Raw genomic sequence first — 56,528 nt, forward strand, 5'->3', positions numbered from 1 at the left:
ATCAGGCGGTGGCTGGGTTGGTGTATGGGCGGGCAAAGGTGGCGGGAATGGTTGGGGCGTAGGGCAAGGCCGGGAACGCGGGAACGGTTTCGGTCCGGATTGCGTCGGACCGAAGTTCGCGACCGGGATTCGCACTTTGCTGGCTCCGTGGTCGACGCGGGGCGTTTCCGCGTACGCTTGGGCGATCGGCACCACGGCAAGGCCGCATGATTAGGTCCTTTGAGGCGCAAGCTGCGAGGTCGGTGCACTAGAAAGGCCCGATCCGCCACCAGCCGGTGCCGAACGAACGGATGGCCCAGCGCTGCCGCCAGGAAGCAGACACGCTTGCGGCCTTGGCGGAGAAGGTCGCGGTGCTTGCGGGGTAGGCGGAACTGCTGCGGTCGATGCTGGAGGGGTGGCAGGGGAATGCGATGTTGGCGGCAAGCGCGAGGTTGAGGAAGGGATTGGCGCGGGCGACATAAGGGAGAGGCAGACGTTTTTGCTGTGAGGGTGGGGGGAGACACAACTCAGGATCGAAGTGCCCGGGCGGGCGACCGAACGGCGAGCACTGCAGACAAGGCACGTGTCTACCCGATCATTCGCCCCGCCACGCGGACGCCGAAAACTGCGTTACCGATTCCGGCCTAAGCTGACTTGCAAAGTGGATTTAAATAAACCTCGCTATCTGCTAGCTCATAACCGTTGCGTTGAAAGAGGTGAGCAAATAGCAATCAGTAAAACGCTTTGAGGTGCGTCGTCTTCCTGGAAAGTTTCAACTTGACACGAAAGCCGAAGCACGCAGTTCCTGAATACCTTGAATTCCTGCGCCGCCAAGCGGCGGACAGTATATAATTGCCAAGCGATCGTGGCGTGTGACATCGCCAAGTTCAATGTTGTTGACAGTGTTGACTTTAGGAGATTCCTTTCGTCCAGATGATAACCGATCAGGCACGCGAATTGGCTCACATGTCGCTTACGACGTATTCTAAAGCACCCTCGAAAAATTCGAGATCAAAGTGGCGAGTGTCGCCGACGTTTATCAAGCCTGCTTACCCACTGAGGCCCAGATTATGAAGATCATGGGACTGGGCAGCGACCTTGTGAATGTTAGACGGATACGGCACTCGTTGGACCACCTCGGTCGACCTTGGGTGAACAAAATCCTTTCGCCAGCCGAGTTGGGCAGAGCACCGTCTTGGGACAACGCAGAATATGTCGCTAAGCTGTTCGCCGCCAAAGAAGCATGCTCGAAGGCCCTAGGGACCGGTATGACCGCAGGGGTGCAATGGACCTGCATCGAAATCGAATTGCCGGGGACGGCACGTCTTTCGAAAGGCGCACTGCGTCGCATGAACGCTATCGCCGGTAGAGGTCAGCAAGGCCTTATTGTTATTGACACTTTTTGCAAGGACGGCGTAGCCGGCGCGACCGCAATCTTCTTTGGAGCCGCTCTCTGATTTCGACGAGAGTTGACTTTTCTAACGAAAACGCCATAGTTATGTTCGATTTTCGAACACGAGGTATGCCATGGACGTAGCCATCGATGATCTCGGGAAGACCTTCGACGCAAAAAAGCCGGAGCTTGTTGAGCGTCTTAAACAGTGGTTCGACAACGAAACCACTTCAATCGACGACCTTATCTCTACATCCGCTCCAAGTGGCACTGGAGGGTCGGTCGTCTCTGCGAGGCCTGCCATTGATTCCAAGCGCGTTGTGGACACTACTGTGATCACGGAAGAGATCCTTGGCATTGAGTTGCCGCCAGAGATCATCAAGCCGGGTGGCTACAACGACTTCCAAGAAATGGTCGACCATTTGGTGCCATTGCTTCGGCGGGTCTACACGAAGGATTTGAAGGTCAAGAAGCCGCTCGTGAAGGCTGCAGCGTAAGGGGGATGACATGGCAGACGAACGGGATCGATGGCAGGAGATTGGCGAACGCCTGCGCAAAGCTCGAGAATATCAGGAACTGAAGCAGGAGGACGCCGCTGACGCGCTCGGCATACCGCGCTCGGCGATCTCGCAGATCGAGAACGGCCGACGAAAGGTTGATGCCGTAGAACTAGCTAATTTCGCTCGGCTGTATGGACAAGCGATCGAGTACCTAACCGGAGAGGCGACACCGGAGCAGATCCCCGCCACCGTCACGGCACTGGCCCGGGCTGCTAAGGACCTTTCTGACGCGGATCGCCAAGAGCTACTTCGCTTCGCTGAGTTCCTTCAAGCTCGACCAGCAAAGAGAACGGACAATGGCTAGATCGCCGACGTCCGCGGCAAGGCTATGGGCAGTTGCGGAAGCAAAGCGCGTTCATCGGGCTTTGGATCTGGAGAAGCGGGCGACGGAGACGGGCGGACAGGTCGACATATTCGAGGCCGTCGCCGAACTCGACATCGCGCTGATTTTCAAGCCACTTGAGTCCGCGTTGGGGTTCTGTCTGCCCACGCCCTTGCGCGGCATCATGGTTACGACGCAGCGCAGTTTGCACATCCAACGGTTCACAGCCGCCCACGAGTTGGGACACGTAATCCTCGACCACAAGGGTAGCATCGACAAGGAGCAGCAAATCCTTGCTCGCGATCCCTTCTCGGGATCGAAGGGCGATATCCAGGAAATCCAAGCAGAAGCATTCGCCGCAGAGTTCCTCCTGCCGCGCTGGCTTTATATTTACCATGCCAAAGCGCAGGAATGGGGCACTGGTCATCTCCGTAATCCGGACGGTCTACCAGCTGTCGTTACGCATGGGCGCGAGCTACACCGCTACCTGCTGGGGTCTCGCTGGCCATCAACTCCTAAGTCGCGCTGACGTAGAGATTCTCCGCAAGACCAAGGTGACACAGCTCAAGACGTCCGCAGGCAAAACATTCAAACCAGAAAACTCCTGGTCGGACGTCTGGCGCTTCACGCGCAAAGACTCTGGTTCAAAGGTCAGTGGCAATCCCGACGATCTTCTTCGCTTCGATCTCGATGAGATGGTGGCCAGTGGACATTATTGGGATCTCAGCGACCTCGACCGCGCTGGCTACAAGGTTTTGGCTGATGAGTCAGATTTCTCCCGTGAGCCGCTTGTGTATGGCTCACCAGCCATACGCAGCGTGATCGCCAGACCGCCTGGTCGCGGCTCTGCTGATATTCGTCTTCATGAACGTCAAGTAGCCGACAGCGAAGGTGACGATGAGGTCGACTTCCAGCTTCGGGTCGTGCTGGACGGTAGGGAAGATAAGGGCCTGTCGAGGACCGAATTGCGACGCCGAGGTATCCAGCGGTGATCGCAACAAAGGTCGACTTTCGTTCAGACCTGCCACCGGCAGAAAGGCAAGGGCGACGAACCTGCTGCCTCGCATTCGCAACTTCGAGTGCCCATGAGCACTCGCGTGGGGACGGAAGGTCGCTGTCGATCGAGTATCTCTACTTCCAGTCAGTTGGCCGCTCGCCCGGCGCGAACCCTGACATGGGTGTAGCGATGGGGGCGGTTGCCTCCGCCATTCAGGATGACGGTCAACCATTGGAGGCGATCTGGCCCTATCAACAGGTCCAGCTGTACGCGCCCGACTGGATGCCACCTGACAATCTCGGTCAGCTGTTTCATGCAGACGCTGATGTCGGCAAACTTGAGGCAAAGAAGATTTGCGAGCACCTCGATCAGGAACGTGTTGTCGTTTTGGGGTTGGTCATCACCGAGGGTTTTAGGACCCCAGACCAAAGCGGACGTATCAACGTATCAGCAACTGATCCGGAGCGTGGTGGTCACGCCGTCCTCGCCGTTGGATACGGGTACGACCAGAACGGCGATCTCTACGTGCTGATAAGAAACAGCTGGGGCACAGCCTGGGGGCTGAAAGGCCACGCCTGGGTTTCTAAGGCTTACCTGGACGCGCAACTCTACGAAACAGCTGTCATTTTTAAGCGAGAGCAATGATGCAACTGATCAAGGGCACAAGCACACCCGAAGTCTGGCTGGCAGCCTGCGAGTATCTGAGACCGCTGCCGGAGCATGAGGACTTCGACGTATTCCTTCACATCACCGATCCATCGCCTCTTTCCAAAGCGGATGCCAAAGTCCTGGGTGGCGTCGACGACTTCCTCGTCGGACACGGTGGGGTTTCGGTCAACACTGTAGCCGAAACGATTTTTCCGCTGCAGGACTACCTTCGAGGCGGCAAGGACGCGGTCTTCGAAACCTATCCAGAGCGGATGGCGAGGATTCACGCGGTGCGAACCGACAGGCAGTGGGGCAATTATGCCATGCGCATCCTCCGTCAGAAGGATCGAGACGGGACCATATATAATCCGCTGAAGGATCTTCTGAAAAAGATCCAAGGGCATGGACAGTACAAAGCCACCTTTGAGCTCGGGCTGGGCAATGCGATGGAGGTTTACGAGGCGTTTGGCGACGACATTGCCATCTACGATGGGGCGGCCGATCGCCGCCCCTTGTACGGACACCTGCCCTGCCTAATGCATCTCAGCATCAAGTTGGACCACGGTAAGGTTCGACTAAACGCTACCTATCGCGCCCATTATTACGTCCAGCGCCTGCTTGGAAATCTGGTCGGCCTTGCCCGCCTACAGTATTTCTTGGCCCACGAGGCGGGGCAAGAGATTGGCCCGCTCACGATTAATTCGACCTATGCCAAACTGGACACCGGCGCTGGTGGCAGATGGAATCTAGGCGATATCGATGCGCTGCTGGCGACAAGTCGGCAGATTTACACGATTAAGGAGGCAGCATGACCACGCTTGCGCGCAAGAGTTCGTTCTCGGTCGCCGATTTCGTCTACGAATTACAGCTTGAGCAGCTGCGCCATGACGAAACGTTTCACAAGGATGTGGTGATCCTACCGTTGGCGGAGCGGGTGAAACACATGGCGCTGCACAACGCCAAATATGTTGGCTACTTTTTCGAGGCTGCCGATGCGGATCGCTTCGCGGCGGTTCTCACGGATGCCTTCATCATCACGCTCGCCACAGCCAACACGATCAACCAAGACCTCGGCGAGGCTGTTGCAGACGAGTGGGCTTCGATTTCCGGTCTTGATGAAGTGCCGATTCGCTTACCTAAGAGTCAGAGCACATTCATCCGATCGTTCGCCATTTCTACGGGACTTCTCGCAAAGGCGTGCGAATCCTGGGACCATCTGGAAATGGCCCCTTTCAACACAATGATGCGCGAAAGCAACCTAGACTTATTTAGGCTCGTGGTTGGATACGCGGCCGAATTGAAGCTGGGTCTCATCGAGCGTTATCGCAATCGGCTAAGGTTTATCGAGCGCCGTTCGATCTTCCATCGGACCTTGGCGGCAGGTGGTTGAAGATGTTCTGGGGCAACGACGAGCTGAAGCGCCGCCTTGATGATCTCATCGAACCCTACGAACCAAAGCTCCTGGACAGGGCCACCTATCGGCTGACGATCGGGGCAGAGATTTACGTCTCCCCCACAGGCGTCGGCAGTGACACGAAGCTGAAGACAAAGAAGCTTCTCAGCCCTGGCGAGCACTTCCAGATCCCCGCAGGCCAGTTCGCCCTGCTTATCACCGAGGAGATCGTCTATGTACCAGAGGATGCACTAGCGTTCATTTCGATACGAGCCCGCTACAAGTTCCAAGGGCTTGTCAATGTCTCCGGGTTCCATGTTGACCCGGGGTTTCGTGGGCGCCTGATTTTCTCAGTCTTCAACGCCGGGCCGAGTTCAGTCCACCTTTTCCGTGGCGAAGATTGCTTCCACATATGGTTTGCAGACCTGCGCGATCAGATACCGATGGGCGACAAGATCGGCTACAAAGACATTCCACCTGATCTGGTGAAGCATATTGCGGACGGTATCCAGTCGCTTTCCGGCCTTGAGATCAAGATCAACGAAACCGATAAGAGGATTTCCGATCAGCTGGTGGCAGTCGAAAAGCAGCAAGCAATTATTTGGTGGCTGGGAACGCTGCTCCTGGGCATCGGCATTACCCTGACGGTCAGCCAGTTCACAAAATCGCCGCCGTCGGCTACTCCCTCGGTCACGGTGGTAACTAGTCCGACAGCGCCTGCTGCATCGGTGGACCCAGCCGCGCCCGCAGCACCAGCCGCAACGCCGACAGCGCCAACAGTGGCACAACCCGCGACACCTGGAGGCCAGCCCCCAGCGCCTTAGCCCATCTACGTCGTTAGTGCTTTCGCCGGGTGACCTGAAGGGCTAGGAAGGACCGGTCTTGCCACGAGCACTCGAATGAAATTTTCACCAGTTATGGACAGCTACTGGCGCTTTGCCCATGAGCGCCAACAGGTTTACTTCAAGCGCCTGCAGGATCCGATCGGTCCATGGACCAACGACCCGATTATTGGCCAGTATCGCTTCACCAATGCCTATCGCGCGGCAGATCGCGTAAGCCAGTACCTAATCCGTCACGTCCAGTACAACGATGCCCGATCGCAAAGCGTCGAGGAGCTCTTTTTCCGCACCTTGCTGTTCAAAATCTTCAACAAGATCGAAACGTGGGAGTCCCTCGAGAGGATCGTCGGACCACTGTCCTGGGCCAGCACCTCACTTGAGAAGATATCCAATGCTTTGGACCGGATGATGGCTGGCGGCCAGCCGGTTTACTCTGCAGCCTACATCATGCCGGCACCGAAATTAGGCTCGGTGAGAAAGCACGCCAACCATATCGCCTTGCTCAAGATGATGATGGAGGAAGGCTTGCCAGCCCGGGTCGCTAAGGCCCGAAGCCTCCGCGAAGTCTTTGACCTCCTTGTCCCTTACCCCGGCCTCGGCCGCTTCCTTGCGTTTCAGTACGCCATCGACCTGAACTACTCGTCCATGCTGGACTTTGACGAATCCACCTTCGTCGTCGCTGGGCCTGGCGCACTCGATGGCATAGCCAAGTGCTTCCTCGACACGGGCGGGCTGTCTGCTGAAGACATCATATACGAGGTGACTGACAGCCAAGCTGGAGCATTCGCGCGGCTTGGATTACATTTTGCTGGCTTGGGTGCTCGGCCGCTGCAGCCGATTGACTGCCAGAATCTTTTTTGCGAGATTTCCAAGTATGCTCGGGTGGCGCATCCCGAAGTTGCCGGCGTCTCGGGGCGAACCCGCATAAAGCAGCACTATCGCGCGAGCCTTCGAGCACCCGGCCCCCCCTTCTTTCCGCCCCGATGGAAGATCGAACTGCCGGCGGCGGGAGATAGCATGCGTTTATCAACGCAACTATCGTTGGCATTGTCGCTGAATAACCTATCCGCGTAAATTCGCATCGCCCGCAACAGGCCCCCATGGCGCTCCGCGACATGGAGCACGATCGCCCCCCGACTCGAACAAAGCGAGCTCGCCTTCCTCATAGGTCGGGATTTGACCGAAGAGGTGAAGCGCGCGATGCGCCGGCTGCTTCATCGCTTCGAACGAGACCAGGCGAACCCCGTAAGGCTGCCCCACTTCTTCGAGCGTCGAGCGAACGGGCATGTCACGCGCCAGTCCCTGGCCGCCATCAGGCGACCGTTCAAAGACGGTGATGGTGGGAAGCGTCTTGTCGGTCATGGCTGCCCCTCTGATAGCGCGCTATCCCCAGGAGCGATCGAAACCAGACCGGCCCGACGACACGCCGGCAAAAGTCGATGAGATTTCCGCGCTCCATGATCGCCAATTCGATCTCGGCCACTCAGACGTCTGAGACCCTAGGCTAAGCAATGGAGGTGAGCCGGTCGCCCCCTCACCCCCCCGCCAGCCGCGGCAGCAGAAAAATCTCCGCCCCCGGCGGCAGCTCCTTGCTCCACGTATCCCGATAAATCGTCCCGTCGATCGCCACGGCTATGCCGCGGTCGATCCATGGCTCCAGGCCGGGATACTGTTCAGCCAGTTTCCTGAACAGTTCCCTGATGTCCTTGGCCTCGACCTCGACCTTGCTCTTGCCTCCGGCGGTCGTGGCCAGCGCGCCCCAGAGCGTGACTTCGACCATCAGAACCTCATCTGGCCCTCAGCCTTCCCGTTCCGCCTCGATCGCCGCCAGGATGCGGGGCGGCGACATTGGGATGTGGGTCATGCGCACGCCGGCTGCGTTCGACACCGCGTTGGCGATCGCCGCCAGCGGCGGCACGATCGAGGTTTCGCCGACGCCGCGCACGCCATAGGGGTGGTTGGGGTTGGGGATTTCCAGGATCTGCGTGTCGATCATCGGCAGGTCGGAGCAGACCGGGATGCGGTAGTCGAGGAAGCCGGCGTTCTGCAGCCGGCCGTCCTTGCCGTAAATATACTCCTCGTTGAGCGCCCAGCCGATGCCTTGCGCCGCACCGCCCTGGTACTGGCCCTCGACATAGGTCGGGTGCACCGCCTTGCCGGCATCCTGCACCACCGTGTAGCGGATCACCCTGGTCGAACCCGTCTCGGGATCGACCTCGACGTCGCATATATGGGTGGCGAAGGAGACGCCGGCGCCGTCGGCGACGAGCTCGCTGTGGCCGGCGATCGGCCCGCCGGTCTTGCCAGACTGCGCCGCGATCTCCTTCAGCGACAGCTTGCCGAGATTGCCGTGCTTCTCGCCCCTGGCGACCGCGTGGCCCTGTTCCCAGATCACGTCATCGACCGAAATGTCCCACATCTGCGCGGCGCGCTCGCGCAGGATTTTTATCGCGTTGCGGGCGGCCGAGATCGTCGCCATCGAGGACGAGAAGGTGCCCCGGCTGCCGTCGGTCATGTCGTTGTAGCCGAGGCTCGACGTGTCGGCGACGATGGCCTTGACCTGCTCATAGGCGATGCCGAGCTCCTCCGCCGCCACCAGCGACAGCGAGGCGCGGGAGCCGCCGACGTCGACCGTGCCGACGGCGAGCGAGACCGAGCCGTCCATGCCGATGTTCAAATCGGTGCAGGTCTGGCCGCCGAAATTGAACCAGAAGCCGCAGGCCATGCCGCGCCCCTGATTTGCTTTAAGCGGCGCCTTCATGTGCGCATGGTTCTTCACCGCTTCCAGCGTCGGGCCGATGCCGATCGGGCCGTAGACCGGGCCGTAGGACGACCGCGTGCCTTCCTGGGCGGCGTTCCTGATGCGGAACTCGACCGGATCCATGCCGAGCTCCTTGGCGAGCTCGTCGACGGTGCTTTCCACCGCGAAGGCCGCCATCGGGGCCGACGGCGCGCGATAGGCGGCGGTCTTCGGCCGGTTGACCAGCACTTCGAAGCCCACGGTCTTGACGTTGTCTAGACGATAGCAGGCGAACGCCGTCATGGCGCCGATCTCGGCCCAGGTGCCGGCATAGGGGCCGCTGGTGTAGCGCAGCGTCGCTTCGGCCGCCGTGATGGTGCCGTCCTTGCGGGCGCCGATCTTGACGTCGATCGAGGTGGCGCTGGTTGGCCCTGAGGCGCGGAACACCTCGTCGCGGGTCATCACCAGCTTCACCGGGCGTCCGGCCTTGCGCGACAGTGCGAGCGCCACCGGCTCGGCCCAGACATGGGTCTTGCCGCCGAAACCGCCGCCGATCTCGGACGAGGTGACGCGCAGCTTCGAGGCTTCCATGCCGAGCAGCTGCGCGCAGTGCTGGCGATAGACGAAATGACCCTGCGTACAGACCCACAGGTCCGCCGTGCCGTCGGCGCTGACATTGGCCACGCAGGCATGCGGCTCGATATAGCCCTGGTGCGTCTGCTCGGTCTTGAACGAGCGCTCGACGATGAAATCGGCCTGCCCGAAGCCCTGATGGACATCGCCATGGCCGAACTGCGAGCGCTTGGTGACGTTGGAGGGCTTGACCGGCTTTTCCTCCAGCCCCTCTGTGAAGATCGTGTCGTTGATCAGCGGGGCGTGGTGCGCCATCGCCTCGTCGACATCGGTGACATGCGGCAGCACCTCGTAGTCGACCTCGATCAGCTTCAGCGCTTTCTTCGCCGTATGGGCATCGATCGCGGCGACCGCGGCCACCGCATGGCCGTCATAGAGCGCCTTGGTGCGCGCCATGCAATTGTCGAGGATGTCGTACATGGCGGCATCGCCGTCGGTGAGGTCAGGCAGGTCGGCGGCGGTGATGACCGCCTTGACGCCGGCAAGCGCTTCCGCCTTCGAGGTGTAGATCTTCCTGATCTTGGCATGCGCGTGCGGGCTGCGCAGCACGCGGCCGACCAGCTGGCCGGCCATGTTGAAGTCGGCGCCGTAGCGGGCGCGGCCGGTCACCTTGTCGACACCGTCGGGACGGATCGGGCGCGTGCCGACGGATGCGAATTTACGCCCCGAAAATCGCGGATCGAAATTCATCTCAGGCTCCCTTCATAACGATTGCCGCGTCCTGGACGGCGCGCACGATCTTGTCATAGCCGGTGCAGCGGCAGAGATTGCCGGCCAGGCCGAAGCGGATTTCCTCCTCGGTCGGGTCGGGGTTTTTGGCGAGCAGGTCCTTGGCCGCGATCAGGAAGCCGGGCGTGCAGATGCCGCATTGCAGGGCGGCGTGCTCCAAAAACTTCTGCTGCAGCGGGTGCAGCGTATCGCCATGCGCCATGCCCTCGACGGTCTCGATGCGGCGGCCTTCCGCTTCCGCGCCGAGCACCAGGCAGGAACACACCAGCCGGTCGTCGACGATGACGCTGCAGGCGCCGCAATCGCCGGTGCCGCAGCCTTCCTTGGCGCCGGTCAACCCGAGCCGGTCGCGCAGCACGTCGAGCAGCGTCTCGTCGGGCTGGCAGAGATATTCGACGCTGTCGCCGTTGATTGTGGTTGAAACAGCTACACCAGCCATCATTTGCCTCCTGCGCGTGCATAGGCGGTCTGTGCGGCTCTCCTCGCCAGCACGCCCGCAACCTTGCGTCTGAATTCGATTGTGCCTCGCTTGTCGTCGATGGGCCGGCAGGCCCCGGCGCAGACCTTGGCCAGCCGCTCTAGCGCTGCCTCGTCGAGCTTGCGGCCGATCAGGGCCTGCGCCCCTTCTTCCACCAAAAGCACGGTCGGCGCGGCGGCGCCGATCGCCACGCGGGCCGCCGTCACGACGCCGGCTGCGTCCACCGTCAGGTTCACGCCGGCGCTGACCACGGCGATGTCCATCTCGGTGCGCGGAATGAACCTGAGATACGCATCGGCCGAGCGTGGCGCGCGCTTGTCGAGCAGGATCGCCTCGATGATCTCACCCTTGGCGAGCGATGTCCGGCCCGGCGCGGTCGGCACCGTCTCCACGGCAATGGTGCGCTTGCCCGACGGGCCGACGACCACGGCCTTGGCGCCAGCCGCCACCAGCGCCGGCACGCTGTCGGCCGCCGGCGAGGCATTGCACAGATTGCCAACAATGGTGCAGCGTCCCTGCACCTGCTTGGAGCCGATCAGCTTCGCCGCTTCGACGACGCCAGGCCACGCCTTCTTGAGCGCGGCGTTCTCGCCGAGCACGGCGCAGGGCACGGCGGCCCCGATGCTGAAGCCGTCGGCGGTTTCCCTGATGTCGCGCAAGCCGGCGATCGACTTGATGTCGATGATCAGCTCGGGTTCGACAAAGCCGCCCTTCATCCTCACCAGCAGGTCACTGCCTCCGGCAAGAATGGCGGCCGGACCGGCCGACCCGGCCAGTTGGCCGACGGCATCTTCGATTGAAAGCGGACGTATGTAGCGCATCGTCTCCCCTTGGTATCGCGATTTCAGCGACCGTTATAAACAATCGTCTCATAATGACCATCCGTTTCCCGGGCCGAGGCGATTGGGCCAGGTGCGGCAAAATGCGGTCCACCTCACCTGAAGCCCGCCCAGGGAAGCGCAGGTGCAGGGCCGCATTAAGGCTTGACCGGATGATGCCGCGCGTCAATCCTCTGTCCCAGGGGAGGAGTTTCCATGCCACGTCTCTTGGCTGCGCTTTGCGCCGTGATTCTGGCCTCGCCGGCGGGCGCCGCGACGCTCTACTACGGCTCACGGGTCGGGATGGAGCTCACCATCGTCAAAAAGTCAGGGATCGGCTCCACGCACGCCGGCATCCTGGCCAGACACGACAGGCGGAAGGCGCGCGTCTACTGCCGTGAATATGGCCACGATTTCACCGAGGAGTGCATCGACGCGGAAATGAAGGCGCCGCTGCACTTCGAAATCACCGCCAACTGCAAGACCGGCGAGTTCACCACCTTCTATGGCGCCAAGATGCTGTTCCAGGGCCGCAACAAGGGCACCGATGTTACGACCGATTACCGGATCACCGCCGTAGACGAGAACGTGGTGCTGGATGGCTCCGGCGCCTCGGGCTACGACTACACACTCGACCAGTTCAAGGCGCTCTGCCCCAACCGCGTGCGGTAGCCGATCCACAAGGGAGTGCCGTGTCTGGCCCGCCGAAGCCTGGGAGTTGGACCGTGGCAGGCACGGCCGTTTATCGCTAGCACAGGACTGCAGTGGAGGCGAAAAACCATGACCCTGACCAATCGCGACATTGTCGAACTGACCGAGTGGCGGCGCAAGCTGCACCGCCAGCCGGAAATCTCGAACGAGGAGGAGAAGACGGCGGACGAGGTCGTCGCCTTTCTCGCCGACACCGGGCCGGACAAGGTGCTGACCGGCCTCGGCGGTCACGGCGTCGCCGCCATCTACGACAGCGGCAAAAACGGACCGACCGTCCTGTTTCGGTCCGAACTCGATGCGCTGCCGATCGAGGAACTGTCCGGCGTGCCGCATTCATCGCAAGTGCCGGGCAAGTCGCATATGTGCGGCCATGACGGACACACCGCGATCCTGGCCTCGCTTGGCCGCCAGTTCGGCCGCGAGCGGCCGGCCAGCGGCCGCGTCGTGCTGATGTTCCAGCCGGCGGAGGAAACCGGCAATGGCGCGGCCGGCGTCGTCGCCGATCCCCGCTTTGGCGAGATCGCGCCCGATTTCGCCTTCTCGCTGCACAACCTGCCCGGCGTGCCGTTCGGCGAGGTCAGGCTCAAGCCCGGCGTGGTCAACTGCGCCTCGCGCGGCATGCGCATCGTGCTGGAGGGCAAGACCGCGCATTCCTCCATGCCCGAGACCGGAACTTCGCCCATGCCGGCGATCTCAGAGCTGATGCCGGCTTTGCCCGCGCTCGGCCGCGCGACCTTCGCCGATGATGATTTCTCCATGATCACCGTCACGCATGCGCGAATGGGCGAGGCGGTGTTCGGCATCGCGCCTGCTTACGCCGAGGTCTGGGCGACGCTGCGCACCCGCCGCGACGAGCGCATGGCGGACCTCTGTGCGGCCACTGAGGCGCTGGTCAAGGAGATCGCCGGCCGGCACGGCCTCTCCGCCAGCTGGGACTATCACGAGATCTTCGTCGCCAGCGTCAACGCACCCGATGCGGTCGAGCATCTGCGGCGCGCCCTCGACGAAGAGAGCGTCGCGCATGGCGAGGAAGCCCTGCCGATGCGCGCCTCGGAGGATTTCGGCCTGTTCGGCCACAGCGCCTCGTCGGCGATGTTCTTCCTCGGTGCCGGCGAACGCCACCCCGCGCTGCACAATCCCGATTATGACTTTCCCGACGACCTGATCCCGATCGGCTCGAGGATCTTCATGCGCACGGCGCGCAACCTGCTCGGCTGATTTCAGCGCAACCCGGCCAGCACCGCGGCTCCGTCCCGGATCAACTGGACATCTGGACTCTTCGAAACTGGGACATTTCCAACGGGCCGAATTGTGTGGCATCTGTCAGGCCAACGCAAGGAGTTCAAAATGTACACGCCGCCCGCCTTCCGCGACGACGACAAGGACAGCCTCATGGCGACGATCCGCGCCGCGCGGCTGGCCAACCTCGTCACCGCCACGGCGGACGGGCCGCTCGCCACTCCCCTGCCCCTCTTTCTCGACGAAACCGAGGGCGAGCATGGCGTCATCCATGGCCATCTGGCCAGGGCCAACCCGCAGTGGCGTATTCCTTCGATCGGCGACGGGCTCGCCATCTTCATGGGGCCGGACGCCTATGTGACGCCGGCCTGGTACGCGACCAAGCAGGAAACCGGCAAGGTCGTGCCGACCTGGAACTACGCCGCCGTCCACGCCTATGGGCCGGTCGAGTTCTTCGACGATGCGGACAGGCTGCTGGAGGTCGTCACCCGGCTGACGAACCTGCATGAAGGGGCGCGCGCCGCGCCCTGGGCGGTGTCGGACGCGCCGCCCGACTTCATCCAGTCGCAGCTTCGCGGCATTGTCGGCCTGCGCATGCCGGTCGTGAGGCTCGAAGGCAAGCGCAAGATGAGCCAGAACCGCAACGCCGCCGACCGCGCCGGCGTGGCCTCCGGGCTTGCCGCGAGCGAGCGTCCGTCCGACCGCGAGGTCTCCGCCCTCATCCCGTGAAGGCACGACGTCTTACCTTGCCAGCACCAGTTCCGCGTCGTCGAGAACGTACCGGACATAACGGTAGTCGCGAATGAAGCTGATCCGGCCGTGGCGGCATTCCAGCCACATGAAATGGCTGGGTTTCGCGTCGGCCCGGTTTTCGAACACCGCGATCACCTCGCGGCCCTCGACCCATGCCGGCCTGAGCCACAAGCCGTCGCTCTTGGCATAGATGGTGAAGAACATGCCGACGTCGGCGGCCCCCGCGCGCGGCTTGTGCGTGGACTGATGGAGCCTCACATCGTCGGCCAGCAGTGCGCGCAAGCCGTCCCAGTCGCGTCGGTTGAACAGATTGACGTAACGCAGGATGGCCGCCGATGCGATGCGCTGATCGGGGAGCGGATTGGCCTCGGCGTTGATCCGCCGAAGCCGGGCGCGGCCGCGCGCCAGATGCGCCTTCACCGCATCGACGGTGATGCCGAGCAGGGCGGCGATGTCGGCCAGCGGCTCGTCGAGCACATCCCTGAGGACGACGACGCTGCGTTGCGGCACCGGAAGCTCGGCGAAGCGCGACACGGCGGTTTGCACGGCTTGCCCGCGCATCAGCACCTCCACTGGGTCGGCTTCGTCGGCTATCTCGAGCGCCGCCTCGATAGGCTCGGCAACGCGGATCGCGCGGCTGCGCAACAGGTCAAGCGCGCGGTTGTGGGCGATCCGGAACAGCCAGGGCCTGAGCCGAGGCACTTCACACAATTCCTCCAGGGCAACGACGGCGCGCGCGAACGTGTCCTGCACGACATCCTCGCCGTCGATGACCGAGCCCATCAGGCGCGAACAATAGCGGTGCAGCTCCGGCCGCAAGGCGGCGGCAAGGGCAAGCAGCCCTTCCTGCCGGTCGTGCTCCACCGCTGGCTTTCCGTCGCTCAAGGACCCGCGCTCTCCATGATGGTCACCCCCGCGTCGCCGCTGAGGCCGAAGACGACGCCCTCGCCATATTGCGGGTCTTCCAGCAGCGAGACCACCCTGTCGCCGAAAGCCCGGGGCGGCATTGGCGCGCCGAAGCGGGTGACGAATTGTTCCGGCGTGATGCCCATCGAGCCGGCATAAGCGCCGGCGGCCGCGTCGCCGATGCCGGTGTCGAGGATCATCTGCCGCGGCAGGATCGCCTGGAAGCGGATGCCGAGGCCTTTCTCCCGCGCCACGCCATTGGCGTATTTGGCCATGAACCAGAGCATGCGCTTGGCGCCACCATAGCCGCCCGACATTTGCGACCCGGTGACGGCCGCACCGCTCGACCCGACCAGCACCCGGCTGCCCGCCCCGAGCGGCAGGTTCAGCGCCGCCTGCAGCCAGTAGAGCCCGGCCTTGACATCGGTTTCCCAGGCGATGGAGAAGTCCTCCCACTTCAACTGGTCCAACCGCCCCATCCGGGGCGTGGCACCGGCGTTGAGCACCAGTATGTCAGGGCGGACCTCGCCGAGAATGCGATAGGCGGCGCCCTCGTCCGTGACATCGGCCGCGATGGTGGCGACCCCAAGCCGCGCGCCTACCGCCCGCAGCGCCTCGACGCCGCGCGCGACCACGGTCACGCTGGCACCTTGCTCGACAAGCGCTTCGACCAATCCGAGGCCAAGCCCCCGGCTGCCGCCGGTGACCACGATTTTCTTATCCTTGAGGCTCATTTGACCCTGCTCCAGTGTTTCACTGTAGCTAAGACGGTTCAGGATCGAGAAAAGAGTCAGCGATGGGCGAGATTTGTCGTCAGCCAGAAATCAGGTCGACAGTCCGCGCCGCTGCTCGCTATGGATCTTGACGAAAATTGGTACGCGGGTTTGGACATTGGGGCGCGACATGTGCTCCCATGGGCAGGTGACGAAGCGGTGGGGATGAAGTGAAGCGCGTTTTTCGATTGTTCGCGGCGGCGGTCATGGCGTCCGCGCTGAGCGGTTGCACCAGCATTTCCTACTACGCGCAATCGCTGGAGGGCCATGTCCGGATCATGGCCGCGCGCCAGGACGTCGGAAAGCTGATCCAGGCCCCTTCGACTTCAGAGGCATTGCGCGCCAAGCTGACGTCGGCGAGCGCCATAAGGCGGTTCGCCACGGATGAGCTGGCACTGCCTGAAAACAACAGCTACCGCAGCTATGTCGACATCCACCGGGACGCCGTGACCTGGGCCGTTTTTGCCGCCCCGCGATTCTCGCTTACGCCCAAGACATGGTGCTTTCCGGTTTTCGGCTGCGTTCCCTACCGGGGATACTTCGATCGGAAATCCGCGACGGAAAGCGCCATGGCACTTCATGGACAGGGGCTGGACGTCTATGTCACCGGCATCACCGCCTATTCCACGCTGGGCTGGTCCAGTGACCCGCTGCTCAGCACCATGCTGCGTCAGGACGACACCTATCTGGCGAGCCTTGTCTTTCATGAACTGGCGCATCAGCGCCTCTATGTGAACGGCGATTCCGCATTCAATGAGGCTTTCGCGGTTTCCGTCGAAACCACCGGCACAAGAAAATGGCTCCGCGCCGCCGGCGATCGCGCCGGATTGCGCCGCTACGAAGCCGACCGCAAACGCAGCGCCGATTTTCTCGGACTGGTGTCGAAAACGCGCGACGAGTTGAGGCAGGTCTATGAAAGCTCCCGCACGCCGGATGAGATGGCGGTGGCCAAGGCAGCCACGCTCGACAGCCTGCGGACACGCTACCGGCAAATGCGCGACAGACGCTGGGCCGGATACCGGGGATACGACGCCTGGTTCAACGCCCCGATCAACAATGCAAAGCTCGCCGCGACTTCTGTCTACGGCGAACAGGTTCCGGCGTTTCTTCGCCTGTTCGACCTGTGCTCCGGCGATTATCCGAGGTTCTACGCTTCCGTTCGAAGGATCGCGAATTTGCCCGAACCTGCCCGTGCCGAAGCGCTTAAGGCTGCGACTTCGTGTGATTGACTTGAACAAGCACGGGGGATTTTTGGCGTGCTCAGATGTCGGCTGGGGCCGCAAGCGGATGGCCCTAAGCCTGGCTCGCCAAGAGTGACGTTCCGTCGTCTGCGTCGAGCGCAAAACGCTCGCAGTGCTCGCCGTCGGACTCATCGACGAAGCTTTCGATATGTTTGAAGCCGAGCTTCGCCAAGATCCGCAGCGACGCGACATTGCGTGCCGCCGCCTCGGCCGTCACCTGGTCGAGCGCCAGGGTCTCGAAGGCGTAGCGAACCACCTCGCGTGCCGCCTCGGAGCCCAGCCCCTGCCCCCAATGCGCACGCCCCAGCACAAATCCCAATGCGGCTGTCTTGGGGTCGTTCGCGCCGAAGGACAGGGTTATCGTCCCGATCGCGTCTGACACGCCTGCCTGGTCCATCGACCATTTGATCGCCCTGCCGTCGGCGAACCGCTGACGCGCAAGGGCGAGCCATCGCTTGCCCGCGCTGATGTCGTCGGCAACCGGATCGCCTGCAAGGGAGGCGGATTCGACATCGCTCGCGCGCGCGAACCATGCCGGGATATCCTGCTCGCCCGGCGCCCGAAGCACGAGCCTTGCCGTGGTGAGCCTGGGAACTGCCTCCATGGAGGGCAATGGACCGCCGTCTCTGAGTTCCATCCCCAGCCCCGTGCAGCTTCAGCCGATCCGACTCATGGCAAACCTGCTAGGCAGGCGAGCCTTCTTGCCTTCAACCTTGACAGGGAACATGAGAGACTATTCGCTCAGCTTTCCGCCGCGGTGTCCCATCGTCATCTTGGATGCGTACATCGTCGGTGCACGCTTGCCTGGCAGGTTCGCCTCGAGAACGATCTGCTCGACAAACCCTTGGTTCATTTCGAATTCCACGCATTCGTCAAGCTTATCGACAATCCAGAGCATATATTTCTCCGAGCCATGCTTATTAAATTTCTTATCATACCCGCAATCGTCGAGAGGTATCATTTGAGGGAGAACTGGGAGAAGCATGATCTTCGGTTTTGGAAGATCAAAGCAATGCCCCTCATACGAATACCCGACGATAATTCCAGATGACAGTACTTTTCCGCTCTTATATGCCTCATCGAATGACACCACCGTAGAAATCACGATAAATCCGATATTTCGCACGGCTAAGGAAATCTGAGTCGCGTAGCCAAACCCATCGGGAAATCCGTTGATTCTTCGATTTGCAATCAAGTTAAGAAATTCTTCCTTTGTAAGTTTTGAATCACCCAATTGCGTCAAAAATTGCTCATTTTGACTTATATCATCCGATTGTGATCGAACTGATATTGCGAAGTCTGAGCTCTCAAGGTTTTTTGGATGATTGGGGTAAACAAGATCTCCGCCGCCTGGGGCGATACCGTAAAGCCTGACCTGTGTCGCGTTGTAAGCGCCCGATGGAAACGTCAATGTCGGTCGGTGATAGTCGTCGCTCATTTTCCTCGCTCCCTTTTGTTGCAATCGATCAGTTCATAGAATCTCTCGCCATCTGAAGTTTTCTTCAAACTTTTCCGCAAGCGCGGGCGCCAGCCGGTCGCTGACATCGACCAGCGTGTCAGCGGCATTCTCGAAGGTCAGGTCATCCGCATCGAGGCGCGGCCATGCCTGAGCAAGTGCGAGGGCCACTTCGTCCCTAGCTCTGATCAGCATGCTTTTGAACATGAAGGGCCGAGCGCGAAAGGCGCGGGACGTGAAATCCGAGATGCGCTGCATGTCGGACTGGTCGACATCCTTGATATCGATCCCCAGCAGCCGCTCGTCGGCCAACCCCTCGTGCACCAACGCTGCGTGGTAGACGTCGACGATCGTGTCGAACACAGCTCCCGTGAACGGCCGTGACCTGTCATGGATTTCCGCCGTCACCTCCGACATGCGGCGTGCGTTGCTGGCGAGGCGGATCTGCCGATCGCCAGTCAGTTCGGCAATCCGGTTCAATTCATTTAGAACAAGCAGGTTGCCATCGCAGTGCCGCAGCAGCCGGTCCATGCCGCTGTCGAAGTTCAGGAAGGACAAGAGCGAGACCAGATCCGAGCTGGCTTCGTGGAACGGCCCGAAATCGCCTTGAGTCAGGCCGCCGACTGGTGTCCCAAACAGCGAAAACAAGATTGCGTGGCCGACCTCATGTGCGATCACGTCAAAGTTGAGCGCATAGGGATAGTTGCCTCCGTCGATGCCGCGCTCTCGGCCGAGTTCCAGATAGCCATAGCCCGATTGCGCATTCTCCCAGTCGACGAAGGGGATGATTTCGAGCCGCTCGTACGTCTCGGCAAAATACCAGACAATCGGTTTGCCGAGGTAGCTTTCCCAGATGTCCAGCACGCGGCTGACCGAGGCGAAAGCGTGCGCGGAAAGGAACTGCCTCGATGTCAGGGAAAGCTGATCGAAATGGCCGTCAAAGCCAGCCTCCGCGGGCGGAAAGATTTCGCCGACAAAGGGTGGCAGATAAGGGTAGTCGTAAGGCTCCTTGTCGAGGAGCGGATCGCGAACGTAGATGCGGTGATCTTCCGGGCCGGGGCGGATCAGATCCGGTGGAGTAGAAATCCATACTGTTTCGGGTGTTCCGTAACCCGAAAGGTGAGGGACCTGCGCGTAGACCAGGAACCGCGTTCCCAACGCAGGATCTTGCGCAACGACACGATCGACCGCGTCCAATTGCTTGGCCCCCTCTGACGCTATCACCCTATCACGGCCCTTACGTTGCGTAAATCGTCGACCGCCAAGAGGTCAGGGCCTATAGCGCCAGCCCCGCCTCATCCATATCCTTGGAGAAGGCCGAGGTTAGCTGCAATTCCGGCATGGGGCGTGCTTTTTCAAATGCTTGCTCCCGCAAAAGTTCGAGCGCCCGCATGGCGTCTTGCTTTTTCTGCTGGACGAAAGCCGCGCCGAGTTCCCTGCACAAATTCTCGACGTCGTCCTTGCCGTCGTGCGCATCCCGAACCATCCGTGCCAGGGTGCGCTCGCGAAAGTTGACGGCCTGCGCCGCCCCCTCGAGTCTCGCCTGCTGTTCGGGTGAAATCACACCGCGCCGGCAAGAGGCGCGAACGGTCCGGCGCAGGTCAATCAGCGCATGCGTCAATTGAGCGAAATTCACCTCGGCTGGTCCGTGCAATACCGCTACCGCGTCGTCGGGTGCAAAGGCGAAGCGGCGATACCATCGGTAGATAAGCCCGACGCCTTGCATATGGGGGAACAGCTCGGCCGCTCGAAGGGCACCCATGCTGGCCGCGCCGACGACATGAATGCCGCGGCTGAGGGCCCACAGGATTTCCTTGTGCCGAACCGCGGGCTCGGCCTGAAAACCGCCGTCTATTACAAGGATCGCACTCGGGTCGAAATGCTGCACGGCCGACACGATCGAGCCTTGCACGGCCGGGGGAAGGCATACCGCATCGACGACCTTCAATGCGTCGGCATGGGACACGGTAGGGCCGGTGAAGACGAGCTTCGGGCGCATGGTCCCTACCCCTGTAAGAGCGGCTGCAAGGCAGGGATGACGATCCTGACAACCGACAGGGTGTCGAGCGGTTTCGTTGGCACCCGGATTAGGTGAACCGCATCGAACCCCCTCTCTTCGAGAATTGCCAAGAGGACCGACAGCCCGTCCGACGCCGTGTTGAATTTGTGCTCGGCGAGCGCGCGGAAGTCCACGCTGCGCGGGCCATCGCGGAGGAGCCGGCGATGCGCCGCGATCATCCGCCGATCGGGGTATTTCGGATAGAACGCGCGCGTCAGGTCATCGCGCGCGCCCGAGATCGCCGCCAGACGGGCCTGGGCCGCTTCGTGGATGGCGTGCGTCGCGGCGCCGGCGGGACTGAAACCGGCAGCCGAACCATCAGCCGGATGATCTAAAAGGACCATTTCCGTCGGTTCGTCCTCCAGCAAATGGCACCACACCACCGGTATGCCCAACGGCGACAAAGCTTGCCAAAGGCCGACCAGCACGTTCTTGGCCGCCAAGGTTTCCAGGAGATCGCGGAGCGACGGATCATCGATCGTCTCGGTATCGATGCGTTGACGGTGGAAAAACCCGTGGGTCCGGTATGCCGTGGCGATCGCGTCGCGTTCGATGCATTCAAGCATGCCATGAACGATGGCATCGGGCTCCTCGAAGCCCGCGGCCAAACCGCTCGTCGATGCCGCGAAAATGCCGTCATGGGGCAGTGACGGCAACACATAGGCGGTGTGCACGAGCTCGAAAGGGACTAGGTCGCGGCTGCCGGTAAGAAGATTGTCCGCGGCTACCCACGCCGTCTCCCTGCCGCGCCATCCGGGCGCGGTGCCACCCTGGAGATGCCTTTCGAAACGATCGGGCGGGATGCCCAACAGATCGGCGCGGCCGACGACTGTGTCGAAATTCGCCACCTGCTCCGCAAAGAAGCTCTCGGCCGATTCCAGCATGGCCGATATCGCGGCTTGCGCCAGGGTGGCGCCCTTCCCTTGCGCGACCGCGTTGGAGAGCGAGAAAGGTCTTGTCACTTGCACGACCGGGATGCCGAGTTGGTCGAGCCCGGTAATGTCGGCGATCCGCGTGATGCCCAAGCCTTCGCGCATCTTCATCAGTCTCGCCAGCGCCTCATCGGGCGGCGGACCCAGGCGTTCATATCGCTCCAGCATCGCGGATACTCTTGCAGGGCCGGCTAGTGCCGAACGGCCGATTCGGGATTGACGATCAACGCGGCGCCCGGCTCGAGAGCGGATTTCGCACGTTCGACCCGATCGCGATAGCGCGACGACAGTTCAGGTGACAGGCCTGATGATTGAAGGGTCTCGTATGTACCGACGAGGAAAGGCACAGCGCTTTGCTCCGCGGCTATGGCGATGCTCTTTTCGAGGGCAGCGATTATGTCCGCCTCCGCATCGCCCTGGAGAAGAAGTAGCTCCGCCCTTCGCCGGTAGAGCTCCGCCAGCCAGAAGCGGCTGCCTCCGGCCTCGGCCTGCGCCACGGCCGAGCCCAGCAGCGCGAGCGCCTCATCGACCTCGGCGGTTCGTGTCAAAAGCTCTGCCAGCATGCTGCAATAGACCGGTTCGTCCTCAGGCGTCTGGAACGCGCCATGGAGGCCAAGGCCTTGCCGCATTTTTTCCCTGCCGCTCTCGACCTGGCCGGCGTTGCCGTCGCACCAGCCTTCGAAGATTTGCGCCGCGGCGGCCAGGGCGGGCATATAATGGCGCTCCGTCAAGTGGCGCAAATCCGCTATCACGCTTCGCAGCATCGAAAAATCGCGGCGATAGCAATGCAGCATCGCCTCGTTGAGGTAGGCATGCGCGATGCTGCCGGCATGTTCGGTTAGCTGCGCCCAGTTCCTAGCTTCCGACATCGAATGGATCGCGCTTGCCGGCTTTCCGACGAACCACAGCGACAAGGCGCGGTGGGCGAGCCCGCAGACCCTCGCGTCATGCCCGCCGAACAACGCGGCATTGGCTTTGCCCTGGCCGTGCTCATAGAGCGACAGTCCGGCGTCGACGGCCGCGATACAGCGGTCGTGGCGGCCAAGATTAAAGTCGATTGCCCACACGCAATGCCTGGCCTGGAGTTGCACTTCGGCATCCTCGACATCCCTGAGATCCCTGAGCACGACTTCCGCGCGCTCGCCGTCCATGACGGTATCCGTGAACCACCAGCCCCAGTAGATCGGGAACCACTTGGCCCGCTCCGCCACCGGCCGCCGCCGGGCGATCACCACGCCGTTCTCGTACAATTCGCGGGCGGGCGCCGAGTTCGGACCTTCGACAGCGGTCAGGATGGGACCGAGCACGATCATTGCCGATAGCCGCAGCGCGTCTCGCGTGTCGGCTGCCGCAACGCGCTCGCAGAGCGCCAATGCATGCTCGAGTAGCTGCCTCGCTTCCGCCATTGCTGAGCGGGACGAGCTTTCCGTGCCTGCAATCACGAACTGAGCGATCGCGTCCTCCAGAAGGCCTGCGCGCTCGGCGTGCTCGGCGATCTCGGCGGTGCCCAGCCACCCGGCCAGGTTTCGGTTGCGGCTGACCGCGGCAAACAGGCGGCGATGCAAGGCCTGCCGTCTCTTGCGCAGCGTTGCGTTGTAGATCGTCTCCTGAATAAGCGCATGGCGCACGCCATGGACCGGAACGCCGGAAGACCGCACGCGGATCAGGAACCCGGCCTCCATCAGCGAATCCAGCGCGTTTGCGATGATTTCGTCGTCGAGCTCCGGCAATAGCGCGCGCAGCAATTCCTGATTGAAACGATTGCCCACGACGGCGGCGGCGCGCGCGACTTCGCGTGCCGGCCCCAGCGTTTCGAGCCTGGCCTCGATCACGCTTTCGAACACCGAGGCATGACTGCGCGTCGCGGTCCGCGCCAGCCGATCCGTTGCCGAGGCCGCGTTCTCGGTCATCCACTGGCAGATTTCCTCGATGAACAGCGGGACGCCTCCGGTCACGCGTTCCACCACGTCGAGCAATTCCGGGGAAGTTGACGGCTTGCCTTGCGGCCACATGGCCGCGATCGCCAGCCGCGTTTGCTCGCGGTTGAGCGGCTCTAGTGAGATATGCCTTGGATTCGATGCTGCCAGCCAGCTTTCGGATTCAGGGCGCGTCGTCGCGATGACAAGCGCCCGGAAGTGACGGGCCGACCGTGCAAGCTCAGCCAATAATTGTCTCGACGTCAGGTCGATCCAATGTATGTCCTCGACCACCAGGACGATCGGTCCGCTGGCGCACAGGGCTTCGAGCGAGTGGCGAACCGCCCAATTGGCTTTCGCGCGCATCGCCTCGGCGTCGATTTCCTTGAGCATCGGATCGGCTCCCGCGGCGCCGAGCAGGAACGAGAAGATGTCGATGATTTCGGGATCGCGGACGTCATGATCGCGGAATACTTCCGCCACGGCGGCAGCGCTCAGCTGTCCTTCGTTGCCGGCGAGATCGCCGCGTACGTTCTGTAGCAGCGGATGCAGCGCCGAGCGCAAGCCGCCGGGCGTGCACTGGAAGAGCAGCAGTTTCGCGCGCTGGTGACGCGTGCGCCGGCGCACTTCGTGAAGAATGCGCGACTTGCCGATGCCGGCCTCGCCCTCGATCACCACCACGCCGCCGTTTCCCGCGACGGCGCTGTCCCATGCTTCGGCGATCGTGGCGAGCTCGGCCTCGCGATTAACGAGCGGACTGCTCAGCCGCCCGAAGGCGAAGAAGCGGTCGACCTCGCGCTTGTGACTCAGCGCGCGCCAGACCAGCTCCGGCTCGGCAAACCCCTTGATCGCATGGGGGCCCCTGAAGCTGAACACATGCGACCGTCGCGCCAGGTTGCGCGTCGCGTCCGAGACCACCACCGTATCCGGCTGCGCGATGGCCTGGAGCCGCGTGGCCATCGCGAAGGCAGGGCCGGTGACATTGTCACGACCGGTGTCGGCGTCACCCTTGTGGATCAGGGTCATCGATGTCGCGATTCCGACCCGGACATGCAGATCGGCGCGGCCTTGGTCCGAACCGACCCGCCTGCAGGCGTCGATGATTTCGAGCCCGGCCCGGATCGCCAGCGATGCCGCGTCCTTGGCGTCTATTTCGGCGGGAAACAAAGCAACGCCGCCATCGCCGACCTCGACCTGGACGGCACCCGAGCACGACGCGACCGCCTGTCTCGCCGCCCGCTGGAAGGCTGATATCAGTTCCTCGAACTCTTCGATGTCCAGGATGGCAAGAAGGTCGGTCGATCCGACCAGGTCGTAGCAGAGCGCGGTCAGGATCCGGCGCTCATGCCGGGCTTCGGACGCATTTTTGCCGTTGCCGCCCAGAAAACCTGTTGCCACCGACGCCGCCGGCAACGCGACCGGGCTCTTCTCCGACATGCTGCGATTTCCTCGCCGAGCACAGTGACGGCAATATTAGCAAAGTGCGATGCTGTTCACAAAACACTTAATCGGTGGGCGGGGCGGGAAAGCCGATGCCGGGATCATATGGAGAGATATGCTCACGGCGTAAACTCCCCGTGGTGTTGACATTAGCCGCGACCGCTTTTGGTGGGCGGCCGGGATGACTTCGATGACCGAAATAAAGCTGTCACCAACCGAGCTTATCCGATCCTCGGGAATGAACCATCCACATGACACGCCTTGAGACAGCCCGGCCGAAGGGCGATCGGAAATGTGGAATGCTGTTTTCGGAGACGACCATGCTTGAACGGACAGACAGGGCCGCGCCCCACCGGGATCACACGAAGAAACAGGACATGTGGCTGAGTGAATTCGAGATTGTCCTGCGCGACCGCGTCATTGCCAATGGCGCTGTCAGGATCGAAGACGGCCGGATCGCCGAGATCCGCGACCAGCCTGTCGAGAACGCCGACCTCATCGGCGGCGGCCGCCTGCTGCTGCCCGGTTTCATCGATATGCATGGCGACATGGTGGAGCGGGAAGTGGAGCCGCGCAGCGGGGTCCACGTGCCGATGGCAATCGGCATCGCCGAACTCGACAAGCGGCTGGCCTCCTGCGGCGTGACCACCGCCTATGCCGCGCTCTCCTTCATCGGCAACAGCGCCACCGCAGCCTTGCTGCGCTCGGAAGAACACACATCTTCGATCATCGAGACCATCACCGGGCTGAAAGACGACCTTCTGGTCGATCACCGCGTCCATGCCCGTTTCGAGGTGACGTTCACCGCGGCTGTCGGCGTGCTGGAAAGATTGATGGATGCCGGCAAGCTGCATCTGGTTTCGCTGATGGATCATACGCCCGGACAGGGACAGTACCGCGATGTCGAATTGTATATCGCCCGCATGGCCAAGGAGCGCGGCATGTCGATAGCCGATGTATCCGAGGTCGTCGGCAAGCGCATGGCCGATCGAAACGGGCATGGCGGTGTGCTCGGCACGTTGCAGAGCCTGTCGGCGTTTGCCCGCGCCCGCGGCATCGTGCTCGCCTCGCACGATGACGACACTCTGGAAAAGGTGGAATTTGTCCGCGGCCTGGGAACCGTGCTCAGCGAATTCCCGGTGACCCTGGAGGCTGCGCGGGAAGCCCGCCGGCTGGGCATGTATACGGCCATGGGCGCGCCCAACGCGCTGCGTGGAGAATCCTATTCGGGCAATCTTTCCGCCCGCCAGGCCTATGAGGCCGGGCTGCTCGACATGCTGGCCAGCGACTATCACCCGGCCTCGATCCTGCCGGCCGTGCTCGGCCTGGCGGAGCTGCGCGACGGTGGCCTGGCGAAGGCTGCGGCGCTGACAAGCGCCAATCCGGCCGAGGCACTCGGGCTCACCGATCGCGGCGCCATCGAAGCCGGGCTTCTGGCCGATCTCGTCGTCGCCGACCGCCAGCCGGTGCCACGTGTGCGAGCAACCTTCCGCGCCGGCCGCATGATCTACGGCGACGGCACGCTGAGCCGTTCGCAGCCTCCCGGGAACGGCAAACGGCTCTAACGCTTTGTCCTGACGCAATTCCCGCCGGGAAAGCGCCGCGCGCTTTTCCCGGGAAAGCGCCGCGCGCTTTTCCCGCGAAACCACTTCACGGTTTTCCCGGAATTGCTCTAGGTGCCTGCCATCCAGAACGCCAGCATGCGCTTGGTCTCGCCGGAGGTCCGGCGCTTTTGCCAGTCCGGGTCACGCGACAGATATTGGAAGGGATCCTTCCTCTCCTTGGCCGCCTCCGCGAGATAGGCACGCCAGCGATAGTGGCTGTAGGTCTGCATGGCGTTGATGGCGTAGTGCATGGCGATCTTCTTGTGGCCCCGAATGACGATGAAGTTCTCGTCGTTTGCGGCACTCGCCGAGTGCGAAAAATTATGTGAGCCCGTGACGACGATGGGATCGTCGCTGAATGGATCGATCACCAGCACTTTTGAATGCGTGATGGCGTGACCTATGGCCGATTGGAAGTCGGCAGCCGTACCTTCCACGGCCCATTGCCCAACCGGTTTCTCAACCCCGGTGTCCTGCGCCGCATCGAGGAAAAAATCCTCGGGCTTCGCCTTCAGCAGCTTGAACTCCTCGAGACCCTTGCCGGTGAATCGGGTCGCGACGCCGCGCACATAGAGCTTCTTCTCCTTTTGAAGCCTGAGCAATGTTCGCACCGGCTCGTTGCCCGGCTGAAACATCACGAAAAAGACCCCATGCTGCGCACCTTCCACCAGTTTGACGAGTTCCCTGATGTCGATTTCATCGCTCAAGCGCGAGAACCAGCTGTCGATGGCGCCGGCACCGAAAGCGATGCCTTGCTCGGGCGAATTGTTGGATCGCAACAGGTCGTCGGAAATCGCGCTCTTTGCGTCGACCAGCAGGTTGAACTGCGCTTCGTACCGCTCTGCCAGCACCGGATGCTCGAGCATGATGCCATTGTTGAGCTGCGTGCAGAGACCGGTCGGTGTCCAGTTCGTGCTCCCGGTCCACACCTTGGCCGGCTCGAACTTGTCGTTCGCAGCGCGCCCGATGACCAGGAACTTGTTGTGGGCCAGTGCTTTCGGTGCGAGGAAGCGGTCGTGCACGACAACATCCGCGCCGCGCAGGCGCGCCCGCGCATCCGCGTTTTCGTCCTCGCCCTCGGCATCGACGCTTCCATTCGCCAGGACGATCTTCGCCCGTTTGCCGATGGCGCTCAGCCCGTCGATGAGTTCCTCGTCGCTGAGCTCATAGAGCGCGGCATGCAGCTCCAGCTCCTCATCGGCCGCGACCTCGGCCATCATCTTCAGCATCGTTTCGCGCAAAGTGCCGCCCAGAAAGGCCCTCGCCTCACGGTCGACATTCTTGCTGACGATGACGGCGGTTTCCTTCAACTCCTTGAGCGTGATCCCCTTGCGCTTCATGTAACGCGCCATGAACTGCGACAGCACATAACCCCGGTTGAAGTGGACACTCGCACCGTCGCCGCAATCGGCGGAAAGTGTCAGCATTTCGGACCATTCGCTCGCCGGCCCGTCTTCCAGCGCGCCAGAGGCACCCTTGACCCTCGCGACGATACGATAGGCAATGACGTCGCCAAGGTCGGCGGCGTGGTCTGTCCAGTCATAGCGTTGGAATGGCCAGATCCGCGAGGAACGCGAGGTGATCCGGTTGCCGTCCTTGTCGACCTCCGTATCGTCTTCGAACCCGACGCGGTTCGACAGATAGTTGGGGGCGGAGGCGCCGCGGCGGCACTGGATGGCAAATCCCAGACATCCCTCAATGTCCTCCTGATGCGACCAGACGAGATGCACATCGTCGGCATTTGCAAACACTTTCAAGATGATATCGGCCACATGAGCCTCCCTCGCCGCTGTCAGGGCTTCTTATCGTCCCTACAACAGTATCAGCACTGGATCAGTCAGTATAGAAAAGCTTTAATCCGAGAGTCCAGCAAACGAAAGAAGGGCGAAAAATGCATCTAAATTGCCGTCTTTTCGATAAAATTGGCAACATTCCTCGCCACATAATTCGCCGGCTTATTAAAGCTCAAAACTCAACCTTTGCCTCATCCAAACTCGAGGCTTGTGCCAAGCGTATTGCAGAGGTAGGTTATTGCCTGGACCGCTCGCGCCGGCGTTCCGGGCAAGAAGAGCCTAAATATTGGGCGGATTTATTTCCTATGGCAACATGGACGCGCCGGTCGTTTCCTGCCGCGCCCTCCCGCCCGATCCGAAGCGCGGACGACATTGCGTTTTGAAGGAATCCCTTCGGCCACACGAAACGGCACGCATGCCGGGTCCGAACCCAATCAGAATGTCGATTGGGTTCGGAGCTAAAGATCGAGCTCCACCATCATTCCACGCTCCTCTGCCATTTCCAGCAGCAGATCCTGCAGGGTCTCAATGGTCTGGGCCTTGCGGGCTGTCGCCGGCAGTTCCTCGATACTCTCCTTCATCGAAATCACGGCAGACCCGGTTTTCTCCGAGAGCAGCCGTGCGATAGCTGCGCGGATAAGCGCATTCTGGTCGGGCATGATTCCCCTTTCATGCTATGACAACGGCACCATTTTCTTTCATGCTGTATGCCTTGTCGCAACTTATGCGAGCATTCATTCACGCTTGCAAGTCGTCTCGTTGATATTCGTATGATCGACAGCCGCTCAACAGCGAGAGCGACGGCACCCTGCTGTCGTCGGGTTCCATGGCGGCGAGCAGGGCCAGCGGCACTTCGTGCCGACAGAGCCCGATCAAAGCCCTGCCTTCTACCGCAACCGGTAATTCGGTGTATCTGTCGAAAATGGAAAACGTGCCTGTCGGCTCGTACAGGATCTCGAAACGCTCCAAATCGCAACCTCACTTCCCCCGGAAGGGCTGTAACGCACGCGCCCATCGGAGGTTGCATAAAGAATCGATTTTCCCGAGGGCCGCCGCTGAGGGCCGAAATCATCGAGAAGATGAAGGAGGCAGGCGGCAACTGAGGCCGATGCCGTCCCTCCTCATCAGGGGTGGGAGCCCTGAACCGCCTCGGGCCGGCGACGCATCAGCAGATAGAACGCGGCGACGTGCGTGATCATCAGAAGCGGCACATAGAGGATCGGGATCGCGTAGGTCGCCCCCAGTTCCCCTGCCAGATCGGGAAGGGCGAGTTGGACCCCTTGATAATAGTCGACGACGATGTCGACGCCTCCCACGAGATTGAAGGCGATGACAAGCGGCCAGAATAGCTGATGTCTGCGTGCAGTGAGAAGCGCCAGCATGGCCAGCAGGCCGGTGGCGAAGTCACCATAGGCCGCGAGGACGGCGAAACCAGCCGGCAGATTGGGCCCGACGACACCTGGAAGCATGAAGACAAGCCCGAAGAAGCGGAAGCTGTGCAGCGTGGCGATGGCGCGTTGCGCCTCGAGGCGGTCCATCGCTTTGAGCCGGGGCCAGGCATAGGCGCCGAGGCACAGCAACCATGGCACGTAGCCCAGAGCGAGATGGATGTCGAAGATCATGGCCGGCGACATCCTGCCTCCTTCAAGCCTTGCCCGGAATGGCTTCGAAGACGGCGGTCAGAATGCCCAGCCGGCCTTCCCCGAGATTGCGTCCGAGGTTGGCGGCAACTCCCGCGAAGTCCGACCCCATGACGAGGCCGAGATTGAGCAAAGGGGGCGGTCCGGACGCCCGCAATTGCGAAAACCACGCCTTGGCTGCCTCGGTGTCGTCTTGCCATACCAGCGTTTCAAAGCCTGCCTGCTCGATCCGCGCTAGCGTTTCAGCCGCGGTGAGCAAGAAACTCTCCGCCGGGCTTCGTGCCCAGGGAACGGGATAATGCGGATCGCCGCAGTTCAACACGACGTCATAGGTGGCAAACCTGCCGCCCGGCCTAAGCACCCGCCTGATCTCGTCATAGAGCCGTCCGCGCTCGGTGATGTTCATCGCCACGTGTTGCAGCAACACGACATCGAAATGGCTGTCGTCGAAGGGAAGCGCCAGCGCGCTGGCGCCCTCGAACGTTACCTGTTCGCTCAGCCCCATTCGTTCGGTCAGATAGTGCGCTGCCTCGACGAACGGCTCGCTGAGGTCTACGCCCGTCACCCGGCAGCCGCGGGTCGCCGCCAGGAAACGGGCCGGCCCACCGAGCCCCGATCCGACATCGAGGACGATCGTTTCCGGGCCAATTCCGGCCAACCCGGCAAGCTCGGCGGTCGCCGCCAGCCCGCGGGTGTGGAATTGGTCGAGCCCCGCCAACTGCTCCGGCATGAGCCGTTGGCCCTCTGGTCCCAAAGCGGCCAGCGCCGTCTTGAGACGATCGGTCAGGCCGCTCGCGCGGTAGTGAGCGCGCACTGCGTCGAGATTATCCGTCATTGCGGTTTCCTCTGGATTTCCGTCGTTGCCGCAGAGATAGAGGCGCTTTCTAACCGCAACTATCCGCGATAATGTCGATGCGCCATGAAGCAGAACTTCACAGTCAGGCAGGGAGCGCTCGACGGCGTCGAGGCCTTCCTGAGCGTCGCCCGGCATCGTAATTTCCGCAAGGCGGCGGCCGAGCTCAAGGTAACGCCGTCGGCGATGAGCCAGGCGATCCGCACGCTCGAGGGGCGCATCGGCGCCGCGCTCTTCACCCGCACGACGCGCAGCGTCGGCCTGACCGAAGCAGGGGAGCGCTTTCTGTCACGTGCCGGACCTGCATTCGAGGAACTGGTTGCCGCGAGCGAGGTGGCGCGCGACCTCGGCCAGCGGCCGACCGGACTGCTGCGCCTCTCGGTACCGCCGTCGGTGGTGCCGATCCTGCTGGAGCCGCTCATCGCATCCTTCTGCCAGGCCTATCCGGAAATCGAGCTGGAGATCGTCGCCAGTGGAGAACTCGTCGATCTTGCCGCCGAGGGCTTCGACGCCGGCATCCGGCCCGGCGAGTTTGTCGCCGCCGACATGATCGCGGTGCGCTTGACGCCGCCGCTGCCATTCGTGGTCGTCGGTAGCCCTGATTATCTGCGCCAGCGGAACGTGCCGCAACGCATCGAGGATCTGCGCAGCCATGCCTGCCTGCGCATGCGCCGGTCAAACGGATCGATCGCGCCCTGGCCCTTTGTCGACGGCAACAAGTCGGTCGAGGCCATCGTCTCCGGGCCGCTGATCGCGCATGATTATCCGACGCTTCTGGGCGCGGCGATGCAAGGGGCCGGCCTTGCCCAGGTGCCCCAGCCGCTCGCCAGCGTGCCGGTCGCTGACGGCCGGTTGCAGGAGGTGCTGAGGTCCTTTGCCGTGACCTTGCCTGGGCTTTTCCTGTACTACCCGGGGAAGCGCCAGGTCTTGCCCAAGCTGCGCGCGTTCATCGACCATGTCAGGCACCGAGGCGACGCCGAGGCACGCGCCTGAGCTACCTGGCCCGCAACGAATTGCGATTGGCGCTTGCCGAAGCCGGCGGCCTTGCTCATCCATGGCGAACAAACAACAGCCTGGGAACAATGATGACCGACGCCAGCTTTCACCTCGTCGAAGCGACCATCGACCAACTGCGCCGCGCGCTGGATGACGGCCTCGTCACCAGCATCGAGCTGGTCGCGGCCTATCTCAGGCGCATCGCGCATTTCGACCGGCACGGCATCGCGCTGAACGCCGTGCCCGTGCTCAACCCTGATATGTTCGAGGATGCCGCCGCTTCCGACGAGCGGCGCCGGCGAGGAAAGACACTCGGGCCGCTCGACGGCATCCCCTACACCGCCAAGGACAGCTACAAGGTCAAGGGCCTGACGGTCGCGGCCGGCTCGCCGGCCTTCGAGCATCTCGTCGCCAACGAGGATGCCTTCACCATCGCCAGGCTGCGTGCCGGCGGTGCGGTGCTGATCGGCCTCACCAACATGCCGCCGATGGCCAATGGCGGCATGCAGCGCGGCGTCTATGGCCGCGCCGAAAGCCCCTACAATGCCGATTACCTGACCGCCGCCTTCGCGTCGGGTTCGTCCAACGGGTCCGGCACGGCAACAGCGGCCAGCTTCTGCGCCTTCGGGCTCGGCGAGGAAACCTGGTCGTCCGGCCGCGCTCCCGCCACCAACAATGCGCTCGTCGCCTACACGCCCTCGCGTGGCGTGATCTCGGTGCGCGGCAACTGGCCCTTGGTGCCGACCATGGACGTGGTGGTGCCGCACACGCGCAGCGTCCCCGACATGCTGGAACTGCTCGATGTCATCGTCGCCGACGATCCGGAAACACGAGGCGATTTCTGGCGCGCGCAGCCTTGGGTCGCTTTGCCTAGAAGTTCCGAGCTACGCCCGCCGCGCTACACGGACATGACGTTGGAAGGGTCGCTCCGGGGCAAGCGGCTCGGCGTACCCAGAATGTATATCGGCCGCGACAGCGAGGCCGACCGGCCGATCGCAACCCGCGCCTCGGTGCTGGCGCTGTGGGAACAGGCGGGTGCGGATTTGCAACGGCTGGGCGCCGAGGTGGTCGAGGTCGATTTTCCCGTCGTCTCCAACTACGAGCGTGACCGTCCCGGCGCGCGAACCATGGTCGAGCGCGGACTGGTCCCGCGGGATTTCGCCGAGCGCGAACTCTGGGACCTCAGCATCTGGGGCTGGGACGATTTCCTGCGCGCCAATGCCGACCCCGCTTTACCCGATCTCGCCGCGGTCGACGGCCCCAGGATTTTCCCGCAGCCGCCCGGCACGCTGCCAGACCGTTATGAGGGCGGCTTCGACTTGGCGCAGTATGTCGAGCGCGCGAAATCGGGCGTCACGCCGTTGGCCGACATTCCCACGCTGGAGGACGGCATCAAGGGACTGGAGACGACAAGGCGAATCGATTTCGAGGACTGGCTAGACGACAACCGCCTCGACGCCGTGATCCTGCCGGCCGCCGCCGATGTCGGACCGGCGGACGCCGACGTCAACGAGGCGTCCGCCGATCTTGCCTGGCGCAACGGCACCTGGGTCGCCAATGGCAATCTGGTCTGGCGCCATTTCGGCATCCCGACCGTCACCGTGCCGATGGGCACCATGGCCGACATCGGCATGCCGGTCGGCCTGACCTTCGCCGGCAAGGCCCATGACGACGAAAAGCTGCTGCGCATGGCCGGCGATTTCGAGCGCGCCACGCAGCGCCGCACCCGCCCGCCGCGCACGCCCGAGCTGGCCGGCGATGTGTTTTCAAGCCAACCCGGCCGAGCCGGCAATGGCAAGGCGCCCGCGCTCAAGCTTATGGCCGTGACACGGGCTTCGGGTGATCTGGACGAGATCGCCATCACACTCGAAATGGTTGGCGAGGTTGCCGAAACGGCCAGCGTCAAGGTACTTCTCAACGGGGAAGCCGTGGAGATGCAGCGAAGCGGTGCGTGTTTCACCGGGCGGGCGCTTGTCCCTGCCGCCGAGCATCGTCGGTCCCACAGTGTCTGGCGGGGCTCGTACGGCTCCATTGTCACGGCGGAGCTGCGACTGCATGATGGGCGCACCGCCGGCGCCTATGCGGTTACCGGCGGGATTGGGTGAGGAGCAGCCAGGATGGGCTCAGCCATGATCAAGGTCAAGCAACTCGCCCATGTCTGCATCTTCGCCGATGACCTCGAAGAGACGCGGCGCTTCTACAGTGATGTCCTTGGCATGGACGTCCAGTTCAACTTCCTGCGCGACGGCGCGATTTTCGGCTTCTACCTCAATTGCGGCGGCCGCAGCCATGTCGAGGTTTTCCAGAAGGACGGAGCACGGTTCAGCGAGACGGACCAGATCAACCATTTCTGCCTGGAGGTCGAGAACATCGACGCCGCGATCGCCCACATCACGTCCATGGACGTCGACGTCACCGCCAAGAAACTCGCCTGCGACGACACCTACCAGGCCTGGCTGCGCGACCCTAACGGCGTGAAGATCGAACTGTTCGAATACACCGGCAAAAGCGCGCAATTTACCGGCGGCGATCGGGTCGCCGACTGGTAGAGCCTGATCAAGATTTAGCGGTTTGCGGCATGGGCAAGGTATGAGCGCATCGTTTCCAGCTTGTCTTGCGACAAGCCGGAGATGAGAGCTTCGTCCATGTGCCCTGCGAGAATGAGACGGGTAAACACGTCCAGAAGCTGGGAGTAAAGGTAGTCGAACATCCCGTCGATCTCCCGTCGCTGTTCCCGCAAAAAATCCTCGACCTCCCACATCTCGGAAGGTTGCGTAGCTGCACTGGCCCTGCTCTTGAACTCGGCCATCGTCTTTGCCAGCGCCACCTCCAACGCCGCATCGAACGCCCGGCGCGCGATCTTCTTTTCGGACGCTGACCAGCTATCCCGGGCGTCGTCTCCGCGCATCTCCTCCGACCCTAAGCCCGGGATTTCATGAAACCGCGCTTACGGCTAGCGCGCGGCCCACAGCAAACCGCGCTCCGCAATCAGCGCCATTTCCGGCACCGCGAACTCGTCCGCCGTGTGGCCAAGCGAACTGTAAAAGACCTTGCCGGCGCCATAACGCCGCTTCCAGACGACCGGCATGACGACGCCGCCAATCCCGGGGAAATGCGCGTCGGTGAAGGTGGTTGTCGCCAGCACCTCGTTGCCCGGGTCGACATGCATGTAATATTGCTCCGACCGGTAGGCGAAGCCACTGACGCCGCTGGTGATCGGGTCGTCCGGCCGGGCGATGACGACACGATAGTCGATGATGTCGCCGGGATGCGCGACCCATTGGCCGCCGGTCATGAACTGGTAGTCCGGCTCATTGCGAAAACTGTCGCCCATCGTGCCGTGAAAACCGCCGAGCCCGCTCCCTTGGCGAACCGCCTGCGTCAGGTTCTTCAGTTCCGCTTTTTCGATCGTCGACATGGTGATGACAGGCACGATGAGATCGAATGAAGCGAGGTCCGGATCGGCGAACATCGCCGTGCCGTGGCCGAGCGTGACCGCGAACCCGTTACGCTCGAGCATATCGCGCACGACGTTGGCGCTGCGCTCCGGTGTGTGGCCTTCCCAGCCGCCCCAGGCAATCAGCGCTTTCTTCGACATGCGGCAACCTCCCTCGATCTATTAGACCGACGACCGCTCGCCGCATGGGTCAGCGCCAGCCGAGCGCCGGCGCGACATGGGTGAGGATCGCCTCGATGACATGGGCGTTGTAGTCGACGCCGAGCTGGTTGGGAACCGTGAGCAGAAGCGTGTCGGCCTCGGCAATCGCCTCGTCCTGCGCAAGCTCCTTGATCAGCACGTCCGGCTCGGCGGCGTAGCTGCGGCCGAAGATCGCCCGCGTATTCTCCTCGATGAAGCCGATCTGGTCGCGGCTCTCATTGCCGCGGCCGAAATAGGCGCGGTCGCGATCGTCGACCAGCGCGAAGATGCTGCGGCTGACCGAAACGCGCGGTTCGCGTTCATGTCCGGCCGCCTCCCACGCCTCGCGATAGATGCGGATCTGCTCCGCCTGCTGGACATGGAACGGCTTGCCGCTCTCGTCGAATTTCAGCGTCGAGCTCTGCAAATTCATGCCGAGCTTCGCCGCCCATTGCGAGGTGGCGTTGGTGGCCGCGCCCCACCAGATGCGCTCGCGCAAGCCCTCCGAATGCGGCTCGAGCCTGAGCAGGCCGGGCGGATTAGGAAACATTGGCCTTGGGTTAGGCTGGGCGAAGCCTTCGCCGCGCAGCGTGTCGAGGAAGACCTCGGCGTGATGGCGGGCCATGTCGGCGTCGCTTTTGCCTTCCTGCGGCACGTAGCCGAAGTAACGCCAGCCATCGATCACCTGCTCCGGCGAGCCGCGGCTGATGCCGAGCTGCAGGCGTCCGCCGGCGATGATGTCGGCGGCGCCCGCATCCTCGGCCATGTAGAGCGGATTTTCGTAGCGCATGTCGATGACCGCCGTACCGATCTCGATGCGGCTGGTCTTGGCGCCGACGGCCGCCAGCAGCGGGAATGGCGATGCGAGCTGGCGGGCGAAGTGATGCACGCGGAAATAGGCGCCGTCCGCGCCGAGCTGCTCGGCCGCGACCGCGAGATCGATGGATTGCAGCAGCGCGTCCGAAGCTGAACGCACCTGCGATTGCGACGAGGGCGTCCAGTGCCCGAATGACAGGAAACCGATTTTCTTCATCGCCGTGAAGTATATGCGAGCGGCACGTGCTTCAATGGCAAAAGAGCGGGGTTACACACCGTCGCCCTCTCGGTGCCAAAAGTTCGCAATACAAAGCACCAACGCTGTGGAGGATGGGATGCTCAGGGGAATCCGCATCGTCGAGATCGAGGCGCTGGGGCCGGCGCCCTTCGCCGGCATGTTGCTCGCCGATCACGGCGCCGATGTCATTGTCGTTCATCGCAAGCTAGCGTCCATGCAGGGCGCGCCTGAGCGCTCGCTGCTCGATCGCGGCAAGCGCTCCATCGCGCTCGACCTGAAGAATGACGACGACGTGACCGTGCTGATGCGCCTCATCGCCACCGCCGACGGGCTGATCGAGGGATTCCGGCCCGGCGTGCTGGAACGTCTCGGGCTCGGCCCGGAGGCTTGCTTCGCCGTCAACCCGCGCCTAGTCTACGGCCGCATGACCGGCTGGGGCCAGGACGGACCGCTGGCTTCCACCGCAGGACATGACATGAACTATATCGGCCTGTCGGGCGCGCTCTGGTACGCCTCCTTGCCGGGAGAACCGCCCATGGCGCCGCCGACGCTGGTCGGCGACATAGGTGGCGGCGCGCTCTATCTGGTGATCGGCATGCTGGCCGGCATCATGAACGTCCGCGCCGGCGGCAAAGGCACCATCGTCGATGCCGCGATCGTCGACGGTTCGGCCCACATGATGAACCTGCTGATGTCGCTCGGCCAGTCTGGCGCGCTCGCAGCCGAGCGCGGTCAAAGCCTGCTCGACGGACCGCATTGGTGCCGCGTCTACCGGACATCGGATGGCGGCTTCATCAGCGTCCAGTGCATCGAGCCGAAATTCTACGCGCTTTTCCTCGACAGGCTTGGCCTCGCCGCCGATCCGCAATTCGGCAACCAGTTCGATCGCGATCTCTGGCCGGCGCTCGGCCACCGGCTTGCAGCGATCTTTGCCACGAGACCTCGCGACGAATGGGTCAAACTGTTCGAAGGGTCCGATGCCTGCGTCGGACCTGTGCTTGGCCCCCATGAAGCCGCCCGGCATCCGCACATGACCGCGCGTGGCACATGGCAGACGGTGGACGGCGCGCTTCAGGCGGCTGCTGCGCCGCGCTTTTCCGGAGGGGAACAAAAGACATCGGCCAAGAGCCCGGCGCGCGGCGAGCACGATGCCGAAGTCCGTGCGGGCCTGGCGGAACCGTGATGGCGCCGTGTTAGGCTATACCAGCTTGGCCGGTAGTCTACGGCCTCACCCGACGAAGTGACTGGCAGATAGGACGAGGTCAGTGGCGGTTCGACCGATCATAAAGTTTCCCAATCCCCTCCTTCGTGCCGTCGCGGAGCCTGTAGAGCTGTTCGACAGGGAGCTGCACGGTTTGGCCAGCGACCTCATCGACACCATGCATGCGGCGCCCGGGATCGGCATCACCGGCCCGCATATCGGCATCTTGAAACGCCTGGTGGTGATCCAGCTTCCTTCCGCCGCAAAGCGGGGAATCTATGTAAATCCATCTGTCATCCAGGCCTCCACCGAGATGATCCGTCACGCGGAAGGCAGCGTTTCGATGCCCGGCGTCACCGAGGACATAGAGCGGCACGCCCGCATACGCGTCCGCTATCAGGATCTGGATGGCAATGAGCGGTTCGAGGATGCCGAGGGCCTGCTGGCGGTTTGCCACCAACATGAGATCGATCAGCTCGACGGGCTGTTCTGGACGCACAGGCTGACGCGCCTCAAGCGTGATCGGCTGATCAAGCGCTACGGCAAGCTGATGCGAGCCTCCTAGGCGCTGTACCCGTAAGAGAAGCGACGCCGGCACCGTGTCACCTTCGCAACGTGCTGGCCTGATGGCCGGCAGCCGATTATTTCCCGCAGTGGTGATCGTTGATCTTGTTTATCGCAAACCCGTCCGGACCAGTCCGGTGGTAGGAGCAGGCCCCCGCAGCCGTCGTGAACAACTGCTGGTCATAATAGCGCGGGCCGCCGAACAGAAAATCAATGAGATCGTCGTCGGCCGGAACATAGCGTTCCTGTTCGCCTTGTTGGTAGTGACGGTGCTTGGCCCCCGCGAATGCCGAGGACATGCCGAAGCCCATTGCGACGGCAAGAATGCAGATCGCTAACCGTTTGGTCGTCATTGCAAACCCCCTTCTGTTGGGATTCCATCTTATATTCAAATCCTCAGATGACGAGAAGTTCCTGGACCAGGGCGTTGCCAGCCGATTTGCGGCCGCACGCAATGCCGCCCGGCCTCACCTGAATGTCGGGACACCTAGTCGGTCTGGATCCAGACCGACTTCGTCTCCAGATACTCGTGCAGGTGCTCGATGCCGCCTTCGCGACCATGGCCGGACATCTTCATGCCACCGAACGGCACCGCCGGGTCGATGGCATGGTACATGTTGACCCAGACCGAGCCGGCCTTGATGCGGCGCGCCAGCTTGTGCGCGGTGCCGAGATGGCTGGTGAAGATGCCGGCGGCCAGACCATAGGGCGTTGCGTTGGCGCGGGTGACGGCCTCGTCGAGCGTATCGAACGGCATCGCCGAAATGACCGGCCCAAAAATCTCTTCGCGCGCGATGGTCATGGTGTCCGACACCGCGCCGAACACGGTCGGCGCGATGAAGTTGCCGCCATCATAGAGTTCGCCTGTCAGCCGCGCGCCGCCGGCGACCAGTTCGGCGCCTTCGTCGCTGCCGGCCTTGATGTAGCCTTCCACCTTGCCGGCTTGCCTCGCATTGATGAGGGGCCCGATTTCGGTTTCCGCCTGGATGCCGTGGCCGACGCGCAGCCTGCCGGCGAACTCGGCCAGCCGGCGCACGAATTCGTCATGGATTTCGCGCGCCACGAACAGGCGCGAGCCGGCAATGCAGATCTGGCCCGAATGCACGAACACCGCCATCGCCGCGATCGGAACCGCCTTGTCGATATCGGCGTCGCGGCAGACGATGATCGGTGACTTGCCGCCCAGCTCCAGCGAAACGCGCTTGAGATTGGTCACCCCAGCCCGCGCGATCGCTTGGCCTGTCAGCGTCGAGCCGGTGAAGACGATCTTGTTGACGTCGGGGTGTTCGGCGAGCCGCGCACCCGCTTCGGCGCCGGTTCCGGTGACGATGTTGACGACGCCGTCGGGTACGCCCGCTTCCTGCATCAGCCGGGCGATCAGCAGCGGCGTCAGCGATGCATCCTCCGAAGGCTTCAGCACGACAGTGCAGCCCGTGGCGAGCGCCGGCGCGATCTTCCAGATCGAGGCCGCGGTCGGCGCATTCCAGGGAATGATCGCGCCGACGACGCCGACCGGCTCGCGCCTTGTGAAGGTGACGATCTCGCCGGGAATGGAATTGTCGATCGCCTCGCCATGCAGCGCGGTCGCCATGCCGCCATAGAAGCGCAGCATGCCGATGACGCGGCGCCGGTTGGCCAGCGTGCGCGTGATCGGCAGCCCCATGTCGAGCGTGTCGGAGACGCTGAGTTCCTCCCAATGTACCTCGAACAGGTCGGCGATCCTGAGCAGCACGCATTGCCGCTCGTAGGGCGAGAACTTGGACCAGGGACCTTCGAACGCCGCGCGCGCCGCCGCCACCGCCGCATCGACATCGGCAGCTCCGCCACGCGGCACCGTCGCCAGCACTTCGCCGGTCGCCGGGTTCAGCGCCTGCATCTCCTCGCCGGACTGCGCCGCGACCCACATGCCGCCGATGAACATCGGCCTGAATTCGCCATGATAGAGCGCCGTGGCCGTCGTCCTCGGGTCGAAATTCAGCGTCATCTCTTCCTCCTCCCGAATTCCGTGGCGACTAATACTCCCGGCGCGGGCGACCTCAAACAGGAAAGCTGAAAAGGCGTTTTGGCGGCCACGACCGGGGGCACGCAGCGCATCCGCATCGGCCCGCGCGGGCGTCTTAAGTCAAGGCTGGCAGTGGACCCGCAGGGCGAAAAGCTGTCGGAAAATCAGCTGGTTAGCAGGCGTCTGGCCAACCCGTACCCTTCGTGTGATCCAAACAATGCCGAGACACCGCTGGGCGCGCACTTAGGCAACATGTCTTGTCGGTAATGTAAATTGAAAGCGGTAGGCTGGAAAGTCGCCCAACTGTCAGGCTAGTTCCTGAATTATCCTAAATCGGCCTGGAGACCCCAAAATGCAGGTGGCAAAACGAATCCTGGTAACCGGAGGCGCGGGTTTCCTGGGATCGTTCTTGTGCGAGCGACTGCTTGGCGAAGGTCACGAGGTTATATGTGTCGACAATTTCTTCACCGGAAGCCGAAGAAACGTCTCGCATTTGCTCGACAACAGGTCCTTCGAGATCATCCGCCACGATGTCACGTTTCCACTCTACGTAGAAGTTGACGAGATATACAACCTCGCCTGCCCTGCGAGCCCGGTTCACTACCAGTTCGATCCGGTCCAGACGACCAAGACCAGCGTCCACGGGGCGATCAACATGCTGGGCCTGGCCAAGCGCGTTCGCGCAAAAATTCTTCAGGCGTCCACGTCCGAAGTTTACGGCGACCCCGAAATTCATCCGCAGACCGAGGACTATTGGGGCCGGGTAAACCCGATAGGACCTCGTTCCTGTTACGACGAAGGCAAAAGGTGTGCCGAAACTCTGTTTTTCGACTATTGGCGACAGCATAAGCTGCGGATCAAAGTCGCGCGCATCTTCAACACGTACGGCCCGAGGATGCGTCCGGACGACGGCCGCGTCATTTCCAACTTCATCGTGCAAGCACTGCAGAACGAGCCGATAACAGTGTACGGCACGGGCCAGCAGACACGTTCATTTTGTTATGTCGACGATCTCATCGTAGGTCTGGTTCGCATGATGCAGACAGCTGACGATGTTACCGGTCCGATCAACCTTGGCAATCCGGTCGAATTTACGATGCTCGAACTCGCCAATCTTGTGATCGAGCTCACTGGAAGCCGGTCGACTGTCGAATTTATGCCGCTGCCGATCGACGATCCAAAACAGCGACAACCCGATATCGGGACAGCCTTGCACGAGTTGAATTGGAGGCCGGAAACCGCATTGCGAGATGGTCTTGCCAAGACCATCGCCTATTTCGAAGGCTTGGCTTCGTCTGGGCATTTGCGGCCCGCGGCCGCCGAATGAAGACAGTCCTGGTCACCGGCGGGGCCGGCTATATCGGATCACATTGTTGCAAGGCTTTCGCCGAAGCCGGTTGGTCCGTCATTGCATATGACAATCTCTCGCGCGGTTGGCGCGACGCGGTCAAATGGGGGCCGCTCGTCGAGGGCGATATTTGCGACGCCGCGGCCGTGTCGGCGGCGCTGCGACAATACAAGCCTGATGTGGTGGCGCATTTCGCCGCCTACGCCTATGTGGGCGAGTCCGTCGAGCGCCCGGAACTCTATTATCGAAACAACAGTTTCGGCTCGCTGGTTTTATTCGAGGAAATGCTGAAGGCCGGCGCCGACAAGCTGATCTTTTCCAGCACCTGCGCGTCCTATGGCGTACCGGTTCGCTCGCCGATTGACGAAATGCATCCGCAGTCGCCCATCAATCCCTATGGATGGTCGAAATTCATCATAGAACGGATGGTGGACAGCCTGTCATTCGCTCATGGTCTGAACGCGGTCATGCTCCGGTATTTCAACGCGGCCGGATGCGATCCCGACGGCGAGATCGGTGAACGGCATGAACCGGAAACACACGTCATACCGCTCGCTATCGAGGCGGCGGTCAGGCCGGGTCGGATCTTTACCGTCAACGGCACCGACTTCGATACCCGCGATGGAACCGCGGTGCGGGACTATGTCCATGTCACCGATCTCGCGCGTGCCCACGTCCTGGCAGGGGAGAAGCTTCTCCGCGACAAAGGTGTCGACGTCTACAATCTCGGAACCGGAACCGGAACGACGGTGAAGGAATTGGTCGATGCGGTGAACCGGGCTTCGGGATCGCGCGTTCCGGTGGTCTACGGTCCGCGCAGGGCTGGTGACCCGCCAGCGCTCGTGGCCGCGGCCGGCAAGGCGCACCGGGAACTCGGCTGGGTGCCCGAGCAATCTGGAATCGACAGGATCGTCGAGACGGCATTGGCTTGGTATCGCAGCCGATAGCTACGCCAGACGGCCGGGTGGCCCTACGCCACCATCCAGAAAAGCGGCGTCCTCAAGTAGGGATCACTTACCCTCGGCCTCGGAGGCACATACGATTTCGTGCTGGCGACGTTGATATTGAGGAACGACGAGAGAAGCGGGCCCTTGGCTGTTCACTCTGCCGTCCTCTATCCAAATGACGTTTGCGGCGTCACGCGCCGTTTCGATGCGGTGCGTGATCAGCAAAATGGTCCTGTTGCCAAGCTTTCTATCAATCGCACGCCGAACCTGGTCCTCGAGCGCGGTATCGAGTGCGTTCATAGCCTCGTCCAGGATCAGGAAGTCCGGATCGCGCAATACAGCTCGCGCGAGGCCGATGCGCTGTCGCTGGCCACCGGAAAATCGCAGTCCTTCCTGTCCGATCCAGGTGTCGTAACCGTCTGGAAGGTCCTCGACGAATGCCGCGACACCCGCACTGCGGGCAGCGGCAAGGATCTCTTCTTCGGTCGCATCGGCTTTGGCCATTCGGATGTTCTCCGTCACCGTGCCCTCGACCAGGTCGACGTCCTGCCCGGTCACCGCGATCTTGGAAAGCCAATCGTCCCGCCTGATATCCTGGAGCCGGGTACCGTCGATCTTGATCTCTCCGGAGGTCGGTTCGTATAGCCGCAGGAGGAGATTGACGATCGTGGTCTTGCCGGCGCCACTTGCCCCGATCAGGGCCGTGGTTACTCCGGCTGGAATCTCGAGCGACAGGTCCGTGAGCACCGGCGCGTTTGGATCATATCCGAAGGTGACGCGCTCGAAGACGATACTCGCGTCCAAATTCCTGAGCGCGATTGTTCCCTGCGATGGATATTCCTTGTCTTCGGACTGGATCATCTCCAGGACCGAGCGCAGTTGCGGCTGCATCTGCGCCAGAAACAGCAGGTTGCTTTCGAACTCCTGGGTATGCGGTTGCAATCGATACAGCAGCGCGACCGCGGCCAGCGTCACCTCGAAGCTGATGTGCCACCACCCCGAGACCAGAACGATGGAGCCCAACATTCCGAGGTAGCCGATCTCGGTGGTTGGCCCGATCCATGAGGACAGGCGGATCATGGACAACGAAGCGTTGCGCGCGGCCGCCGATGATTGCACGAAGCGGCGCTGATGAAGCGCCTCCTGTCCGTAGGCGCGGATGGTGCGCAACGCCTGGAGCGTCATGAGCATGTGCTCGCCGAGCAATTGGTGGATCTTCTTCACCTGATGGCCCAGGTCACGCGCGGGCCGCGAAAAGATGCGCAAGATCGCGGAGATCGCGATTGAGCCGAGGGCTGCGATCAGCAGGATCTTCCAGGAGATAGTGAGCAGGAAGACGGCGAACACGACGATCGAGCAGCTATTTATGATGAGCCGGGTGACCGCGCCATAAGCCTGCGCGACCAACCACGATTCCGTCCCGAGCACCTCCATGAGTTGCGATTGCTCGTGCTGCTGGATGGTTCCGAAAGCGACCCTGAGATATTGTTGGTGGACGAGGTTTCGCGACCGTTCGCTGATCCGTTCGCCAATGCTCGAGCTGATCAACGAATATACCAGCGCCAGCGCACCACGCGCGAGGATGAGCAGCAGGATCGCCAAGGCGAGCCGGGTAGGACTACCGAACCAGGCGACTGCCAGGCCCAGCGCTCGACCTTGAAGGCCACCTCCTGCCTCCGTGATCCGGTTGGACACCAGATAGAGGAACAGCAGGATCAGGGTGATGCCGAGCGTCTCGGCCAAGGACGACAGAAAACCAAGCGCGAGCAGCACGGGGGTCGCCCAGCGCGGCTTTCCAACGATGCGAAGCAGGTGTGAAAGATCGCGCAACGAAGCACGGACCGCACCGCGGCGTATGGCGTCCTTGGCGTCGCTCATTTCAGGTCCCCGATCGGGAAGCGCGTGGTCACCCGCGGGCGGATCGGCCCCCGACCGCGCGCCAGCCTCGTCGCGACACGCTTGGCCAGATGCGTACCGATCCACGGCAAATCGAAGGCGATTATCCGCATGGCGATCACCGGATGGTGGCGCAGCAACAGTGACAGGATCGGGAGCACATAGCGCGGTTGCCTCTGGCGCAACGTTCGCTCGAGGAGCCAGGCCGAATAGAAATGCAGGCCCTCACGCAGCGTCGGTGCCGCATCCGGGTGGCGGCCGAGCATCTCGTCCACCACGAGCATCCAGGATCGCAGCATGCGGGTCATGTCGCTCGACATATTTCCCGGCAAATAGCGATACCCGACCAGCGGCTCTTCGACGACTTCGAAGTGGTACCCTTCGGCGACGCGACAATAGAAGAGGATATCTTCACAACCCTGCGCACCGGCCTCTCGCAGTCCGCTCTCGAAACCGCCGGCGTCTATCAGTGCCTGTCGGCGTACCAGGGCGGCGCTGCCGTTACCAACGAAATTGCCGTGGAAGAGGCGTTCAAGCACATCGCCCCGCCAGTTTGGCCGATGCCGGTCATCGGTTACCGCACCCTGGGCATCGACCACCAAATACCAGCAGTAGACGAGCCCTACTTTCTCGTCTGTCCGATCGAGCACAGCCATCTGCCGCTCGATCTTAGTCGGCGCCCAGAGATCGTCGGCATCGACAAATGCGATCATATCAGATCGCGCCGCTTGCCATCCCCTGTTGCGGGCAGCGGCTACCCCGGCGTTTGCCTGCTCGATCAGCCGCACGCGCGGGTCGAGCTCCATGTGACGCCGGGCGATGGCAACAGTCTGGTCGCGCGACCCATCGTCGACGACAATAATCTCAAGCGCCTTGTAGGACTGCGAGCGAACGCTGCGGAGCGTCTCGTCGATCGTATCTTGCGCGTTATACGCGGGGATGATGACGCTGACCGGTTCGCCGTTCATTCAAGGACGGCCTCTAAAATGGCAACAAACTCATCGAGCGAACGATCGCCGCGAATCTCGATGCGGGGAAGGTCGATGGGATCGCTATTAAGGTCCGCCGGCCCATGTCCGCCGCCAAAGCCGATCCGATAGCCGCACTCCTTGGCCAGGCGGCCAAGCCGTCGGTCGGTGACCGAGAAAGGTGCCGCGAACGCCATCGTGGGCCGGCCGGTCCACCGTTCGATGAACATCCGTGAGCGTAACAGCTCACCGGCCAGGTCGGAGCTCGAAAGACCATCGATCGCGCGGTGCGTCGCCAGATGGCTTCCGAAGAATACACCTTCGGTGGCGAGGCGACGCACCGTCCCGGCGTCCATGAGCGGCGCCGGTGGACCAAAGTCGGCATCCCACCGCGCGCTTTCCCCCACAAGGTCCGTCACCAGGAAGACCTCCGCGGTCAAGTCGTTCGCTCGCAAGATCGGCCAGGTTTGGTCGGCAAAGTTCTGGAAACCATCATCGAAGGTGATGAGCACCGGGCGGCCAACGAAAGGATGGCGGTTGGCGACGAACCATTCCAGCTGATCGGAAATGATCGTGTGAAAGCCATTGGCGCGCAGCCATGCCATCTGGTCGGCGAACGCGGCGGGGGTCAACCGATAACGGGCGAGCGCGGCCGGACCTTCATCGCAGATGCTGTGATACATGAGAACAGGGACGCGTTGCCGCCGCTCGCTGCGCGCGACCTCGCGGCGCAGCGCCCGCGCCCCGCCCCAGACGATATTTCGCGCGACCTCTATTTCGATCGGCGCGCGGATCGGGACATGGTCGATCGTCGGTTCCGTTGCCACATCCTCAGGTAACACCCGGCGGAAGCGGTCGATGCGGTAGAGATCTGTCTGGATCGATCGCTCGAGGACGAGGCCTTCCGTCGCTGCCAGCGTCTGCGAGATGATTTGTGCGCCGAATTGGTGGTCCCAATCGAAGCCCGTCCGTTCCAAATTGTCACGAAGCACGAATGCGTTTGCGCTGACAAGACTGCCGCCAGGCGCCAACGCCGCCACGAGTTTTGAGGCGAGTTGCCGCAATTCGGCGGGATCGTCCAGGAAATAAAGCACCTCCGAGCAAATGATCAGGTCCATCCCACCCGGCAGGACAGCCGCGGCGAAATCCAGCACGGCGAACTCGACATTCAGTTGATCCGAGCAGCGCGCGCGCGCGCGTTCGACGGCTACGGCGGAAATGTCGGTTGCGGTCAAATGGCCCACCAGCGGCGCCAGTTGCCGCGTGAAGTGGCCCTCCGCGCAGGCCAGTTCAAGCGCCCGTCCTATGGGACCGGCCGGCAGAATTTCGAGCTGCCGCTCGTATTTTTCCTGCTCATAGGCCGAACCGTAGTTCCAGGGATCCTCAGTCGCGAAATGGCGATCCCAGAACGACGCGCGATCATCGTCGCGCCCACCCTCGGCCCGGACACGGCGCGGCGGCGCAAGAGGTTTTATCGCCTCGGCACTCGAACGCACCAGCCCTTCGGCTTCCGCTGCCAACCGCGCCAGTCTGTCGTAGTGGCTGCCCGGATCAGACCGGCGTCCCGCCGCCGACAGCAATGCGTCTGCTGCAAACTTATCCTGCTTGTCGGCTCCGGCGTTCTGTCGCGGATCTGGAAGGGGCGATCGGCCCGTCAGCCGCGCGGCTCCCTTCCGGAAGCGAAACGCCATGCGCTGGTAGCCGGACAGGCCGCGTATGACCTCCTGAGGAGTCACGAAATCGAGAATCAGTTCAATCCAATGACGCCTTGTCACTCTGCCGAGCGCACCGAACTGCACCAGAGCCTCGATCTTGCCGTCGATCATCAGGTAGGCGTAGATTTGATCGATCCCTTCCGGCAATTCGGTCGAGGTCGGATTTCGAGCATCGACGCGAATGCCGAGCGTTAGCGCCAGCGGGCGCGGCGCGGCAAGATCGTCGAAGTCGAGAAGCATTTGCTCAAGATGATATTGTACGCGGCGACCCGCCACGGGATCGCCCCAGACTTGGCCGAGGTCGATGATCAGACCGCTCAAGGGGCCGCCGAACCTGTCCCACCTGGAAGCCAATTGCTCCGGCACCGACAGGCTTCCCACCATCAGGCCGTCGAAAACGACCTTGGCGATCTCACGCACCCATTCATATCTGGCCGGGAGCGCACGCAAGATCTGCCGGTCGATCGAGCCGCCGCCGCCGCGGCCGCAATCAGCTGCCGCGATCCACAGCGCGAACCACGCCAGTGCTTGGGAAGCGGTGCGGCCGTCCGCCGAGATCGCCCCATTGGCATGCGCCGACGCTGGATGCTTGACCCTGGAGTCGGCGGAAAAGCCGCGGGCGATAACGATTTCCGCGTCTGCCAGCATCTGCCTCGAATTGCGGGTGAGCGAGTTGGGGCTTGCCCGATAAAAAGCGAGCGGCTCGTCGACCATCACCCAAGGTTTGCCTTGACGTGCGACGCGCTGCCACAAATCCCAGTCCTCGCAGGTGTGCAGCGACACATCAAAGCCGCCCAACTCGACGATTGTCGCCCGATCGATCAGCAGCGCGTGCGTGCGGATGGCACATCGGCGCGCGAAGGCCTCGAAGGGTTCAATCGCAACCTCGGTCGCGATGCTCGACGGGGTCAGTGCGCCATCGGGCATCACGCGCCGGGAACCGCAATAGCAAGCCACGGCATCAGGCGCGGCCTCCAGTGCGGCGAGCATCTTTGCGAGGAAGCCGGCATCCACCCAATCGTCCGCATCCAGGAACATCAGCCAGCGGCCACGCGCCATCGAAATCCCTTCATTGCGCGCCCCCGCGGCGCAATGGGCGCAAGAGTTCGCTGTCCGAAACCGGGCATCGCGCTCAACATAACCGGCGATGATTTGTGCGGTATTATCCGTCGAGCCGTCGTCGACAATGATCGCCTCCCAATCGGCGATACCCTGAGCGAGGAGGCAATCGAGCGCCTGTGTGAGCGTGACCTCGGCGTTCCGGGCAGGCACCACGACTGAAACCAAGGGATTATGCGCCACGCCGTCTTACCCGCGCCTGGTTCGGAGGTAGAACAGGATTCCCGAAGCATAGCCGGCGATTTCCTGCCAAAGGAAATGGTCCTCAGGGACCCTGCGTCCAAGCAGCCTCCTGCGAACCCTGCCAAGGTACCAAAGTGGCTTCCATTTGAGAACCTGCGTCAAATTCGCCTTGACGCCGGTCCGTTCGTGCTGGACGAGCAACGCCGCTGAGTGACCGCGCATGTAGGAGTAGATTTGCTTGGCCAAGCCTTCCATGGTCCGCCTGTGGAAATGGAACGCGACGGAGGTGGGCTGATAACGGCAGTCATATCCATTGGCGAGCAGCCGGTACCAATATTCGGAATCGCCCGAACATCCGGCCTGACCGACGTCGAGGCGCTCGTCGAACAACCCGGCATGGTCGAACACGTCGCGCCGGAACGCCATGCTGGCGCCGGCCCCGATTTTCCAGGCCGGGAACACCTCGTGCCTGCTGGCGGCAAAATCGGCCGCGCGGAAAATTCGGGGTGTATAGCCCTGCCCGAAACCCCAGAATGTCTCGAAATAGCGCTGCGCTTCGGTGGCAAGCTCGGCGGGCAATACGAGACCCGTCACCGCGCCGATCGAGGGACCGTCGAATGCCGTGACCAGCCGCTCAAGCCATTGCGGATGAAGCAGAACGTCATCATCGGTGTATGCAACGATCTCCGAGGATGCACGCAAGGCTCCCCGGTTGCGGGCTATATCCAGGCCAGGTCGATCCTCGCGCACATAGATAGCGCCGGCAGCGACCGCTACCTCGCGCGTTTCGCTGCCTCTCGATGCGTTGTCTACCACAATGATCTCTTCAGGCGGGAAGGTTTGCCGAGGAAGCGAGGCGAGGCAGCGCCGCAATTCGTTCGGCCTGTCGCGCGTGCAGATGACCACGCTGGCGCTCGGCAGGTCCAGAACCGGTGCGGTCAGGCTTGAGTCTCGAGCGGTCGCCATCGGGGCAATGCGGCACTCGCCGTCGCTCGCCCTGAGCAAATGCCCGACCGGCAGTCCGCCGCGCCACAAGACGATCATGCCGGCATCGCAGCCTTCGGGAGCATCTTGGATGTCCAAATCCACATGGCGGACACCCGCGCAGCCTTCCACGCCAAACATCTCGCGCAGTTCCGCTTTCAGTATATTCGCGTGCCCGTCTGGGGTGGATGACATCTTCACCAGCTAATTTCGCCGTAAACAGGCCGAAACTCGGCGTCTGTGCGTAATATCCGTTTCATGCCAACCTTGATCCAGCGAGGAACCAGCCTGGCCCGGCAATATGAGTTTACCATGTCGGGCAAACGCGAAATCGTCATGCGCGGGTCCAGGGTGACTGACGTCTTCAACAGGCTGCCGGCCGCGCGAAACCGCCCCTCAATCAAGGCTCTTGTGGCAAGCCACTGGATCATGTCGACCAGATGGGCATCAAGATCGCTTTCGAATTGCGGATATTTTCGACGAAACTCGGCAAGGACAATTTCACAGGAACGAAGCATCTGCATGACATCGCTCGACATGTTGAAATTCGTCATCCGGTAACCCACGAGGTACTGGGGCACGACGCGGAACTCGTAACTTTCCGCTATTCTCAGACACATCAGAAGGTCCTCGCAGCCTTGTGCGCTCCTGGCTCGCAGCGACGGATCGAATTGTCCGGCTCGCTCGAATGCGGAGCGGCGGACAAGCAGCGAACTTCCGTTACCGACAAAATTTTGTCTGCACATGCGCTGGAGAACGTGACCTTGGGCATCGGGCTGATTGCGCAGCGAGAATACCCGATCGTCCTCGTCGATATGCGCAAACCAGCAATAGGCCAGGCCTGCTGACGAGCCACCGTCCCTCAAGGTCCCCAACTGAAGTGCGATTTTGGATGGAGCCCAAAGATCATCCGCGTCGACAAACGCCAGAAACTCTGCGTCAGTAGAAGCTGCACCGCTGTTGCGAGCGTGCGCGACACCGCCATTTGACTGCCCTATGAGGCGTATGCGCCGATCCTTCTCGGCGCAGGAGGCCACGATCGATGCGGACCCGTCCGTCGATCCATCGTCGACCACGACGATGTCCAATGTCTGGTAGCTCTGCCGGCAAATGCTGGTCAGGGTAGAGCGAATGGTTCGCTCGGCATTGAACATCGGCACCACGACGCCAACTGTGGCTTTGTCCGAGATCATCGGGACTTCGTTTTCTCCGCAAGGGTTGATAAAAATTATGCGGGCATGGTCGTCGGTACCGCTCTCGTCAAAGATCGGGGCGAATTCGCGGCAAAACCGCCAGTCCATTAGCTTTTCCTTAACAATCCAGTCAACCGGAAGGCTCCGGTCGCCGAGTCCTGACCGGTAGCGAAGGCCGTTCTAAAAAGTCGCTAGGTGTTTATCTCGCCAAGGCAGGGCCTCAAAAGCGGCGCTCAAGCCAACTCAGCGCGCGAGGCGATGACCTATGTCCAAACGCGGCCAGGCTCGGCCTTATTGTCCGATCAACGTCAAGCCAAACAGAACGGCTAGCCACAGGCCTGTCGCCGCCACCGCCAGCCGGGGCAAGATGCCCTCGCTGGTCAGGTGCATGAACAGAGTGGCGATGATCGCGGCCTTGGCCGCGGCGATCGCCAGGTTGAGCGCGGAGTTCAATCCGCCGAGGTCGAGGAACGACGAGCCCACCGTCAAAGCCAGCAAGGCCAGCAGCCCGAGGTAAGCGACTATAAGTTTGCGGATGTGGCTCATCGGTTGATCAGATAGAGAACGGGAAACAGGAAGACCCAGACGATATCGACGAAATGCCAGTAAAGCCCGATTGCCTGGACACGGTGGATGCGGCTGGCCTCCGTGGTTCCTGGCCAAAGCAGCAGCATACCGGCGATCACGGCGATGCCACATATCAGGTGCAGCGCATGCAGCGATGTCATGGCGAAATAGAGCGCGAAGAAGAACTCGGCGTGGGTCGGATCGGGGCCTGTGAAACTAAACGGCGCGCCAAGAACCGGCGCCAGGCCCTCCTTGAATTCCCTGCCGTACTCGACGGCCTTGACGAGTAGAAAAAGAATTCCAAGCAGGCTCGTGCAGATCAATGCCCAGACAGCCGGGCGCCAACGCCGGCTGGCCGTGAACATGTGAGCAAGCACCATTGCAAAGCTGCTGGTCAAAAGAACGGCCGTGTTCAGCGTGCCGAGCGGCAGCGACAGGCGTTGTGAAGCAGCGGCAAAAGCCGTGCCGTAGCTGATCCTTGCGATCAGGAACACCAGCAGGATCGCGCCGAACAGCATCGCCTCGGACCCGATGAACACCCACATGCCGAACGTGTCGGCGGCCTTCTCGCGGGCCTTTGTATCGAAGGCGACACTTTCGGTGGATGAACGCATCAGGCTTCGTCCTTGTGCGGACTGAACGTCTCGTGCTGCAATCCCTTCATCGCATAGTCATAAGCGGGCCGGCTGACGCTCGGCATGGTGTCGAAATTATGCGGTGGCGGTGGTGAAGCCGTCTGCCATTCGAGTCCGGTCGCGCCCCACGGATTGGCGGGCGCTCGCGCACCTCGAAACATCGACCAGCCGAGATAGAACAACGGCATCAGGTAGCCAAACGCCAGCACCACCGCGCCCGCCGACGACAGGACATGCCAGAATTGAAATTCGGGCGGATAGGTATGATACCGCCGCGGCATGCCGATAAAACCGAGCACGAATTGCGGGAAGAAGGTCAGGTTGAAGCCGAGGAAGGTGACGGTCGCCGCGATCCGCCCCCACGTCTCGGAATACATGCGGCCGGTCAGTTTCGGCCACCAGAAATGCAGCCCGGCCATGTAGGCCGTCACCATGCCGCCAACCATGATGTAGTGGAAATGCGCCACGACGAAGTAGGTGTCGTGGACGTGGACATCGATGGCGAGCGCGGCGAGAAACAAACCCGCCAGCCCGCCGAAGGTGAACAGCGCCAGGAAGAACAGCGCGTAAAGCATCGGCGTCTCGAAGGTGATCTCGCCCTTGCGCAGCGTCAGGCTCCAGTTGAACACTTTTATAGCTGAGGGGATGGCGACGCAGAACGACAGGAAAGAGAACAGCACCCCGGCATAGGCCGATTGGCCGGAGACGAACATGTGGTGGCCCCAGACGAGGAAGCCGAACACCGCGATTGCCATTGAGGACAGGGCAACGGCCTTGTAGCCGAACAGCGGCCGGCGGCTGAAGCAGGGCAGCACCTCCGAGACCACGCCCATGCCTGGCAAAATCATGATGTAGACGGCCGGGTGCGAATAGAACCAGAACAGATGCTGGAACAGCAGCGGGTCGCCGCCGAGCGCTGGGTTGAAGATGCCGATGCCGAACACCCGTTCAAGCACGATCAGGATCAGCGAGGCGGCCAGCACGGGCGTTGCCAGCACCATCACCAGCGCGGTGGCGTACATCGTCCAGACGAAGATCGGCAGCCGGAACCAGGTCAGTCCCGGCGCGCGCAACGTGTGGATGGTGACGATGAAATTGACGCCGGTCATGATCGTCGAGAAACCGACGATAAAGACGCCAAGGGCCGCCATGGAGACGAAGCCGTTAGCGTAGAGCGTCGAGAGCGGCGTGTAGAACGTCCAGCCCGTGTCGACGCCGCCGGCGAGCACCGAGGCCAGGGCAAATGCACTGCCGAGGATGAACACATACCAGCTGGCGAGGTTGAGGCGCGGGAAGGCGAGATCGCGCGCGCCGATCATCAGTGGCAAAAGGAAATTGCCTAATGTCGCCGGAATCGACGGCACCAGGAAAAACCACACCATGATGATTCCGTGCAGGGAGAACAATCGGTTGTAGGTATCGTCGGAAACGAGGTCGCCGGCAGGCGTGGCAAGTTCCACGCGCATCAGCACGGCAAAGGCGCCGCCGAGGAAGAAGAAAGCCGTAAGCGACATCAAATAGAGCCAGGCGACGCGCTTGTGGTCGGTGGTCAACAGCCATGCGGCGGGACCGGCGCCCTCGCCAAGATAGCTCGAAGCCCTCAGCGCTTCGGTGCTCATTGGGTCGCCTCGTTCCTGGTTGCCGCCCGCGGTGAAAGCGATTTGAGATAGGCGAGCAGCATCTACATCTCGCCCTCGTCGACAATTCCATCGAAGCTCGGCATCACCGGATCGTAACCGGCGGCGATTTCCTTCTTCGGCTCTATGATGGAATCGCGCAGATAGCGTTCGTCGGCGACGACTGTCTGCTGGTTGTCCAACGCCACCGGCCGTCCGAAGATGCCGGCAAGATCCGGAGCCCTCACCTTGCTGGACTTTTCATGGCAGCCGGAACAGCCGAGCGCCCGAAACAGTTTTTCACCACCGGCCGCGAGCGTGTCGCCCTTGCCCTGGTTTCCCAGCCACGCCGCATAATCTTCCGGTGGCATCGCCGTTACCCAGCCACCCATTTCCGAATGCTGCGTGCCGCAATATTGCGCGCAGAACAGATGATAGCGCCCCGGCTCGTCAGCTATGAACCAGACATGGGTGGTGCGCCCCGGCACGGCGTCCTGCTTGACCCGGAAGGCCGGCACGAAGAACGAGTGGATGACATCTTGCGATGCCAGCGAGACGATCACCGTCTTTCCGACCGGCACATGCAGTTCGTTGATCTCGCGCTGGCCGCCGGGATGGCGGAACTCCCACATCCATTGCTTGCCGAGGCCGGCGATTTCGAGCGCGTCGAGCGGCGGATGTTCGCGGCGCAGGAACAGCACGGCGCCCCACCCGAAGATGACGAAAGCGATCAGCAGGCTCGCTACTGTCCAGGCCACTTCCAGGGGCAGGCTGCGCGCGCGCTCGCCGGTTCGTTCCGCCTTGGAGCCGGCGCGATATTTGATGGCATAGAAGACGACGAGGCTCGCCAGGAAGATCCCCAAGGCCGCGGTGAATGCCAGCAAGGTGTAAAACAACATGTCGACGCTGCCGGCGATCGACGAGGCCTCGGGTGGCGTGAAGGGGATGCCGAAGCTCAAACCCGCCTCCCCCGCGTCAGCATGAAAAGGCTCGCACAGAGCCCCAGCAGCGCTGCCAGCCCCGCTACCTTCAGAACCGCCTGTATCGTCGAGGTGTACTGCCCTTTGGAGCTATCGAAGCCGGCACAGAGCAGGAAGACATGGTCGGCAATCGATCCCAGCCGCCCCGCCGACGCCTCGACCAGAGCAAGCCTCAAATCGCGCGGCTCGAAAGTCAGCGCCGGCAGCACCTGTGCGATCCGCCCTTGCGGCGTCAGCGCGATGACGGCGATCGGATGGACGTATTGGGCGATGCGGTCACGTCGGTCGAAGGTGATGCCGGCCTCCGATGCAAGGTCGGCACCGCCGCCATCGGCACTGGTCAGAAAACGCCAGGCCGACAGGCCGGCCTCACCGGCGGACCGCGCGACCTCGCTCCGGACGGAGGCCGCGTCTGCAACCGCCTCGGAAGGATCTATCGAGACGAAAAGCGCGTGATAGGTGGAAGGATCAAGGCCGGTCTTGTTCAAATCCGAGGCCACCGCCTGCTGGGTGACACCGCACAGGTTGGGACATTTGTCGTAGCCGAAGATGACGAGCGCCGGCCGACCGTCGAGGATGGCAGACAACGGCGCCTGCTTGCCGGAGCTGTCTTGAAAAACCCGATCGAGATCGAGCTGGGCGCCGATTTTCGGTTCGAAAGACGGCCGCGCCGAAGCGCTGGCGGCAGCTGGAAGAAGCAACAAGAATACCAGCAGCCCCAAACGCGTCATGGGCTCGCCCCCGGGGCCGGTGCGGCTTGGCTCGGCTGGGGCGCCTTGTCGTTTGGCTGCGCGGTGAATGATCCGGCGTGGCAATCGCTGGCCTGTGGCGCGCGTGGGACCTGGCCTTCGAGCAAGCCGCAATCCTGACCTGGCGAAGCGGCCGCGCCTGCCCAGTCCGGCAGACCTTGCGCCGCAACCAGCTTCATCGCGTCTTCGATTGGAATGCGCGCTATGCCGGCACCGCGATCAACCCAGGCAAGCCTGCCGAGTTCCTCATCTTCCCGCTTGCGGAACTCCGCGAGATCGGCTCCCGGCAAGCGCTGTAATGCGGGACCTGCTTGGCTGGTCTTCTCGGCATTCGCCAAGGGCCAGTATGGAGCCGTGTCGAAAATCAGCTTCAGCGCCAGGGCCGCAAGCGCCAGGAAGACCACCAGCGCGACCCCGAAGAGCAGCAGGGCGCGTGGCCAGACATCACGCGTTTCAGGATGCGAGGCCTTAGCCACGGACCAGCCTCCTGCGCCACACAGCAATGCGGTCTGGCCTCTCCCAGAGGTAGAGGAAACACGCGCACCACGCGCCACCCGCCCCTGCGAACGCCGCCAGGTCCGGCCAGGACACCTGCGCGCCGGCTGCCGACAGCGACGGGCGAACGCGCCAGACGACGTCAAGGAAATGTCCGGCAAGAACGACCGCGCCAAGCCCCAGCAGGCCGCGATGGCTGCGTTTGACCGAGCGTATGAGGAAGGCGAAGAAGGGCACCACGAACTGCAGCGCGATCAGCAGCCAGAGCAGATATTGCCAGCCGTTCCGGCCACGAAGGACGTACCAGTGGATTTCTTCCGGCAGGTCGCCGGCCCAGACGATCAGCCACTGCATGAAGGACAGGTACGTCCACATAAGCATGAAGCCGAACAGCATGTTGGCGACGTCTTCGCCAAGCGCCACGTCCTCCTCGCCACCGGGCATCGTCTCGATCGCGCGGCTGGCTGCCAACACCACCAGAGCCAATGCACACGCGCCGACGACTTCGGCAGCGGCTTCGAGCAGCGCGTAGATGGTCGACGTGAACTCCGGCTCGATTGACAGCATCCAGTCGATGGCAAGCACCGTTGCTGCCAGGCCGTGGACGATGATCCCGATCGCATAGCCGGTGGTGTTCCCCTGTCTCGATCTGTCGCCATCAGGCGCTGTCCAGCCGATGACGAGCCAAGCGAGCACCAGCCACGCCAGTGCACACGCCAGGAAACGACCGATGAAGAATGGCACGTTGAGATAGGCAAGCTTTTGTCGCACCGCTTCCGGCAGCATCGCAGGGTCCGCTCTCACCCAGGGAAAGACCAGATCGAGCCGGGT

Annotated in this window: 55 protein-coding genes and 1 pseudogene (1 of these 56 running past the window's edge); 21 read left to right on the top strand and 35 right to left on the bottom strand. The window is 62.3% G+C overall.

Features of this window, described 5'->3' with window-relative positions:
• Positions 1 to 1,506: 1,506 nt before the first annotated feature.
• The 9 genes from FJ434_RS22825 (at position 1,507) to FJ434_RS22865 (ending at position 7,208) form a co-directional block, all read left to right on the top strand.
• On the top strand, positions 1,507 to 1,869 hold the full coding sequence (locus tag FJ434_RS22825) for a hypothetical protein (RefSeq protein ID WP_140750663.1): 363 nt from the start codon (positions 1,507 to 1,509) through the stop codon (positions 1,867 to 1,869).
• A 10-nt stretch (positions 1,870 to 1,879) separates the two neighbouring features.
• A complete protein-coding gene (locus tag FJ434_RS22830) occupies positions 1,880 to 2,236 on the top strand; it encodes a helix-turn-helix transcriptional regulator (RefSeq protein WP_140750665.1) in 357 nt (118 codons plus the stop codon).
• Positions 2,229 to 2,783, top strand: coding sequence for an ImmA/IrrE family metallo-endopeptidase (locus FJ434_RS22835; protein ID WP_140750667.1), 555 nt, complete (start codon positions 2,229 to 2,231; stop codon positions 2,781 to 2,783). The genes FJ434_RS22830 and FJ434_RS22835 overlap by 8 nt, the downstream gene beginning before the upstream one ends.
• 25 nt (positions 2,784 to 2,808) lie before the next feature.
• A complete protein-coding gene (locus FJ434_RS22840; protein WP_140750669.1) occupies positions 2,809 to 3,246 on the top strand; it encodes a hypothetical protein in 438 nt (145 codons plus the stop codon).
• Entirely contained in the window at positions 3,243 to 3,896 is a 654-nt protein-coding gene (locus FJ434_RS22845; protein WP_181166027.1) for a C1 family peptidase, read from the top strand. Before FJ434_RS22840 ends, FJ434_RS22845 begins: the two co-directional genes overlap by 4 nt.
• The gene (locus FJ434_RS22850; protein WP_140750672.1) at positions 3,896 to 4,711 is read left to right on the top strand and encodes a hypothetical protein; all 816 of its coding nucleotides are present in this window, start codon (positions 3,896 to 3,898) and stop codon (positions 4,709 to 4,711) included. The genes FJ434_RS22845 and FJ434_RS22850 overlap by 1 nt, the downstream gene beginning before the upstream one ends.
• On the top strand, positions 4,708 to 5,289 hold the full coding sequence (locus FJ434_RS22855) for a hypothetical protein (protein WP_140750674.1): 582 nt from the start codon (positions 4,708 to 4,710) through the stop codon (positions 5,287 to 5,289). Before FJ434_RS22850 ends, FJ434_RS22855 begins: the two co-directional genes overlap by 4 nt.
• A 2-nt stretch (positions 5,290 to 5,291) precedes the next feature.
• Complete coding sequence (locus tag FJ434_RS22860; RefSeq protein WP_140750676.1) at positions 5,292 to 6,116, top strand: deoxycytidine triphosphate deaminase; 825 nt, start codon at positions 5,292 to 5,294, stop codon at positions 6,114 to 6,116.
• Between the two features lie 75 nt (positions 6,117 to 6,191).
• Positions 6,192 to 7,208 (top strand): nucleotide kinase domain-containing protein, encoded by a 1,017-nt coding sequence (locus FJ434_RS22865; protein ID WP_181166028.1) that lies wholly within the window; start codon positions 6,192 to 6,194, stop codon positions 7,206 to 7,208.
• A gap of 14 nt (positions 7,209 to 7,222) precedes the next feature.
• Here the strand turns inward: FJ434_RS22865 and FJ434_RS22870 are convergent.
• The 5 genes and pseudogenes from FJ434_RS22870 to FJ434_RS22890 form a co-directional block, all read right to left on the bottom strand.
• Positions 7,223 to 7,496: pseudogene (locus FJ434_RS22870) on the bottom strand (glutathione S-transferase N-terminal domain-containing protein); the annotation flags it as partial.
• A gap of 172 nt (positions 7,497 to 7,668) precedes the next feature.
• The gene (locus FJ434_RS22875) at positions 7,669 to 7,914 is read right to left on the bottom strand and encodes a MoaD/ThiS family protein (protein ID WP_140509248.1); all 246 of its coding nucleotides are present in this window, start codon (positions 7,912 to 7,914) and stop codon (positions 7,669 to 7,671) included.
• Between the two features lie 18 nt (positions 7,915 to 7,932).
• Positions 7,933 to 10,197, bottom strand: a complete 2,265-nt coding sequence (locus tag FJ434_RS22880) for a xanthine dehydrogenase family protein molybdopterin-binding subunit (protein ID WP_140750678.1) — start codon at positions 10,195 to 10,197, stop codon at positions 7,933 to 7,935.
• A 1-nt stretch (position 10,198) separates the two neighbouring features.
• Entirely contained in the window at positions 10,199 to 10,675 is a 477-nt protein-coding gene (locus FJ434_RS22885; protein WP_140509251.1) for a (2Fe-2S)-binding protein, read from the bottom strand.
• Positions 10,675 to 11,535, bottom strand: coding sequence for a xanthine dehydrogenase family protein subunit M (locus FJ434_RS22890; protein ID WP_140509253.1), 861 nt, complete (start codon positions 11,533 to 11,535; stop codon positions 10,675 to 10,677). Before FJ434_RS22890 ends, FJ434_RS22885 begins: the two co-directional genes overlap by 1 nt.
• Before the next feature lie 213 nt (positions 11,536 to 11,748).
• Here FJ434_RS22890 and FJ434_RS22895 point away from each other — a divergent pair, with 213 nt between their 5' ends.
• From FJ434_RS22895 to FJ434_RS22905, 3 genes are all read left to right on the top strand, one after another.
• Positions 11,749 to 12,204 (top strand): hypothetical protein, encoded by a 456-nt coding sequence (locus tag FJ434_RS22895; protein WP_140509255.1) that lies wholly within the window; start codon positions 11,749 to 11,751, stop codon positions 12,202 to 12,204.
• Between the two features lie 108 nt (positions 12,205 to 12,312).
• Positions 12,313 to 13,461: an amidohydrolase gene (locus tag FJ434_RS22900; protein ID WP_140509257.1), complete on the top strand. Its 1,149-nt coding sequence runs from the start codon at positions 12,313 to 12,315 to the stop codon at positions 13,459 to 13,461.
• A gap of 129 nt (positions 13,462 to 13,590) precedes the next feature.
• Positions 13,591 to 14,211: an FMN-binding negative transcriptional regulator gene (locus FJ434_RS22905; RefSeq protein ID WP_140750680.1), complete on the top strand. Its 621-nt coding sequence runs from the start codon at positions 13,591 to 13,593 to the stop codon at positions 14,209 to 14,211.
• A gap of 12 nt (positions 14,212 to 14,223) precedes the next feature.
• Here the strand turns inward: FJ434_RS22905 and FJ434_RS22910 are convergent, their stop codons facing one another.
• Positions 14,224 to 15,120 carry a sigma-70 family RNA polymerase sigma factor gene (locus FJ434_RS22910; RefSeq protein WP_140750682.1) on the bottom strand — a complete coding sequence of 299 codons (897 nt, stop codon included), beginning with the start codon at positions 15,118 to 15,120 and terminating at the stop codon, positions 14,224 to 14,226.
• Positions 15,117 to 15,875 (bottom strand): SDR family oxidoreductase, encoded by a 759-nt coding sequence (locus FJ434_RS22915; RefSeq protein WP_140750684.1) that lies wholly within the window; start codon positions 15,873 to 15,875, stop codon positions 15,117 to 15,119. Before FJ434_RS22915 ends, FJ434_RS22910 begins: the two co-directional genes overlap by 4 nt.
• Before the next feature lie 245 nt (positions 15,876 to 16,120).
• Between FJ434_RS22915 and FJ434_RS22920 the strand changes: the two genes are divergently transcribed.
• Positions 16,121 to 17,143 carry an aminopeptidase gene (locus FJ434_RS22920; protein WP_140750686.1) on the top strand — a complete coding sequence of 341 codons (1,023 nt, stop codon included), beginning with the start codon at positions 16,121 to 16,123 and terminating at the stop codon, positions 17,141 to 17,143.
• Positions 17,144 to 17,207: 64 nt separating this feature from the next.
• On the opposite strand, the gene FJ434_RS22925 is transcribed toward FJ434_RS22920, so the two are convergent.
• From FJ434_RS22925 to FJ434_RS22950, 6 genes are all read right to left on the bottom strand, one after another.
• A complete protein-coding gene (locus tag FJ434_RS22925) occupies positions 17,208 to 17,792 on the bottom strand; it encodes a GNAT family N-acetyltransferase (RefSeq protein ID WP_246678331.1) in 585 nt (194 codons plus the stop codon).
• 96 nt (positions 17,793 to 17,888) lie between these two features.
• Positions 17,889 to 18,593, bottom strand: coding sequence for a hypothetical protein (locus tag FJ434_RS22930; RefSeq protein WP_140717435.1), 705 nt, complete (start codon positions 18,591 to 18,593; stop codon positions 17,889 to 17,891).
• Between the two features lie 33 nt (positions 18,594 to 18,626).
• Positions 18,627 to 19,808, bottom strand: a complete 1,182-nt coding sequence (locus tag FJ434_RS22935) for a hypothetical protein (protein WP_181166029.1) — start codon at positions 19,806 to 19,808, stop codon at positions 18,627 to 18,629.
• Positions 19,809 to 19,887: 79 nt separating this feature from the next.
• Positions 19,888 to 20,610 carry a TfuA-like protein gene (locus FJ434_RS22940; protein WP_140750690.1) on the bottom strand — a complete coding sequence of 241 codons (723 nt, stop codon included), beginning with the start codon at positions 20,608 to 20,610 and terminating at the stop codon, positions 19,888 to 19,890.
• Positions 20,611 to 20,615: 5 nt separating this feature from the next.
• Entirely contained in the window at positions 20,616 to 21,770 is a 1,155-nt protein-coding gene (locus tag FJ434_RS22945; RefSeq protein WP_140750692.1) for a YcaO-like family protein, read from the bottom strand.
• A 23-nt stretch (positions 21,771 to 21,793) separates the two neighbouring features.
• The gene (locus FJ434_RS22950) at positions 21,794 to 24,955 is read right to left on the bottom strand and encodes an AAA family ATPase (RefSeq protein ID WP_140750694.1); all 3,162 of its coding nucleotides are present in this window, start codon (positions 24,953 to 24,955) and stop codon (positions 21,794 to 21,796) included.
• A 380-nt stretch (positions 24,956 to 25,335) separates the two neighbouring features.
• Between FJ434_RS22950 and FJ434_RS22955 the strand changes: the two genes are divergently transcribed.
• Positions 25,336 to 26,523 carry an alpha-D-ribose 1-methylphosphonate 5-triphosphate diphosphatase gene (locus tag FJ434_RS22955; RefSeq protein WP_140750798.1) on the top strand — a complete coding sequence of 396 codons (1,188 nt, stop codon included), beginning with the start codon at positions 25,336 to 25,338 and terminating at the stop codon, positions 26,521 to 26,523.
• Between the two features lie 107 nt (positions 26,524 to 26,630).
• Here the strand turns inward: FJ434_RS22955 and FJ434_RS22960 are convergent, their stop codons facing one another.
• From FJ434_RS22960 to FJ434_RS22980, 5 genes are all read right to left on the bottom strand, one after another.
• Complete coding sequence (locus tag FJ434_RS22960; RefSeq protein ID WP_140750695.1) at positions 26,631 to 28,334, bottom strand: phospholipase D-like domain-containing protein; 1,704 nt, start codon at positions 28,332 to 28,334, stop codon at positions 26,631 to 26,633.
• Between the two features lie 479 nt (positions 28,335 to 28,813).
• Positions 28,814 to 29,014: a hypothetical protein gene (locus tag FJ434_RS22965; RefSeq protein ID WP_140509276.1), complete on the bottom strand. Its 201-nt coding sequence runs from the start codon at positions 29,012 to 29,014 to the stop codon at positions 28,814 to 28,816.
• Positions 29,015 to 29,093: 79 nt separating this feature from the next.
• Entirely contained in the window at positions 29,094 to 29,324 is a 231-nt protein-coding gene (locus FJ434_RS22970) for a hypothetical protein (RefSeq protein ID WP_140750696.1), read from the bottom strand.
• A 155-nt stretch (positions 29,325 to 29,479) separates the two neighbouring features.
• Positions 29,480 to 29,989 carry a hypothetical protein gene (locus FJ434_RS22975; RefSeq protein WP_140750698.1) on the bottom strand — a complete coding sequence of 170 codons (510 nt, stop codon included), beginning with the start codon at positions 29,987 to 29,989 and terminating at the stop codon, positions 29,480 to 29,482.
• 10 nt (positions 29,990 to 29,999) lie between these two features.
• Positions 30,000 to 30,830: a class I SAM-dependent methyltransferase gene (locus FJ434_RS22980; protein ID WP_140750700.1), complete on the bottom strand. Its 831-nt coding sequence runs from the start codon at positions 30,828 to 30,830 to the stop codon at positions 30,000 to 30,002.
• A gap of 84 nt (positions 30,831 to 30,914) precedes the next feature.
• On the opposite strand from FJ434_RS22980, the gene FJ434_RS22985 reads away from it, so the two are divergent.
• The 3 genes from FJ434_RS22985 (at position 30,915) to FJ434_RS22995 (ending at position 34,393) form a co-directional block, all read left to right on the top strand.
• Positions 30,915 to 31,841 (top strand): LysR substrate-binding domain-containing protein, encoded by a 927-nt coding sequence (locus FJ434_RS22985; RefSeq protein ID WP_140750702.1) that lies wholly within the window; start codon positions 30,915 to 30,917, stop codon positions 31,839 to 31,841.
• Between the two features lie 92 nt (positions 31,842 to 31,933).
• Positions 31,934 to 33,949: an amidase gene (locus FJ434_RS22990; RefSeq protein WP_140750704.1), complete on the top strand. Its 2,016-nt coding sequence runs from the start codon at positions 31,934 to 31,936 to the stop codon at positions 33,947 to 33,949.
• A gap of 24 nt (positions 33,950 to 33,973) precedes the next feature.
• The gene (locus tag FJ434_RS22995; protein ID WP_140717546.1) at positions 33,974 to 34,393 is read left to right on the top strand and encodes a VOC family protein; all 420 of its coding nucleotides are present in this window, start codon (positions 33,974 to 33,976) and stop codon (positions 34,391 to 34,393) included.
• Between the two features lie 14 nt (positions 34,394 to 34,407).
• Here FJ434_RS22995 and FJ434_RS23000 read toward each other — a convergent pair whose 3' ends face one another.
• From FJ434_RS23000 to FJ434_RS23010, 3 genes are read right to left on the bottom strand one after another with little or no spacing between them, the layout of a single operon-like run.
• A complete protein-coding gene (locus FJ434_RS23000) occupies positions 34,408 to 34,752 on the bottom strand; it encodes a hypothetical protein (protein ID WP_140750706.1) in 345 nt (114 codons plus the stop codon).
• A 45-nt stretch (positions 34,753 to 34,797) separates the two neighbouring features.
• Positions 34,798 to 35,442, bottom strand: a complete 645-nt coding sequence (locus FJ434_RS23005) for a ThuA domain-containing protein (RefSeq protein ID WP_140509287.1) — start codon at positions 35,440 to 35,442, stop codon at positions 34,798 to 34,800.
• A gap of 49 nt (positions 35,443 to 35,491) precedes the next feature.
• Positions 35,492 to 36,514: an LLM class flavin-dependent oxidoreductase gene (locus FJ434_RS23010; protein WP_140509289.1), complete on the bottom strand. Its 1,023-nt coding sequence runs from the start codon at positions 36,512 to 36,514 to the stop codon at positions 35,492 to 35,494.
• 118 nt (positions 36,515 to 36,632) lie between these two features.
• Here FJ434_RS23010 and FJ434_RS23015 point away from each other — a divergent pair, with 118 nt between their 5' ends.
• Together FJ434_RS23015 and FJ434_RS23020 are read left to right on the top strand one after the other, a co-directional pair.
• Complete coding sequence (locus FJ434_RS23015; protein WP_140750708.1) at positions 36,633 to 37,718, top strand: CaiB/BaiF CoA-transferase family protein; 1,086 nt, start codon at positions 36,633 to 36,635, stop codon at positions 37,716 to 37,718.
• A gap of 82 nt (positions 37,719 to 37,800) precedes the next feature.
• Complete coding sequence (locus FJ434_RS23020; RefSeq protein WP_140717461.1) at positions 37,801 to 38,301, top strand: peptide deformylase; 501 nt, start codon at positions 37,801 to 37,803, stop codon at positions 38,299 to 38,301.
• 76 nt (positions 38,302 to 38,377) lie between these two features.
• Here the strand turns inward: FJ434_RS23020 and FJ434_RS23025 are convergent, their stop codons facing one another.
• Positions 38,378 to 38,653, bottom strand: a complete 276-nt coding sequence (locus FJ434_RS23025) for a hypothetical protein (protein WP_140750710.1) — start codon at positions 38,651 to 38,653, stop codon at positions 38,378 to 38,380.
• A gap of 134 nt (positions 38,654 to 38,787) precedes the next feature.
• A complete protein-coding gene (locus tag FJ434_RS23030; RefSeq protein WP_140750712.1) occupies positions 38,788 to 40,284 on the bottom strand; it encodes an aldehyde dehydrogenase family protein in 1,497 nt (498 codons plus the stop codon).
• Positions 40,285 to 40,654: 370 nt separating this feature from the next.
• On the opposite strand from FJ434_RS23030, the gene FJ434_RS23035 reads away from it, so the two are divergent.
• Positions 40,655 to 41,629 (top strand): UDP-glucuronic acid decarboxylase family protein, encoded by a 975-nt coding sequence (locus FJ434_RS23035; protein ID WP_140750714.1) that lies wholly within the window; start codon positions 40,655 to 40,657, stop codon positions 41,627 to 41,629.
• Positions 41,626 to 42,597 (top strand): UDP-glucose 4-epimerase GalE, encoded by a 972-nt coding sequence (gene galE / locus FJ434_RS23040; RefSeq protein ID WP_140717469.1) that lies wholly within the window; start codon positions 41,626 to 41,628, stop codon positions 42,595 to 42,597. Before FJ434_RS23035 ends, galE begins: the two co-directional genes overlap by 4 nt.
• Positions 42,598 to 42,660: 63 nt before the next feature.
• Here the strand turns inward: galE and FJ434_RS23045 are convergent, their stop codons facing one another.
• The 12 genes from FJ434_RS23045 to FJ434_RS23100 form a co-directional block, all read right to left on the bottom strand.
• Complete coding sequence (locus FJ434_RS23045) at positions 42,661 to 44,475, bottom strand: ABC transporter ATP-binding protein (RefSeq protein WP_140750716.1); 1,815 nt, start codon at positions 44,473 to 44,475, stop codon at positions 42,661 to 42,663.
• Positions 44,472 to 45,461 carry a glycosyltransferase family A protein gene (locus FJ434_RS23050; RefSeq protein ID WP_140509298.1) on the bottom strand — a complete coding sequence of 330 codons (990 nt, stop codon included), beginning with the start codon at positions 45,459 to 45,461 and terminating at the stop codon, positions 44,472 to 44,474. The genes FJ434_RS23045 and FJ434_RS23050 overlap by 4 nt, the downstream gene beginning before the upstream one ends.
• Entirely contained in the window at positions 45,458 to 48,463 is a 3,006-nt protein-coding gene (locus tag FJ434_RS23055) for a trifunctional glycosyltransferase/class I SAM-dependent methyltransferase/polysaccharide deacetylase (RefSeq protein WP_246678332.1), read from the bottom strand. The genes FJ434_RS23050 and FJ434_RS23055 overlap by 4 nt, the downstream gene beginning before the upstream one ends.
• Positions 48,464 to 48,484: 21 nt before the next feature.
• Complete coding sequence (locus FJ434_RS23060) at positions 48,485 to 49,567, bottom strand: glycosyltransferase (RefSeq protein WP_246678333.1); 1,083 nt, start codon at positions 49,565 to 49,567, stop codon at positions 48,485 to 48,487.
• A gap of 92 nt (positions 49,568 to 49,659) precedes the next feature.
• Complete coding sequence (locus FJ434_RS23065) at positions 49,660 to 50,763, bottom strand: glycosyltransferase family A protein (protein ID WP_246678334.1); 1,104 nt, start codon at positions 50,761 to 50,763, stop codon at positions 49,660 to 49,662.
• Between the two features lie 183 nt (positions 50,764 to 50,946).
• Positions 50,947 to 51,201, bottom strand: a complete 255-nt coding sequence (locus tag FJ434_RS23070) for a cytochrome C oxidase subunit IV family protein (RefSeq protein WP_051442783.1) — start codon at positions 51,199 to 51,201, stop codon at positions 50,947 to 50,949.
• Positions 51,198 to 51,836, bottom strand: coding sequence for a cytochrome c oxidase subunit 3 (locus FJ434_RS23075; protein WP_140750720.1), 639 nt, complete (start codon positions 51,834 to 51,836; stop codon positions 51,198 to 51,200). Before FJ434_RS23075 ends, FJ434_RS23070 begins: the two co-directional genes overlap by 4 nt.
• Positions 51,836 to 53,476 (bottom strand): cytochrome c oxidase subunit I, encoded by a 1,641-nt coding sequence (ctaD, locus tag FJ434_RS23080; protein ID WP_140750722.1) that lies wholly within the window; start codon positions 53,474 to 53,476, stop codon positions 51,836 to 51,838. Before ctaD ends, FJ434_RS23075 begins: the two co-directional genes overlap by 1 nt.
• A gap of 62 nt (positions 53,477 to 53,538) precedes the next feature.
• Positions 53,539 to 54,432: a cytochrome c oxidase subunit II gene (gene coxB / locus FJ434_RS23085; RefSeq protein WP_140750724.1), complete on the bottom strand. Its 894-nt coding sequence runs from the start codon at positions 54,430 to 54,432 to the stop codon at positions 53,539 to 53,541.
• Entirely contained in the window at positions 54,429 to 55,184 is a 756-nt protein-coding gene (locus tag FJ434_RS23090) for an SCO family protein (RefSeq protein WP_140750726.1), read from the bottom strand. Before FJ434_RS23090 ends, coxB begins: the two co-directional genes overlap by 4 nt.
• Positions 55,181 to 55,678 carry a hypothetical protein gene (locus tag FJ434_RS23095; protein ID WP_140750728.1) on the bottom strand — a complete coding sequence of 166 codons (498 nt, stop codon included), beginning with the start codon at positions 55,676 to 55,678 and terminating at the stop codon, positions 55,181 to 55,183. The genes FJ434_RS23090 and FJ434_RS23095 overlap by 4 nt, the downstream gene beginning before the upstream one ends.
• Positions 55,671 to 56,528, bottom strand: partial view of a hypothetical protein gene (locus FJ434_RS23100; protein WP_140750730.1) — the 3' portion only. The gene runs 282 nt beyond the window's last position; 858 of the gene's 1,140 nt are visible here — the last part of the coding sequence; its start codon lies beyond the right edge, outside the window; it ends in the stop codon at positions 55,671 to 55,673. Before FJ434_RS23100 ends, FJ434_RS23095 begins: the two co-directional genes overlap by 8 nt.

The sequence above is a fragment of the Mesorhizobium sp. B2-5-13 genome (genome assembly GCF_006440535.1).
Classification (GTDB): domain Bacteria; phylum Pseudomonadota; class Alphaproteobacteria; order Rhizobiales; family Rhizobiaceae; genus Mesorhizobium; species Mesorhizobium salmacidum.

Bases quoted from the DNA above. Each gene is read 5' to 3' on its own strand.
- FJ434_RS22835 (WP_140750667.1), top strand. From the start codon at position 2,229: ATGGCTAGATCGCCGACGTCCGCGGCAAGGCTATGGGCAGTTGCGGAA.
- FJ434_RS22995 (WP_140717546.1), top strand. From the start codon at position 33,974: ATGATCAAGGTCAAGCAACTCGCCCATGTCTGCATCTTCGCCGATGAC.
- FJ434_RS22930 (WP_140717435.1), bottom strand. From the start codon at position 18,593: ATGAGCGACGACTATCACCGACCGACATTGACGTTTCCATCGGGCGCT.
- FJ434_RS22980 (WP_140750700.1), bottom strand. From the start codon at position 30,830: ATGACGGATAATCTCGACGCAGTGCGCGCTCACTACCGCGCGAGCGGC.
- galE (WP_140717469.1), top strand. From the start codon at position 41,626: ATGAAGACAGTCCTGGTCACCGGCGGGGCCGGCTATATCGGATCACAT.
- FJ434_RS22895 (WP_140509255.1), top strand. From the start codon at position 11,749: ATGCCACGTCTCTTGGCTGCGCTTTGCGCCGTGATTCTGGCCTCGCCG.
- FJ434_RS22915 (WP_140750684.1), bottom strand. From the start codon at position 15,875: ATGAGCCTCAAGGATAAGAAAATCGTGGTCACCGGCGGCAGCCGGGGG.
- ctaD (WP_140750722.1), bottom strand. From the start codon at position 53,476: ATGAGCACCGAAGCGCTGAGGGCTTCGAGCTATCTTGGCGAGGGCGCC.
- FJ434_RS22900 (WP_140509257.1), top strand. From the start codon at position 12,313: ATGACCCTGACCAATCGCGACATTGTCGAACTGACCGAGTGGCGGCGC.
- FJ434_RS23050 (WP_140509298.1), bottom strand. From the start codon at position 45,461: ATGAACGGCGAACCGGTCAGCGTCATCATCCCCGCGTATAACGCGCAA.
- FJ434_RS23065 (WP_246678334.1), bottom strand. From the start codon at position 50,763: ATGGACTGGCGGTTTTGCCGCGAATTCGCCCCGATCTTTGACGAGAGC.
- FJ434_RS22875 (WP_140509248.1), bottom strand. From the start codon at position 7,914: ATGGTCGAAGTCACGCTCTGGGGCGCGCTGGCCACGACCGCCGGAGGC.
- FJ434_RS22860 (WP_140750676.1), top strand. From the start codon at position 5,292: ATGTTCTGGGGCAACGACGAGCTGAAGCGCCGCCTTGATGATCTCATC.
- FJ434_RS23030 (WP_140750712.1), bottom strand. From the start codon at position 40,284: ATGACGCTGAATTTCGACCCGAGGACGACGGCCACGGCGCTCTATCAT.
- FJ434_RS22955 (WP_140750798.1), top strand. From the start codon at position 25,336: ATGTGGCTGAGTGAATTCGAGATTGTCCTGCGCGACCGCGTCATTGCC.
- FJ434_RS23035 (WP_140750714.1), top strand. From the start codon at position 40,655: ATGCAGGTGGCAAAACGAATCCTGGTAACCGGAGGCGCGGGTTTCCTG.
- FJ434_RS23075 (WP_140750720.1), bottom strand. From the start codon at position 51,836: ATGCGTTCATCCACCGAAAGTGTCGCCTTCGATACAAAGGCCCGCGAG.
- FJ434_RS22865 (WP_181166028.1), top strand. From the start codon at position 6,192: ATGAAATTTTCACCAGTTATGGACAGCTACTGGCGCTTTGCCCATGAG.
- FJ434_RS22990 (WP_140750704.1), top strand. From the start codon at position 31,934: ATGACCGACGCCAGCTTTCACCTCGTCGAAGCGACCATCGACCAACTG.
- FJ434_RS22920 (WP_140750686.1), top strand. From the start codon at position 16,121: ATGGCGTCCGCGCTGAGCGGTTGCACCAGCATTTCCTACTACGCGCAA.
- FJ434_RS22905 (WP_140750680.1), top strand. From the start codon at position 13,591: ATGTACACGCCGCCCGCCTTCCGCGACGACGACAAGGACAGCCTCATG.
- FJ434_RS22885 (WP_140509251.1), bottom strand. From the start codon at position 10,675: ATGGCTGGTGTAGCTGTTTCAACCACAATCAACGGCGACAGCGTCGAA.
- FJ434_RS23025 (WP_140750710.1), bottom strand. From the start codon at position 38,653: ATGACGACCAAACGGTTAGCGATCTGCATTCTTGCCGTCGCAATGGGC.
- FJ434_RS22945 (WP_140750692.1), bottom strand. From the start codon at position 21,770: ATGCTGGAGCGATATGAACGCCTGGGTCCGCCGCCCGATGAGGCGCTG.
- FJ434_RS22830 (WP_140750665.1), top strand. From the start codon at position 1,880: ATGGCAGACGAACGGGATCGATGGCAGGAGATTGGCGAACGCCTGCGC.
- FJ434_RS22925 (WP_246678331.1), bottom strand. From the start codon at position 17,792: ATGGAACTCAGAGACGGCGGTCCATTGCCCTCCATGGAGGCAGTTCCC.
- FJ434_RS23070 (WP_051442783.1), bottom strand. From the start codon at position 51,201: ATGAGCCACATCCGCAAACTTATAGTCGCTTACCTCGGGCTGCTGGCC.
- FJ434_RS23090 (WP_140750726.1), bottom strand. From the start codon at position 55,184: ATGACGCGTTTGGGGCTGCTGGTATTCTTGTTGCTTCTTCCAGCTGCC.
- FJ434_RS22850 (WP_140750672.1), top strand. From the start codon at position 3,896: ATGCAACTGATCAAGGGCACAAGCACACCCGAAGTCTGGCTGGCAGCC.
- FJ434_RS22940 (WP_140750690.1), bottom strand. From the start codon at position 20,610: ATGCGCCCGAAGCTCGTCTTCACCGGCCCTACCGTGTCCCATGCCGAC.
- FJ434_RS22890 (WP_140509253.1), bottom strand. From the start codon at position 11,535: ATGCGCTACATACGTCCGCTTTCAATCGAAGATGCCGTCGGCCAACTG.
- FJ434_RS23005 (WP_140509287.1), bottom strand. From the start codon at position 35,442: ATGTCGAAGAAAGCGCTGATTGCCTGGGGCGGCTGGGAAGGCCACACA.
- FJ434_RS22985 (WP_140750702.1), top strand. From the start codon at position 30,915: ATGAAGCAGAACTTCACAGTCAGGCAGGGAGCGCTCGACGGCGTCGAG.
- FJ434_RS22950 (WP_140750694.1), bottom strand. From the start codon at position 24,955: ATGTCGGAGAAGAGCCCGGTCGCGTTGCCGGCGGCGTCGGTGGCAACA.
- FJ434_RS23010 (WP_140509289.1), bottom strand. From the start codon at position 36,514: ATGAAGAAAATCGGTTTCCTGTCATTCGGGCACTGGACGCCCTCGTCG.
- FJ434_RS22855 (WP_140750674.1), top strand. From the start codon at position 4,708: ATGACCACGCTTGCGCGCAAGAGTTCGTTCTCGGTCGCCGATTTCGTC.
- FJ434_RS22880 (WP_140750678.1), bottom strand. From the start codon at position 10,197: ATGAATTTCGATCCGCGATTTTCGGGGCGTAAATTCGCATCCGTCGGC.
- FJ434_RS23045 (WP_140750716.1), bottom strand. From the start codon at position 44,475: ATGAGCGACGCCAAGGACGCCATACGCCGCGGTGCGGTCCGTGCTTCG.
- FJ434_RS22825 (WP_140750663.1), top strand. From the start codon at position 1,507: ATGGACGTAGCCATCGATGATCTCGGGAAGACCTTCGACGCAAAAAAG.
- FJ434_RS23000 (WP_140750706.1), bottom strand. From the start codon at position 34,752: ATGCGCGGAGACGACGCCCGGGATAGCTGGTCAGCGTCCGAAAAGAAG.
- FJ434_RS22975 (WP_140750698.1), bottom strand. From the start codon at position 29,989: ATGTCGCCGGCCATGATCTTCGACATCCATCTCGCTCTGGGCTACGTG.
- FJ434_RS23015 (WP_140750708.1), top strand. From the start codon at position 36,633: ATGCTCAGGGGAATCCGCATCGTCGAGATCGAGGCGCTGGGGCCGGCG.
- FJ434_RS22965 (WP_140509276.1), bottom strand. From the start codon at position 29,014: ATGCCCGACCAGAATGCGCTTATCCGCGCAGCTATCGCACGGCTGCTC.